This window comes from Pseudomonas avellanae BPIC 631 (genome assembly GCF_000444135.1).
Taxonomy (GTDB): Bacteria; Pseudomonadota; Gammaproteobacteria; order Pseudomonadales; family Pseudomonadaceae; genus Aquipseudomonas; species Aquipseudomonas avellanae.
In genome coordinates, this window is sequence record NZ_ATDK01000313.1 from 1 (window position 1) to 43,441 (window position 43,441).

Below are 43,441 nucleotides of genomic sequence, written 5' to 3' on the forward strand. Positions count from 1 at the left end.
CATCGGGCATCAGGTTGACGATGCCGTGAACCTGGGCGCGACGCTGGTGATTGGCGGGCAGTTGCAGGGCAGCATTCTGCAACCGACGTTGCTCGACGGCGTGACTGACCGGATGCGCCTGTACCGCGAAGAGTCGTTCGGCCCGGTGGCCGTGGTGATTCGCGGCGAAGGTGACGAAGCATTGCTGGCGCTGGCCAACGATTCGGAATTCGGCCTGTCGGCGGCGATTTTCAGCCGCGACACCGGCAGGGCTCTGGCATTGGCACAACGTGTCGAGTCCGGCATCTGCCACATCAACGGGCCAACTGTGCACGATGAGGCGCAAATGCCCTTCGGCGGGGTCAAGTCCAGTGGCTACGGCAGTTTCGGTGGCAAGGCGTCCATTGAACACTTCACCCAGTTGCGTTGGGTGACGTTGCAAAACGGGCCACGGCATTACCCGATCTGAATCCTCTCGTGCTGATGGCAACGGTTTGTTGCAAAAGACTGTGCCGTCAGTGAGTCAGGTATAACAATAACAAGGCTGCAGCCCGGTGCTGCTACGCAAGGCCAAACGGCTGCACGCCGTCTGGTGCGAGCGTCCCTTGATGGAGAGAACGCACGTGAGTTCCGATATCAGATCATCAACGCAGCAGAGTGAAGCCGGTTCGCCGCGCTACCGTCAGGTTTCCATCGGCCATCCGCCCATCGAGGTTCGCGAGGAGCACGGCATTTTGCACATGCGTGCCCTGGAACCGCTGGCGCCGTTGCCCGATCGGTTGCTCGACCGGCTGGTGCACTGGGCCAGCCTGCGTGCGCAACAAACCTTTATTGCCGCCCGTGACAGCCGTGGTGGCTGGCGCAAGGTCAGTTACGCCGACATGCTTACCGACGTTCGCGCCATTGCCCAGAGCCTGCTGGCGTACGGGCTTTCGGCAGAGCGGCCACTGGCGCTGCTGTCGGGTAACGACATCGAGCATTTGCAGATCGCTTTGGGCGCCATGTACGCCGGTATTCCTTATTGCCCGGTGTCACCGGCTTACTCGGTCATGTCACAGGACTTCGCCAAATTGAGGCATGTCTGTGAGGTATTGCGGCCAGGCCTGGTGTTTGTCAGCGATGCCGCGCCTTTTCAGCGCGCCATCGATGCAGTCATTGCGGCTGATACACCGGTCATCACGGTGCGCGGGCAACTCGATGGCAGGCGTCAACTGAGTTTTGCCAGCTTGCTTGAACAGCCGGGTGGCAGCGAAGCCGATGCCGCGTTCATGGCCAGCGGCCCGGACAGCATTGCCAAGTTTCTCTTCACCTCGGGCTCGACCAAACTGCCCAAGGCAGTGGTGACCACTCAGCGCATGCTGTGTGCCAATCAACAGATGCTGCTGCAAACCTTCCCGGTGTTCGGCGAAGAGCCGCCGGTGCTGGTGGACTGGCTGCCGTGGAATCACACCTTCGGCGGCAGTCATAACCTCGGTATCGTGCTCTACAACGGCGGCACGTTCTATCTCGACAACGGCAAACCGACCGTTCAGGGCTTTGCCGAAACCTTGCGCAACCTCAAGGAAATCTCGCCGACGGCGTACCTGACCGTGCCCAAAGGCTGGGAAGAGCTGGTCAACGCGCTGGAGCAGGACGCCGAGCTGCGCGAGCGATTCTTCTCGCGCATGAAACTGTTCTTCTTCGCCGCTGCCGGTTTGTCGCAAAGTATCTGGGACCGCCTCGACCGGGTGGCCGAGCAGCACTGTGGCGAGCGCATTCGCATGATGGCCGGGCTGGGCATGACCGAGGCCGCACCGTCCTGCACCTTTACCACCGGGCCGCTGTCGATGGCCGGTTACATCGGCCTGCCCGCACCGGGGTGCGAGGTGTGTCTGGTGCCGGTGGACGGCAAGCTGGAAGGGCGCTTTCGCGGCCCGCACATCATGCCTGGCTACTGGCGCTCGCCGCAGCAGACCGCCGAGGTGTTCGACGAGAACGGCTTTTACTGTTCCGGTGATGCGATCAAGCTGGCAGACCCTTCGTCACCGGAACTGGGCCTGATGTTCGACGGGCGTCTGGCCGAGGATTTCAAACTGTCGTCCGGTGTGTTCGTCAGCGTCGGGCCGATGCGCAATCGTGCGGTGCTGGAAGGCTCGCCGTATGTTCAGGATGTGGTCATCACCGCACCGGATCGCGAGTGCCTGGGGGCGCTGGTGTTTCCCCGTCTGCACGAGTGCCGACAACTGGCTGGGCTGGGTGCACAGGCGAGCGATGTCGAAGTATTGGCCAGCACGCCGGTACGCCAGTGGTTTGCCGACTGGCTGGCACGTTTGAATGAAGGGGCCGGTGGCAACGCCAGCCGCCTGGAGTGGATCGCGCTGCTGGATGAACCAGCCTCAATCGATCGCGGCGAAATCGCTGACAAGGGCTCGATCAACCAGCGTGCGGTGTTGCAGTGGCGCGCCACGAAAGTCGAAGCCCTGTATCGCGATCAGGACCCTTCAAGGCTCAGTGCCGGGTCGCCAGCGTGAGCGGGCAGTATTCGGCGTTCAGCGACGTGGCGATTGTCGAGGCGGTGCGTACGCCGTGGGTCGATCTGGGCGGCGCGCTGGCGCAGGTTTCGCCCATTGATCTGGGCATCAAGGTCGGTCGCGAGGTGGTGGCCCGTGCGGCGATTGACCCGCAGCAGATCGACAGCGTGCTGGCAGGTTCGATGGCGCAGGCCAGTTTCGACGCCTACTTGCTGCCCCGGCACATCGGTCTGTACAGCGGCGTGGCGCAAAGCGTGCCGGCGTTGGGTGTGCAGCGGATTTGCGCCACAGGTTTCGAACTGTTGCGTCAGGCCGCCCTGCAGGTGGGGGATGGCGGGCAGATGGCGCTGTGTGTCGCGGCGGAGTCCATGTCCCGCAACCCGATTGCCGCCTACACTCATCGCGACGGCTTTCCGCTGGGCGGCACCGTGCAGTTCAAGGACTTTCTCTGGGAGGCCCTTTATGACCCGGCACCCGCTGTGGACATGATCGCCACGGCGGACAACCTGGCGAGACGTTACGGGTTGAGCCGCGAAGCCGTGGATGGCTATGCGTTGCTCAGCCATCAGCGCGCGCTGGAGTCCCAAGCCTTTGGCAGGTGGTCTGCAGAAATCGTTGCGGTCACCAACGAGCACTTCGAGCTGGCGGGCTATCAGCCGCGTGGCATCGAGCTGCCGCGACGGGTCGAGGCGGTCACACAGGACAGCCACCCACGCACGACCACTATGGCTGCGTTGTCGCGGCTGCGCGCCATCCATGCCGATGGCGTGCAGACGGCAGGCAATAGTTGTGCAGTGGTTGACGGTGCCGCGGCGGCACTGGTGGGGCGTGCTTCACAGTCAAATACACCAGTATTGGCGCACCTGCTGGCCAGTGCAGTGATCGGCGTCGCTCCGGAGTTCATGGGCATTGGCCCGACGCCCGCCATCCAGTTGTTATTGCAGCGCAGCGGGCTGGCGCAGAGTGACATTGGCCGGCTGGAAATCAACGAAGCGCAGGCCGCGCAGGTGCTCGCCGTGGCGCAGACACTGGAACTGGACTGCGACCGACTCAACTGCCAGGGCGGCTCGCTGGGCATCGGTCACCCGCTGGCCGCCACCGGGCTGCGTCTGGTCATGACCCTGGCCCGGCAACTGCGCGAAAAAAACCTGCGTTACGGCATTGCCGCCGCCTGCGTGGGCGGCGGGCAGGGCATGGCGCTGTTGATCGAGAATCCGGCTTTTATCGGCTTAAATGGATTGTTTAATCACTCTGCGATAAACAATCGGTAGCAGAATTTGTTATCCGCGAGCGATATTCACGCAATTTAAACGCTGCACATGACGTAGGTCATCCGTTAGCGCTTGACCGAACCGCGCCGAACAGTGAATCTCGCGTCTCTGAACACTATGGAACCCCGTCTATGCGTGCCCTCGCTGAGCTTTCTTTCGATTTCGTCTGGCATTTGATGTTCACGGATGACGATCAGCTCGACCAGGACCTGGCGGTGCGCTCGCTGGAGAATCTGTCCGAACACTTTTCGGCCATGACCGATGAAGAGAAGAGGGCGTTCATCGCGGTGGCGCATGAACGCAAGGCCCGCCTGTTTGCCGTGCCCGATACTGATGGTTACTCCCCGATTCGCCTGGTGACTGAAGACCAGGCGCAGTTTCTCGATCATGTCGTGTCCGGGCAGTTCTTCCAGCAATTCGAAGCGCCGCTGGCGTTCGACACAAACGACTGCGTCGTACCGATCCGCAGTCGCTGAATGCCTGGCGTCGGCGTAACTATTGCGCGGGCGTTTGCGGCAACCTGGCAATGACCTTGATCTCGAAATCGAAGCCGTAAAGCCAGGTAACGCCCACGCCGGTCAGGGTCGGGTGTGGCGCGCTGCCCCAGAATTCCGGAAACACACTCCATATCCGCTCGAACTTCGTTTCGGGATCGACAATGAACACCGTCACGTCGATCACATCGTCGAACGTGCAGCCTGCTGCGCGCAGAATCGCGTTCAGGTTGTTGAACGCGAGGCGCACCTGCTTTTCGAGGTCGGGTTCAGGCGAGCCATCTTCGCGACTGCCGACTTGTCCGGAAACAAATAAAAAGCCATCGGCACGAATCGCCGGCGAATAACGGTTGCGCTCATAAAGTGCCTGACGGCCTGCGGGAAATACGACGTCACGCTGTGTCATGGGGTGTCTCCATCAAGAGGTCTGATTGACCGTAAATAGGCGCTGGAGCCACTGTAGGGGCTTGCGTCAAGCCGATAAACGAGCAACCTTGATCAGCACTGTTTGGCAAAGCCAAACAATCCAATGAGCAATCGAGACTCGACAGGCAGGGCAGACATGGACCGATTTGACGCGATGCAGGCGTTTGCCCGAGTGGTGGAAACCGGCAGTCGGCGCGGTTTACTACGAACGGGTAGTGCGGCTGTTGGCGGACATGGACGACGCCGAGACCAGCCTGTCGAGCGCCGCATCCCTGCCCAGAGGCCGATTGCGCGTGGACGTGCCCAGCCCGCTGGCCAGCATGCTGCTGGTGCCCGCCATGCCCGCCTTTCATGCTCGCTACCCGGACATCCAGATTGACATGGGTGTCAGTGACCGTATCGTCGACCTGATCGGCGAAAACGTGGACTGCGTCGTGCGCGGGGGCGAGATCACCGATCAGTCACTGATGGCGCGGCATGTGGGCGATCTGCAACTGGGCGTTTACGTCGCGCCCGGTTATCTGCAGGGGATGGGCACGCCTGCCCATCCCCTCGATCTGGAAAACTCGTCGCACCGCATCGTCGGCTATTTATGGGCGCGAACCGGCAAGGCGCTGCCCTATGCGATGCACCGAGATGGTGAACAGGTTCGCGTTCAGGGCCGCTACACGCTGACGGTCGATGATGGCAATGCCTACATCGCCGCAGGCCTCGCTGGAATGGGCATTCTCTGGCTGCCCGATTACATGGCCCGGCCTTATCTGGCGCGGGGTGACCTGGTCCCGCTGTTCCAGGACTGGCAACTCGACAGCATGCCGATGTACGTAGCCTTCCCGCCGAACCGGCATGTCAGCATCAAGGTGCGCGTGTTTATCGACTGGGTGATTGAACTGATGGCCGAGCATGCGCCGGTCGGCGAGCGTGGCAGGCTTGACTTCAAGCGGTGACCCTTATTCAGCCGCTTTGGCGACTTGCTGCGTCAGGAAAAGTGTTAAATTCCGGATCAGAGTATGAAAGCTCAAGGCACTGCAAATTCTGCGCACTTGGGTAACATCCATGGCATGGAGAATGAATTAATGACGCTTATGCGAGCTTCAGAAACATGTTGATTTCGATTGAGCTTAAAAACTTCAAAAGTTACGAAAGTGCAAGCCTTCCGCTGGCGGCCATGACCTTTTTGATCGGTGCCAACGCCTCGGGCAAAAGTAATGTGCTTGAGGCTATCCGCTTGCTCAACTGGCTGGCAAAAGGCAGCCGTCTTGAAGACATCACGCGATCAATTCAGAGTGGCGATGCGGTTGTCCGTGGGCAGGCAAATGATTTGCTGCGCGATCCTCTGACGAGTTTCAGTCTTGGAGGCCGGTTTGAGGGCATGCCGCAGGGGTGGGGCCATTTTGAAATCTCGATTGGCCTGGTAGCCGACCAGTTGGTTGTCACAGCGGAGAGCGTCGTGAAACCGGGCGAAGCGGTCCCTTTGTATCAGGTCGACGGTCTCGCCAATGCTCATACCGACGAGATCAGGGTGGCCTACAACAACTTCAAACGGGGGAAAAACAAGCCTCATATTCCTTGTTCGAACCGGCAGGCCATTTTCTATCAGCTCGAAACGCCAGGTCGATTCGAGTCGGGCCATAATGATTCACAGCGCGTTATTCCTGCGGTGACGAAGGCTATACGCGAAACCTTGCGCAATGTGGTGTTTCTTGATCCGCGTCCAGCAATGATGCGTGACTATGCCTATGTGAAGGACGACCTCATCAAAGAGGACGGCAGTAACCTGTCTGCTGTGCTCTATCGGATCTCCCAGGTACCGGAGCAGAAAGCCAGGCTGCTCGCGTTTATAAAGTCATTGCCCGAGCAAGACATCACCGACATCGAGTTTATCAAGACTGACCGCAACGATGTCATGGTGAGGTTGGTGGAGTCCTTTGGACATAAAAGCAGAACCGTGGACGCACCGCTGCTTTCTGATGGGACCCTTCGCGTTCTAGCCGTCGGCGCAACGCTTCTGACTGCTCCCGAGGGAGCGCTGGTGGTCATCGAAGAGATCGACAATGGCGTCCATCCCAGTCGGGCGGAAACTCTTGTAAGGCAACTCCGGGCTACTGCTGCCGAGAGAAAGCTGCGAGTCCTGCTGACATCACACAACCCGGCTTTGATGGATGTATTGCCTGATAGTGCGCTGGCTGATGTGGTTGCCTGCTATCGCGATCCTGAACACGGCGATAGCCGTCTGGTGCGTTTGGGAGACCTGGATCGCTACCCGGAGCTGGTCGCTCAGGGCCCGCTGGGGCAACTCATGACACGGCGGGTCCTGGATCGTTTCTTAAAGGACGATACTACTGAGGACGAGCGCAAGGCACACGCACTGGACTGGTTGGCTGAACTGCGCCAAAGCACAGATGGAGGAGCAGAATGACAGCCGTCTGCTTGATTGATACTTCTATCTTCGTCGAGATTCTCAATGTGCCCGTGAAGGCTCAGCAGCACATTGAAACCCTTCATCAGTTAGAACAACGGATACTCGCCGGAGAGTCGCTGTTTTTGCCGATGGCTACAATACTCGAAACCGGCAATCATATTGGACAGAATGGAGATGGACGCGCTCGACGCAAGTGTGCACAGCATTTTGTCGGGCAAGTACAGGCTGCATTGAAAGGGCGTTCCCCGTTCAAAGCCATCAGCTTCCTGCAGGAAGATGAAATGAGTGCCTGGCTGCTCGAATTTCCAGAGCATGCAATGCGCGGCAGTGGGCTTGGCGATCTTTCCATCATTCATGACTGGCGACGACTCTGTTCTCTGAACCCATCGAGACGGGTTTATATCTGGTCTGAAGATGTCCATCTCAGCGCATTCGACCAGCCGCCTCGGTTGTAATGCCCTCAACGCCGCGCCGACAGCTGCTGCGGCGCCAGAAACGCATCGTGAAAGTAGTTACGAAACGCCTGCATCGCCGGGGTTGGCTCGCGCTCGCGGTGCCAGGCCAGGCCGACGCTCATTGGCGTGACCTTGTCGGTGACGGTGAGGGTTTCTATGCGCTTGCCTTCCAGCGACCACGGTCGGTGCACCAGGTCCGAGAGGATCGCCACGCCGCTGCCGTTGGCAACCATGCTGCGCACCGCCTCCACCGAGCTGGTGCGCACGCGAACGTTGGGGTGTTGTCCGGCCAGTTCCCAGTAGCGCATCGCACTTTGCTCGGCTTCATCGACGGTCAGCAGAATGTAGGGCTCCCGTGCCACGTCGGCGAGGCTGACAGAAGCGCGCTGGCAGAGCGGATGGTGGCTGGACAGCCATAAACGGCGCTCTGAATTGAACAGTGTTTCCGAGACGATATCCGGGTGCGTGATGTTGGCGGTCAGCACCACCGCCATGTCGAAGCGACCCTCCAGCAGGCCCTGCTCGATGGATTGCCGTTCCTGCTCGTGAACCTCGATGGCCACGTCCGGGTGCCAGTGCTCAAGCCTTTGCAGATGATGCGGCAGAAAGTAACCGATGACGGTATAGCTGGCAGCCAGGCGCAAGACGCCGCTGGCACGAATGTCCGGCAGCGGGCTGTTCATTGCATCATCGACACTGCGCAGGATTACGTAGGCACGATTGAGAAAGTGCCTGCCGGCCTCGGTCAGATTCATGCCCTGCGCCGAGCGCTGAAACAACAGCGTGCCGAGCATGCTCTCCAGTTCCTTGATCGCCGTGGTGATTGCCGATTGGGAAATATTGAGGTGGATCGCGGCCTGCGAGATCTGCCTGATCTCGGCGGTTGCAACGAAATAGCGGACCTGGCGCAAGGTCAGGGACATAGGCACTCCAATCGGTGAGGTATCTGTTTTTCAGAAGACAGCGTATCTGTTAATAGATCTACCCAAGGGGTCAAAGGGAATCTACCGTGGTTGCATCCACTCAGATAGCCCCGGAGCAAAAACCATGCAGATAGATTTCAACTCGGACATGGGTGAAAGCTTCGGCGCATGGACCATCGGCGACGGCGTTGATACCGAGCTGATGGCTTTCATCAGTTCTGCCAATATCGCCACCGGCTTTCACGCAGGCGACCCAGGCACCATGCGTCGCACCATTGAACAGGCCAAACGTCTGGGCGTCGCTATTGGCGCGCATCCGGGGTTCCGTGATCTGGTGGGCTTTGGTCGCCGGCATATCAACGCGCCCGCTCAGGAACTGGTCGACGACATGCTTTACCAGTTGGGTGCACTGCGCGAGCTAGCCCGTGTTCAGGGCGTGGCCTTGCAGCACTTCAAACCCCACGGAGCCTTGTATATGCACCTGGCCCGTGACGAAGAGGCTGCCCGGTTGTTGGTGGAAAACCTTCAGCGTCTGGAGCCTGATTTGCTGCTTTACTGCATGCCTGGCTCGGTGATCTGCAACGTGGCTCAGGAACTGGGTCAGCCTGTGGTGCGCGAGTTTTACGCCGATCGCGCTTACGACCTCAGCGGTTCTATCGTCTTTACCCGCAACGTACGCGCCCACGACCCGGCTGAAGTGGCCGCGCGCGTGGTACGCGCCTGCCAGCAGGGGCTGGTGCGTACGGTCGAAGGTGACGATCTGGCCATCGAGTTCGATTCCATCTGCCTGCACAGCGACACACCGGGCGCGCTGGCCCTTGCGCAGGCGACCCGCCAAGCGCTGGATGATGCGGGAATAGAAGTGCGCACGCCACGTTAGCCAGCACGCGGCATCGGGGGCTAAGACACCCTGAGCCGCCGTAACGATCTTTGCCTGCCTTTCTACAACGATTTCAAAAGGAACAGACATGGCCGATTCGATTCGCTACAGCTTTGGCGCTGATGAGCACCTGTTTGCCGAGGTCAGTGACAGCATGTCGCTGGAAGCCTTTTTCAAGGGGCTGGCGGTGACCCGTGCAGTCGAGCGCCTGGCGCTGGACGGTGTGCTCGACGTGTGCCTGGCCAACGCCTCGTTCCAGATTCGTTTTGACCCGGACCGTATCGCGCCTCATGCGCTGCTCGACGCCGTTCGCGAGGCCGAGGCCGGTGCGGTCGCCGAGCGTACGTTGCAGACCCGCATCATCGAGATCCCGGTGCTCTACAACGACCCCTGGACCCATGAAACCCTGATGCGCTTTCGCGACCGGCACCAGGACCCGGGCTCGACGGATCTGGAATACGCTGCGCGTATCAACAATCTGGCCGATGTCGATGCGTTCATCGCTGCGCACAGTGGTGCGCCGTGGTTTGTGTCAATGGTCGGCTTCGTTGCCGGGCTGCCGTTCATGTTCCAGATGGTCGAGCGCGAGCGGCAGTTGCAAGTGCCCAAATACCTGCGCCCGCGCACCGATACGCCAAAGCTCACGCTGGGTCATGGCGGGTGCTTTGGTTGCATCTACTCGGTGCGCGGGGCGGGTGGTTACCAGATGTTCGGGGTCACCCCGGCCCCGATCTACGACCCGCAGCAGGGGTTGGCGTACCTGAAAGAGCACATGGTTTTTTTCAGGCCGGGCGACATTGTGCAGTTCAAACCGGTGGATCGTGAAACCTACGATCTGGCCGTGATCGAGGTAGAAGCGGGACGCTTTGATCTGCTGATTCGACCGGTCGAGTTTTCCCTCGACGCCTTTCTGGCCGATCCTGTCGGCTATCCCAAGTCGCTGCAGGAGGCGCTGGCATGATCAAGGTACTCAAACCCGGTCTGGCCACCTCGGTACAGGACCTCGGCCGTGAAGGCTATTACCACCTGGGCATCCCGCCTTCGGGTGCGCTGGACCAGTACGCACTCAGCGCCGCCAATCAACTGGTCGGCAATCCGCCCGGCGCTGCCGGCCTGGAATGCACGTTGCTGGGGCCTGAGCTGGAATTTCAATCCGACACCTTGGTGGCCGTCTGCGGCGCGCACATGACGGCGTGGACATGCACCATGACACCGCGTTTGCGGTAAAAGCCGGGCAGGTGTTGCGCTTTGATTTTCCCAAGGATGGCGCACGCACTTACCTGGCCGTCGCGGGCGGCATTGATGTGCCGCTGGTGCTGGGCAGCCGTTCGACCTACACGCTGGGCGCACTCGGCGGTTTTCAGGGGCGCAGGCTGGCGGTTGATGACCTGTTGCCGATAGGCGTACCCAGCGGCAAGGGGCGTGCCGGGGCCAGCCTGCCAATGGCATTGCGCCAGTCGCTGGGCGGCGAAGTCTACCTGCGCGTCGTTCCCGGCCTTTATTACGAGCGCCTGACCGAGTTTGCGGCCACCAGCTTCTTTTCCGAGTCGTGGACGGTAGGCTCGGAAGCCGACCGCATCGGTTATCGCTTCAAGGGCGGCAGGGCGCTGACTTTTCAGCCACGGGAACAACCATTCGGGGCAGGTTCCGATCCATCGAATATCGTCGACAGCTGCTACCCGATCGGTTCGATTCAGGTTCCGGCGGGACTTGAACCCATCGTGTTGCACCGCGACGCGGTGTCTGGTGGAGGCTACGCCATGATCGGCACCGTGATCAGCGCCGACCTTGATCTGATCGGCCAGATGCAGCCCAACCAGAAAGCCCGGTTTGTGGCGGTCACGCTGGAAGATGCGCTGGCAGCGCGCAAGTCGTACAAGAAGAAACTGGCGTGTTTGAGCAAGTTGTTTCCTTCCTGAGGCAGTCAGGCAGTCTGCGCGGGCTTGAGTTGTGCCTGCATTTTCGCCCAGCACACCTCGAGTATTTCATCTGCCAATGGTGAGTCGTCCGGGCAACTGCGCGACAGCAACACCGCACCTAAGGCATGGGCAAACATGTCGATGGTATTTGCCCGTGCCTGTTGCTGCTTTTGATCATCAGTGTGTGCTCCTGCGGCCACGGAAGCGGCCAGCAGGCTTTCGATGCCGTTGGCAAATGTCGCTTTGACAGAGTCTGACTGACGGGCCGCATCGGCGCTGAGTGCGGCCATCGTGCAGCCGGTGCCGGGATTGTCGCGGTGCTCTCGGGACAAGTAGTACTCGATGAACTGCGCAGGATCAATGTCCTTCGATTGCTCCACCGTCTTCGAGATAGAGCAGGCCGCCGACTCGGCCATAAGGTCAGACTTTGACCCGAAGTGCTTGTAGAACCCGCCGTGGGTAAAGCCTGCAGCCGCCATCAAGTCTGCCACTCCGACACCGTCGTAGCCGTGTTCACGAAACTGGATGGATGCCGTCTCGACGATGTGTGCCCGGTTCGCCTGCGCCTGCGCCTTGGTGACTCTCATGTGAATTGCCTCTTTTGTCTGCTCCATTCGACAGAGCGCAAATATACCATTGATGTTGACCATCATTAAAGGAGTTGACAGTTAAGATGCTGGTCATAATCATATGGCTGCGTTCAACGCGTATGCCGAAGCGGGGGGCAATTTCATCGATACAGCGGACATCTATCAGTTCGGTCAGTCCGAAGAGCTGCTCGGCGCCTTGCTGCAAGGCCGGCGCGACGATTTTGTGCTCGCGACCAAGTTCACCAACGGTGCCTCGGCCAACCCTGGCCGATTAACCACCGGCAACAGCCGCAAAGCCATGGTGAGTTCGGTGGAGGCAAGCCTCAAGCGTTTGAAGACGGACCGTATCGACCTCTACTGGGCGCATCATCCTGATGCTGTCACGCCCATTGAAGAAATTCTCAGAGGTCTGGAAGACCTGGCGCGGGCCGGGAAAATGCTTTACGCGGGCCTGTCCAATTTCCCGGCCTGGCGGCTCGCTCGCGCAGTGACACTGGCCGAGATCAGCCGCACCTTACCGATTGCAGCCGCGCAGTTCGAGCACAGCCTGGTGCACCGTGAGCCCGAGGCTGATCTTTTTCAAGCCTCTTACGCGCTTGGCCTCGGCATCGTTACCTGGTCGCCTCTGGGCGGCGGCATGCTGACCGGCAAGTACCGACAGGGCGAGAAAGGCCGTGCCGAAGGGTTTGGCGGCAAGGTTTTCCAGCCGGAAAACTCCGCGCAACGCACATTGATCCTCGATACCGTGCTTGAGATCGCTGCCGAGCGTGGGGTCAGTGCAAGTCAGGTGGCGATTGCCTGGGCCGGTACACATGGGGCCATCCCGATTATCGGGCCTCGCTCGCAGGAGCAGATTGCCGACAACCTCCGGGCCTTGGCACTGACGCTGACCGACGAGCAGATCCAACGGCTCGACGCCGTCAGTAGTCTGGATTCGACTGCTGCGTCCAGGTCGGCCGCTGATTGGCTGGACGGGGCTCGCGCAAGGGCGTTTGCCTGAGTTGCCGTTCCGGGGGCGAGATGCATGTCCGGACACCGTTCGGATCTTCGCCCCTGCGTTGAAAGTGTTAGCGTATTCCCCGCGTTTTTCTTTGTCATGAGAAAGACCAAAATGCTCGCAGTCTTGTCTATCCATCGTCCTTGAGCCTCGCAGGGTGATGAACATCATCACCTGCCGTGCACACAGCCCGTACTACTGAATACCGATGGGCAGCCCCGGCCGACTCATCAGGAGAGCACCATGCATCGAAAATCAATTTGCACAGCACTTGCCATCATGTCCGCCGCTACTCTTACAACCTCCCTGGCGTATGGCATGACCGCCGTCGAGTTGCCAGCAGGCGCCCCAGCCGACAAACCCGTCGGCAAGCTTGAACAGGTTCATGCTTTTTATGACGCAATGCCTACCGGCGTGACAGTGACTGAAACCGGGCGAATCTTCGTCAATTTCCCTCGCTGGGGTGACAAGGTGCCGTTTACGGTGGGCGAGGTTCGCGATGGCAAGGTGGTTGCCTACCCGGATCTGGCGGTCAATCATGAAAACCCGAAAGACCCCGGCGATGGCCTGATCAGCGTGCAGAGTGTGGTTGCCGACGGCAAAGGGCGCGTCTGGCTTCTGGACACTGCGGCACCGGAGTTTGCGGCACCTCGTCCTCAAGGTGCCAAGCTGGTGGCGGTAGACCTGGCCACCAATAAAATCGTCAAGCGGCTGGTATTTCCGGACAACGTCATCTTGCCGAGCACTTACGTCAACGACATGCGCTTCGACTTTCGCAAAGGGTCGCAGGGGACTGTCTACGTTACTGACTCATCGGTGAGCGGGCCGGGTGCAATTATTGTCATGGACATTGCCAGCGGCCACGCCGTGCGGCGCTTGAGCGGGGCTAGGGCAACCTCTGCTGATCCCGCTTTCGTGCCTGTTGTCGAAGGCGTGCCCGTGTTGGGTGATGGCCCGGACGGAACGCGCAAACCGGTCCACGTGGCCGCAGATGGCATTGCGCTGTCGGCAGATGGCAAAACGCTGTATTTCTCGCCACTGTCCAGCCGCCACCTGTATTCCGTCGCCACCGAGCTGTTGAACGACAGCGCAGTGAATGAGCAGCAACTGGCAGCCGCTGTTCAGGACCTGGGTGAAAAGGGTGCTTCCGATGGTCTTGAGGCTGATGCAGACGGTGCTGTGTATGCAGGTGATTACGAGCACAATGCGATTCGCAAACGCTTGCCGAACGGGGTCTGGCAGACAGTCGCTCACGACCCGCGCATGTTGTGGCCTGATACCTTGTCGATCGGTCCGGACGGCTACCTGTATTTCATCGTCAACCAGTTACACCGTCAGGCCGGTTTCAATTCGGGCCATGACCAACGTAAAAAACCGTACAGCTTGTTGCGCGTGAAAGTCGCAACGGCGCCAGCCCCCACTCATTGATCGAACTTGATACCGGAGCATTGATAATGAATACACCTGCAAAGCCATTGGCGTTGATCGCAGTGCTGAAAGCCAGCCCAGGCAACGAGTCGGCATTGAAAGAAGCATTGTTGGCACTGGTGGAACCCACCCGTTCGGAGCCGGGCAATATCGAATACACGCTGTTCGAGGTGCGCGATGAGCACGGTACGTTCTACATGCGTGAATGCTTCAAGGATCAGGCAGCACTGGACGCGCACGTTGCCACGCCACACTACCAGCGGTTTGCAGCTGCAAGTGGCGAGTGGTTTGCAGAAGCACCAAGGCTGATATTTCTGGATCAGGTGTCTGGCTGATCTGGATAAAGGGCTCGACACGTTCGAGCCCTTATCCGCATACCCCAAACACGCTCGAGCTCATGATGGGCACCCTCTCTGACTGGACAGGTATCGTTATCAGTCACTGAGCAAGGCGGGCGCTGCCCCGGCCACCACCATTATCAGCTGAACGCCGAGCAGTACTGCCAGCCACTTCGGGCCTCTGCGTATAAACCAGTAGACCGCATTGAGCACTGTCGAGATCAGGTTGGCGAACCACAGCGCGAAGAGCGCCAGCGCTTTTTGCACCTGAAACCAGTCACTCTTCAGGCTCAGAAAATAAATTGCGACACCGATGCCGATAACCACAACGGCGATGGACGCAAAGCCGATGTACCTGCTTCGGTAGAACGAGCTGAAAGGCATGCCCGTCTGGGTTTCCATTACCGGGTAAAGGTCTGCCGGAGTGTCATTGAATTGCGGATGAGTTGCTTTTAATGGCGTAGCAGGGCCACCGGTGAATTCAGACTCGCCAGGATCGGTTTCAACGACCAGTAAGCCATAGGGGCGGTTAGGGTCAGGGGGGTCTTCCAGGATTGTTTTATCCATCGTTTTTTGCTTCCTCTGCAGGGTGCAGAGGTTATAACGAAAGTGTGACCAGCACGAGCGCTTGTGCACGCCGTCAACCAACCCTCAGGCAGCAGATACACCCTGTATCTGCCACCCACCCGGGTTCTAAAAAATATTGATCGGATAGCTGACAATGATCCGGTGCTCATCGGCATCACGCTGGCTGGCGAACTCGGTGCGAAGTTGTGCGTGACGCAGTGCGATGCTGAGGTTTTTCGCCGGGCCCGATTGCAAGACGTAGCTCAGGGTCACGTTGCGTTCCCATTCCTTCTTGTCGCCGTCGGAGGTCTGGATGTTCGAGCCGCTTTCGTACATGGCCAGGAAGTTCAGGCCGGGTACGCCGAGTCTGGCGAAGTCATAGCCATAACGGACTTGCCAGGTGCGTTCCCCGGCGCGCTGGAATTTGCCGATCATCGATTCGGTCATGAAGTAAGCGGTTGATCCATCGCCCTGATTCAGCCAGACCGCGTCGCTGTCGCCGGTGACTGCCTGATAACCCGCAGCAAAGGTATGGCCGTCGATGAGGTAAGTGAACTGAGCGCTGGACAGACGGCTGTCGACTTCACCCTTGGTCACGCCGTTGCCGTAATAACCCACCGTGTAGAACGCTGGATCGTGGCCATTCGCGCCGTCCGAGCGGTTGTCGAAGTGGCGCAGGTCGGTGCGCAAAGTACCGGGGCCAAGTTGCATGTCGTATTTCAGGCCGAGAAAGTTCTGTTTGTAGAAGTTTTCCAGGTTGCCGTAGTAATACTGCAAGGTCAGGTCTTTGACCGGTTTGTAATCGACGCCTGCGTAGTAAAACTTGTTGACGAACTCGCCGGTCAGCGGGTTGTTGGCGCCGGGGATCGACATGCCCATCTGGTTGGTCGAACCCCGACCCATGACGTGTTCCAACTGGCCTGCGGTGAAGATAAAGTCTTTCAAGTCTTTCGACTGAACCTGGCCGCCGCGAAAGGTCTGTTGCAGCATGCGGTCGGTGGACATTACCACCGGCAGCATCGGCACCAGCGTGCCGTACTTCAACTCGGTCTGCGAGACGCGCGCCTTGAGCGTCGCGCCCATGCTGCTGAACTCATCGACCGCGCGGCCGTCGCTGTCCGTCGGGAAGATGTTGCCATTGAACGCGGTACTTTGCGGGTTGTAGTGGCGTCCTTTGCCCGAGTCCAGACGGATGCCCAACTGGCCCAGCGCATCAATGCCCAAACCTACCGTGCCGGGCGTGTAGCCGGACTGGTAATTGAGCATGAAGCCTTGGCCCCACTCCTGCGTGTAGTTAGGGGCAGCAGCACCGCTGCGATTGTCTGCGTTGCTGAAGAAATTGCGCGCCAGAATGCTGGCCTTGCTGTCTTCCAGAAAACCTTCGCCGTAGCTCTGCTGCGCGATCAGCAGGCCACAAAAGCCCGCAACGAAAGGGGTGGCGCGATTGAAACGCTCCATCGGGTTCATCCTCATGCTGTCATTAAGTGTTGTGAGAGGCAGGGTCGGGCGGCAGTCAGGTTTCTTGTTGTTTTAAGAAGCGTGTTTTTTGGCTGATTCCGTTGCAGGTATCGCAGTGCGAGGCGCTTGGTACAGCGTGACGCGAGGTAAACGGTAAAGAACCACCAGTGCGAGTACGCCCAGGGCTGCGCAGATCATCAGCCCGGTGCCGACTGCCTGGGCGAGGGCGGTGCGAGCCAGCAGCAACGTGGCGTCGACATCCGCAGGCGAGTGCTGCAGCAGGGTCTGTGGATCCGCCAGGCGCTGCATTGCCTGCATCTGGCCAGCCGCGGTGAGTGCACGTTGCAGGTTGGCGATGTACAGCAACTTGACCAGCACGCCCATTGCCGCGGTGCCCAGCAAGCCGCCCACCAGCCGCAACGATTGGGTGAGCGCTGTGGCGATACCGAGAAACTGCCGCTCGGCGAGCGTCTGGGTGAACACCGTGAGGTTGAGCAAAATGAACCCAAGGCCCAGACCCGCCAGCAGAATCAGCCCCAGCAAGGTCGCGAAGCCAGCCAGCAGCCCGACCAGCGCCAAGGCAATGCAGGCGACCGACAAGGCGATGAACCCGCCAATCGGCAGCCAATTGGGGTTTGCCAGACGTGTGACGATGCGGCTGTTGACGATGGCGCCCAGGGTGATACTCAGGGCCAGCGGCGTGAGCAACAGACCTGCGTCCTGCGGCGAGTAGCCATAACTGCCCTGCAACAGCAGCGGCAGGTAGAACAGCAGCGTGAACATGATTGCGCCTGCCAGCAGCGACATGATGAACAGCAGGCGGATACTGCGATTGGCAAACAGCCCGGCGGGCAGCAAGGCAAATGTGCAGCGGCGCTCCCTGAACCATAGGCCGGTCATGGCGATAACGCTGATCGCGCCGCACAGCAGGCTGATCGCCAGAGCGCGCTGGCCGAGCCATTCAACGAACAATTGCAGGCTGCCCAGGCTCAGGACGATCAACACCGCGCCGATCCAGTCGAGCCTGATCGCACCGGCTGTTTGCGGGCGATACCAGGGCAGAAAGCGCCAGGCGAAAAACAGCGCGATCACGCCCAGCGGCAGGTTCAGCCAGAACACCGAGCGCCAGCCGAACTCACCGGCCAGATAACCGCCCAGGCCCGGGCCGATGGCATTGACCACGCTGAACATGGCACTCAGCAACACCTGCCAGCGCAGCCGCTGGCGAGTGTCGGGGAATAATTCCGGCACACAGGCAAACGCCGTTCCGATCAGCATCCCGCCGCCGACCCCCTGCAACGCCCGGCCTATGACCAGCGCCAACATGCTGTCGGCCAGCGCGCAGAGCAGCGAGGCCAGCATGAAAATCACGGTGGCGGCCAGCACGAACGGTTTTCGCCCGTAAAAATCGCCCAGCCGACCAAAGATCGGAATGGTCACGATGGAGGCCAGCAGGTAGCCGGTGGCGACCCAGGCATACAACTCAAAGCCGTCGAACTCCGAGACAATGCTGGGCAGGGCGTTACCGATCACCGTCTGGTCGAGCGCCGAAAGCATCAACACCAGCGAAATGCCGAGCATGGCCAACAAGGCTTGTCTGAAGGTCAGTGCGGGGGGGCTCGGCGTTGTCATGTCGAGATGCTCAGCGCAACGCAGCGGCAGCAGTCGCAATGCGCGCGCAGCCGCTTTCCAGGGTTTCGATGGCGGTTGCCGTGGACATCCGGAAAAACGGTGCCAGCCCATACGCAGTGCCCGCCACGACGGCCACGCCCTGACTCTCCAGCAGGTACAGAACCACGTCGGTATCGGCGTGCAGCGCCGCCCCTGACGGGGTGGTTTTGCCGATCAGAGCGGCGCAATTGACGTACAGGTAAAACGCACCTTCTGGCTTTATGCAGCTCAGGCCGTCAATGGCGTTGATCAGCTCCAGACAGCGGTCGCGACGCTGCTTGTAGACCTTGACGCTCTCGCCGACAAACGACTGGTCGCCATTGAGCGCAGCCACGGCTGCGGCCTGACTGACCGAGCAGGCGTTGCTGGTGGATTGCGATTGCAGGGTGGCCATCGCACTGATGATGTCGCTGGGGCCTGCGGCGTAGCCGATGCGCCAGCCGGTCATGGCGTAGGTTTTCGACACACCATTGATGATCAGCACGCGCTCGCGCAGCGCTGGCTCTATCGTCAGCAGGTGGCTGAGCGGGGTATCGTCATAGCGAATGTGCTCGTAGATGTCATCGGTCATGACCAGCACGTCCGGGTAGTCGAGCAGCACGTCCGCCAACGCCCGCCACTCGGCGGCGCTGTAGGTTGCGCCGGTCGGGTTGCTCGGCGAGTTGAGCAGCAGCCAGCGGGTGCGCGGAGTGATCGCTTCACGCAGTTGTTCGGCGGTGAGCTTGAACTGGTTTTCTTCAGGGCACGCCAGAGTTACCGGGCGACCGTCGCAGGCCAGCACCATGTCCGGGTACGACACCCAGTACGGCGCGGGAATCAGCACTTCGTCGTCAACGCCCAGGGTTGCGGCGAAGGCGTTGAAGATCGCCGCCTTGGCACCGCTGGTGACCACGATTTGGCCCGGCGCATAGGTCAGGCCGTTTTCACGCTGAAGCTTGGCGGCAATCGCCTCGCGCAGCGTTGCAGTCCCGGCATTGAGCGTGTAGCGGGTTTCACCGTTTTCGATGGCCGCACAGGCTGCCTGGCGAATGTGTGCAGGGGTGTCGAAGTCGGGCTCGCCGACCACCAGGTTGATGATCGACTTGCCGGCGCGCCGCAGTTCATTGGCCCGATCGGCAGCAGCGCTGCTTGGCGATGGTTTGATGCGGAGCACGCGGGCAGCGATGCGAGATGCGGTCACGTTGGCATTCCTCGTTGATGGCGTTGACGAGGACTACGTTACGAGCCTGCGTGGGGCAGGCCATAAGACGAGTTTGTTCTGGGTTGATAGGCAGCGCTTATGACCGCAGATGAACCGCGCCTGCACCAAAACGAGGCTATCAATGCCTGCGGGGGCATTCGGGTAAAGCGCAGGCAGGGAGGCTGAACTGACATAGGCAATGCTTATGACGAGGCTGGCAGTACTTTTTTAGCGAGCTGGCCTGCGTCTTGCTCTGGCATCGCAGTCTTGACCCGGGAGTGCAGCACTTGAATCTTCGCCGCTTGAAGTACTTTTTGAAAATAGTCGATATCGGCAGCCTGACTCAGGCCGCCGATGTGCTGCACATCGCGCAGCCTGCGTTGAGCCAGCAATTGGTGACGCTGGAGGCCGAGTTGCAACAACAGTTATTGATCCGCACCAAGCGCGGCGTTACCCCGACCGAAGCGGGCAAAGTGCTGTATGGGCATGCTCAGGTCATCCTGCGTCAATGCGAGCAGGCGCAGAGCGACGTCAACGCCAGTGGCCTCGCACTGTCGGGGCCGGTGTCGGTGGGGCTGGCGCCTGGCACGGCTGCTTCGACGCTGTCGTTGCCATTGCTCAAACGGGTGCGCGAGCGTCATCCGGGCATTCTGCTGTACCTCAATGAAAACTTCGGCACTACCCTCAGCGAACTGATCATGAACGGGCGCATGGACATGGCAGTGCTTTATGGCGGGCGCGAGGTACATGGCCTGAGTTTTGTGCCCCTGATGCGCGAACAGTTGTACCTGGTCAGCGCTGACCAGGCCCGCCAGGGTTGCGAGGAAATACCGCTGGCCGAGCTTGCCGACATCGATTTGCTGTTGCCGCGCACCTACAACACCATCCGCCGCCTGGTCGACGAGGCGTTCTTGCGCATCGAACGCAGCGCCCGGGTGGTGGCAGAAATCGAGTCATCGACAACCCTTGCCGCCGCTGTGGCCGATCGTTTCGGCTCGACGATCCTCCCCGAATCCGCTGCGCGGGTGCTGGCCGACACGCATGCGGTCAACCTCAGCCGAATCGTCGAACCCGAGATCGAAGCGCCTCTGGCCCTATGCCTGTCAGGCCACTTGCCGTTGTCGGTCCCGGCACAGGCGGTCAAAGCGATCCTGCTGGAGCTGGTCGCAGAAATGCGCGGCAATCGCCGTACGTAATGACTTGAAACGTCATAAGGGCCGCTTATCACCCCACAGTCAAACCGTCTTGGCGGTCAAAAAGCGAGCTCGTTACATTGCCCTCAGCCACACTTCTTTTGTCAGGCAAGGGCCGTTGCATGAAGCCAGAACGTATCAAAGCACTTATCGACCTGATGGCTGAATCGGACCTGAGCGAACTCAGCCTGTGTGAAGGGGATGCGCAGTTGCGTTTGCTGCGTGAGCACGTTCAGGTCTCAAGCCCCGTCACCCCCTTCACTTCGACGCCGGCAAAACGCGCGGCAACGGACGCTACACCCGCCCCACAGACCGGCGCCGCGCCGCAAACCGGGCAAGCCTGCGCGTCGCTTTACGGGGTCTTGCACCTGACCCCGGCACCGGACCAGCCACCGTTCGTTGAAGTCGGCACCCGTGTCGAACCCGGCCAGACCCTGGCGGTGGTCGAGGCGATGAAGATGTTTCACCCGGTCAAGGCTGAAGTCGCGGGTGTCGTGACAGACATTCTGGTTGCCAACGGCGAAGAAGTTCAGGCCGGTCAGGCGCTGTTCACCCTGGGCTGAAAGGCGTGTGTTGTCATCCGGGGTTCTAGAGGGTTTTTTGATGCTCGATAAAGTATTGATCGCCAATCGCGGTGAAATCGCCCTGCGCATACTGCGCGCCTGCAAAGGGCTGGGCCTGCAGACCGTGGCGGTCTATTCCGAGGCCGATCGGGACGCCAGTTATGTGCAACAGGCCGACGAAGCGCTGTGCATCGGGCCTGCTGCGCCGGGGCAGAGTTACCTGAATCAGGCCGCTGTGCTTTACGCGGCCGAATTGACCGGCGCTCAGGCGATCCATCCCGGTTACGGGTTTCTGTCTGAAAACGCCGCGTTCGCCGAGCGTATCGAGCAGGCTGGCCTGACCTTCATCGGCCCCAGCGCCGCCTGTATTCGCGTGATGGGCGACAAGGTTGCGGCCAAGCGCGCCATGCGTGAAGCAGGTGTGCCTTGCGTGCCCGGCCCGGACACCAGCATGCCTGCCGATCCGCAAGGTATTCTGGCGATTGCCCGCGACATCGGCTATCCGGTCATCGTCAAGGCCGCTGGCGGCGGCGGTGGACGGGGTATGCGCGTGGTTCACGAAGAACAGCAGTTGCTCGATGCCATCGCGCTAACCGGTGAAGAAGCGCGCCGGGCATTCGGTAATCCCGAGCTGTATATCGAGAAGTTTCTTGGCCAGCCGCGGCACGTCGAAATTCAGGTGCTGTGTGACGCCTATGGCAATGCTGTCTGGCTCGGTTCGCGGGATTGCTCGATGCAGCGCCGCCACCAGAAGGTGCTTGAAGAGGCCCCGGCACCGGGGATTGATGCGGCGCTGATGAACCGGGTTGGCGAGCGCTGCGCACAAGCCTGTCGCCAGATCGGCTATCAGGGCGTGGGTACGTTTGAATTCCTGTTTGAAAACGATGAGTTCTATTTCATCGAGATGAACACCCGCCTGCAGGTCGAGCATCCGGTCACGGAAATGACCTCCGGCATCGACATCGTCCAGCAGCAGATTCGCATGGCGATGGGCGAGCGCCTGAGTTTCAGCCAGGCCGACATCAGCGTATCGGGCCATTCGCTGGAATGCCGGATCAACGCCGAAGACCCGCGCAGCTTCATGCCGACGCCGGGGCAGATCACTCGCTGGCAGGTCCCCGGTGGCTTTGGCGTACGTGTCGATTCGCATGTCAGCCACGGTTACCGGGTCCCACCTTATTACGACTCGATGGTGGCCAAAGTCATCACCCACGGTGCCAGTCGCGACGAGGCACTGGCGCGCATGCGTCTGGCGCTGAGCGAAATGCACGTCGAAGGGATCTCCACCAACATCGCGCTGCACCGCGAGATTCTGCAGGACCCGGTGTTCTGCAAGGGCGGTATGGACATTCACCATCTGGAGCGTTGGTTGCAGACAAGGAGCGAGCCATGACCGTCTTGCCGTTGCCGAACACCCCGCGGATTACCCTGCTGGGGACCACTGCCTTACTGTTTGAAGCCCCCGGCGAACTGGATCTGGCCCCGCAGCAACGCATCTGGGCCTTGGCGGACCTGAGCAAGAACTGGCCCCAGGTGCGCGAAGCGGTGCCGGGCATGAACAACCTGATGCTGACCTTCGATACGCCGCCACGGGACTTGAGTGGCCTGAAAACCCTCCTGATGGAAGCCTGGGAGCACTGCCAGCCGTTACCGTTGCAGGGCCGGATCATCGAATTGCCGGTGGTGTACGGCGGCGACGGCGGCCCGCACATGGCCGATGTCATCGCGCACACCGGGCTGGACATCGAAACCATTGCCAACCTGCACTGCGAGCCACTTTACCCGGTGTACGCCTTGGGCAGCCACCCCGGTTATTGCTACCTGGGCGGCATGGACCTGCGTCTGGCGACGCCGAGGCGCAAGGTGCCGGTGCTCGACATCGGTGCCGGATCGGTGTCCATCGGCGGCGTGCAGACCGGTATTTCTGCCTCGGCAGGCCCCAGTGGCTGGAACACGATAGGGCACACGGAAATGGTGTTTTTTGATGCTGATCAGCATCCCCCGGCGCTGTTGCAACCCGGCGATCAACTGCGCTTGCGCATCGAGAGGATCATTCGATGATCGAAGTCATCAGCGCCACCGCGCTGGCCACCGTTCAGGATCTGGGCCGCCACGGCAGCCTGGGCTACGGCGTCGGCACCTCGGGGGCGATGGACACGCTGTCGCTGCGTCTGGGCAACCTGTTACTGGGTAATGCCGAAGACGCGGCAGGCATTGAAATACCGCTGTTCCCGTTTGAAGTGCGCTTTGTCGAAGACTGCACCTTTGCAATCACCGGCGCTGCCTGTGCTGCAAAGCTGGATGGCGAGCGGCTGCCGGGCAACTGGGTTGCCCAGGCCCGTAAAGGACAAGTGCTGAAGCTCAGTTACCCGACCACAGGCAGTCGCGCCTACCTGTGCCTGGCCGGTGGTGTGGATGTACCGCAGGTGCTGGGTTCGCGCAGCACGCAATTGCGCGGCGCATTTGGCGGCTGGCAGGGCCGTGCCTTGCAGCAGGGTGACGTGATCCCTGCAGGCGCCGCGAATCAACAGCGCGCCGGTGATTTTGGCCTGGAGTCAGCCGTAGCGGCATTGCCGTTGATGCTGGATGGGCTGCCCGCCGTACGGGTACTGCCCGCTGCCGAATTCGACTGTTTCAGTGTCGAGGCTCATGACACATTTTTTGCCGGCGAATGGAAAATCACCACGCAGAGCAATCGATACGGTTACCGCATGGAAGGCACGCCGCTGCTGGCGCGCGAAGCGCTGGAAATCCGCTCTCACGGCATCGTGCCCGGCGTGATTCAGGTGCCGCACGGCGGCCAGCCGATTGTGCAAATGCGTGATGCGCAGCCCAGCGGTGGCTACCCCAAGTTTGCCACGGTCATCGAAGCCGACCTGTGGCGTCTCGGTCAGGCTCCCATCGGCAGTAAGGTGCGTTTCGTGCAATGCAGCTACGAGGAGGCCGTCGAGGCGCTGGACACCAATCATGCCTTCATCGAAGACGCCCGGCGCTTGCTTGCGCTGCGCGGCCTGCAAGGACACCGCTGATGAACATCAATGAAATTCGCCAGCTGGCAGGCTGGATTCGTGACGCAGGGCTCACGGTTCTTGAACTGAAACGGCCAGGGTTCGAGTTGTTGATCCGGCGCGGCGCACCTGCTTATCCCCATGCTTCGCCACCTGACGTGCAGACCGCAGCCGAACAGCCGCAAGCCGCTGCCTGTGTGATAGCGGCCGACAACCCCGGCATATTCGTATCGAGCCACCCTGATGAAAAAAACAGTTACGTGAAGCCCGGCGATAGCGTTGCAGCCGGGCAATTGCTGGGCCTGTTGCGCATTGGTCGGCTTTATCTGCCGGTGCGCAGCAGCCAGGCGGGACGCGTAGTGCGTTTTCTGGCTGCCGAGCACGAACGGGTCGGTTATGGCCAGCCGCTGATTGAACTGGAGGAATGACCGTATGCGTATCGATCTGAATGCCGATCTGGGCGAGGGCTTCGGCGCATGGACCATGGGCGAGGACGAAGCACTGATGCAGTTGATCTCCTCGGCCAATGTGGCCTGTGGCTTTCATGCCGGTGATCCGTTGATCATGGACAGCACCGTACGCCGCGCCAAAGCGCTGGGCATCGATCTCGGTGCACATGTCGGCTTCCCTGATCTGCAGGGTTTCGGGCGGCGCAGAATGAACATCGAACTCAAGGAGTTGTGCGCCATTGTGGTGTATCAACTGGGCGCGCTGGCGGGCATTGCGACCGCTGCCGGTTATCGCGTGACACACATGAGCTTTCACGGTGCGCTGGGCAATATGGCCGCAGCCGATGCTGAACTCGCGGGGCCGCTGGTAAAGGCGGTCGCCCGTTTTGACCCGCGGATGATCATCAGTTCTTCCAGCAGCGTGGCCATCGAGCAGGCGGCGCAAGCGTGCAACCTGCGAGTGGCGACGACTTTTCTGGCCGACCGCGCCTATGACGAAAACTGCCTGCTGGTGCCGCGTGGCATTGCCGGTGCGGTGGTCAAGGACCCGGAACAGGTCCGCGCCAGGGTCGCGCAACTGCTACAGGATGGCACCGTCACGACGCTGAGCGGCAAGTGCGTCGCGGTCAACGCCCAGTCGATTCTGTTACATGGCGACACGCCGGGCGCAGTAGAACTTGCGCGCAGCATCCGGCACAGCATCGAAGGGCAGGGGGGCGTCATCACCCCTGTTTCGCAGTTGCTTGGGTCATAAGCGCACCTTATCGCCACACAACCATTGCGTCTTGGTCGCTGCCCGTGACGCTCGTTAAAGTCCAGTACAAGGCGATCCGCATCCGCTGATAGCGACGCGACTGATCGAAGATTCTAAAGGAAACCCCGACATGCCTTTTTCCGATTACAAAACCGCGCTGGTCACCGGCGCTTCCTCCGGCATTGGCGAAGCTGTGGTCGAACGGCTGTGTGCCGAAGGCCTGCAGGTTCATGCGCTGGCACGCAGTGCCGACAAGCTGGCGGCGCTGGCGCAGCGCACCGGCTGCATCGCGCACGCCATCGATGTGACTGATCTGGCTGGTCTGACGGCCCTGTTCGAGGCTCAGCGGTTTGATGTGGTGGTCAATAATGCCGGGGTTGACCGGCCCGGCTCGCTGCTCAAGGCGGATGCCGAGGGTATTGATCTGTTGATCGATGTGAACCTGCGTGCTGTGTTGCAGATTGCCCGGTTGTCGCTGCCCGGCATGGTCGAGCGTGACTGTGGGCACATCATCAACATCAGCTCGATTGCCGCCGCCTACAACTTCGGCGGCAACTCGACCTACCACGCCACCAAGGCGGCCGTGAGCATGCTCTCTCGCCAGTTGCGTATCGATGCCTTCGGCAAGCGGGTGCGGGTGACGGAAATCTGCCCGGGCCGTGTTGCGACAGACATTTTCGCCCATGTGCATGGCGACTCTGAAGAGGTGCGCAAGCGTTTCATCGAGGGTTATGAGCTGCCTGTGGCCAAGGACATTGCCGACGCCATCGCCTACGTGATTGCCGCGCCCATCGCGGTGAATATCGGGCACATGGAAATCACCCCGACCTTGCAGGTGCCCGGTGGGCTGTCCACTGCACGCCCGCAGGACTATGAAGGCTGAAACAGCGGCCAACCGCAAGCGCAGCACTTATCACGAGAGCGGCACCAGCCGCCAGGCAACACCTGCGCCGGCGCAACCGGCGCCTTGCTTCTGCCCTGACTGAATGTCGATGGGAACAACCATGACGAATGACTTCGATCTTTCGGCGATCCTGCAGGGCGAGTACGCCGAGCTGATCGTCAAGGGCATAGAAACCACCGTGCAACTGGCCTTTGTCGCCTGGTGCATGGCCATGGCGGTGGCCCTGTTGCTGGTGTCGATTTGCCTGACCGGCAACAAGTATGCCGAGCGCCTGGTCGCGGGTTATGTGTCCTACCACCGCAACGTACCGACGCTGGTGCAACTGATGCTCTGGTATTTCGGTATCCCGACATTGCTGTCCGAGAGCACCCAGGTCTGGCTGTCCGGTTACAGCACCGAATACCTGTTTTCGGTGATTGCGCTGGGGCTGTGTCAGGCCGCCTATTTCAGTGAAGACATCCGCAGCGGGCTGCGCGCCATTCCGGCCGGGCAGGTCGAAGCATCACGCGCACTGGGCCTGGGCTATGTGCGTTCGATGCGCTACGTGATCCTGCCGCAGGGCGTTCGCAACTGCCTGCCGTCTTTGATCAACCACACCGTGCTGCTGTTCAAGAACACCAGCCTGGTCATGGCCATCGGCGTGGTCGAGCTGACCTATGCCACCCGTGAGGTCGAGAACTACACCTTCCGCACCTTCGAGGCGTATCTGGTCGCAACCATGGTCTATCTGGCCATTTCTCTGATGTTGATGGGCTTGGGTGCGTTGCTGGCCCGGCACTTCAGCAAAGCCATGGCGAGGTAGGCGGCGATGTTCGATGTGTTCACGATTGTCCGCGATAACTGGACCCTGCTACTGGTCGGTCAATACCCTCATGGGCCGATGGGCGGGCTGGTTTCAACGCTGATTCTGGCTGCACTGGCGCTGCTGCTGGCGTTCCCTCTGGGCCTGCTGCTGTCCTTGGCGCGGGTTTCGCCGTGGCGCTGGCTGCGTTACCCGGCGACGGTCTGGGTTTACGTGATGCGCGGCATTCCGTTGTTGATGGTGATTTTCTGGACCTACTTTCTGGTCCCGTTGCTGATCGGGCATAACATCACCGGCTTTACCACCATGCTCTGCACGCTGGTGGTTTATCAGAGCGCGTACCTGTGCGAAATCATTCGCGGGGCCATTCAGGCGCTGCCGACCGGTCAATACGAAGCATCCCGCGCGCTGGGCATGGGCTATGTGCGCACCACGGTCTGGGTGATTTTGCCGCAGGCGCTTTATAACGCATTGCCCAGCCTGATCAGCCAGTTCATTTCGATCATCAAGGAAACCTCGCTGGGTTACGTGATCAACTTCCAGGAAGTGACCTTCGCCGCCAATCAGATTAACAACCAACTGCTGACCAAGCCGTTTCAGGTGTTCTTCATTCTGGCGATCACCTATTACGTGCTGTGCTACGGCCTGACCCGGCTCGCCGCCGTCGTGGAACAGCGAATTGCCCGCAAGCGCGAGGGCACTGTGTCGCCTGTAGCCGTTACGCGGCCTTTGACTACCGATAAGTGAGGGTTGCCCCATGCATCCAATGATCATGTTTTCCAGGATCAACAAATGGTATGGCGAATACCAGGCCCTGACCGACATCACCGCCGAGGTGCAGCGCGGCGAAGTGGTGGTGCTGTGCGGGCCATCCGGCTCGGGTAAATCGACACTGATCCGCACCGTCAACCGTCTTGAATACGTGCAACAGGGCCAGATTCTGTTCGACGGCCATGACGTGAATGGCACCGACGCCAACGTCAATCGTTTGCGCAGTCGCGTCGGTTTTGTGTTCCAGAGCTTCAATCTGTTTCCGCATCTGTCGGTGCTCGACAACATCATCCTGACCCCGACCAAGGTGCGCGGCCTCAAAAGCAGCGAGGCACGCGCCAGGGCCATGGAATTGCTCGACCGGGTCGGGCTGGCCCACAAGGCTGGTGCCTATCCGGCGCAGTTGTCCGGTGGCCAGCAGCAGCGCGTGGCGATTGCCCGCGCGCTGGCGATGGAGCCGCCGGTGATGCTGTTCGACGAACCCACCAGCGCCCTTGACCCGGAAATGGTCGGCGAAGTGCTCAGCGTCATGAAAGGCCTGGCCAAGGAGGGCATGACCATGATGTGCGTTACCCACGAGATGAATTTTGCCCGTGAAGTGGCCGACACCATCTGGTTCATGGACGCGGGGCAGATTCTCGAAAAATCCAGCCCGGAGGCTTTCTTTCAGCAGCCTGAACACCCGCGTGCACAACGCTTCATTTCCGACCTGCGCAGCCATTGAGCGCAGGCCGTTTTTTTCAACGAATGTTTCAGTGAATCCCTCAATTCATTTTCAGGAGTCTCACCATGCGTATGAAGTCTTTGCTGGCTGCACTGGCGTTGTCGCCACTGGCTGTTGCGGTTGCCCATGCGGACCAGCTCAGCGATGTGATGAGCAAGAAAAGCCTGAGCTGCGGCGTTTATGCCGATGTGCCGCCGTTCTCGGCGCCGGACCCGAAAACCCGTGAACTGGTGGGCATGGATGTGGACCTGTGCAAGGCGCTGGCCAAGCACATGGGCGTCGAGCTGGAGCTCAAGCCGCTGTCGGTCGAAGCGCGGATTCCGGAAGTCAAAATGGGTCGGGTGGACGTAATCTTCGCCAACCTGGCCTACACCAAAAGCCGCGCCGATCAGATCCAGTTCAGCGACCCGTACTACATCGCCAAGGAAACACTGGTGGTGCGCGCCGCGAACGCCGATCAGCCCAAATCGTTTTTCAAGGACAAGCGCATCAGTTCGACCAAGGGCTCCACCTCCGAGCAGTCGATTCGCCTGGCTGACGCAACCCCGGTGACCTTCCAGGACACCGGCTCTGCGTACATGGCGCTGCAACAGAACAAGGTCGTGGGCCTGGTGACTAACACCATGACCGCCATCAAGCTGGTAGGGCAGGCCAAGGCAAGCGGCGTGGAATTGTCAATTGCCAAGGATCCAATGGCGCTGGAGCCTATCGGCGCTGGCATGCGTCAGGGTGAACCGGCATTTCTGGCGAAGGTCAACGAGTCGCTTTACGCAATGGAAGCCGCAGGCGAAATCGACGCGATCTGGGCGCACTGGATCGGCCCGAATACCGAATACAAAATGACCCGTGAAGACAAGGTGCAAAGCCTGAGCGCGTTGAAGTTCGATCCACTGCCTTGATCACAGGGTGGGTTCCCCGATGCTGGACAGGCTCTGCGCCTGTCCGGCCCCTCGCTTGCTGGCAGACGCTCAATACCTCGGTTTGACGGCCTTCCAGTCCGGTGTGTATTTCTGCATCTGTTTCACATCGTCGCGCTGACGAATGCCGCAGCTGTGGTACTGGTCGTTGAGCTTGCCGAGCTGGTCGTAATCCAGTTCAAGGCCCAGACCGGGAGCGCGGGTGATGCTGACGCAGCCGTCGACAATTGGCAGTTTGCCGCCTTTGATGACCTCTTCGTCCGCTTCCTGCCACGGGTAATGTGTATCGCAGGCGTAATCCAGATTGGGCACCGAGGCGGCCACATGCGCCATGGCCATGAGGCTGATGCCCAGGTGGGAATTGGAATGCATCGACACGCCAAGGCCAAAGGTGTCGCACATCTTCGCCAGCGCCTGGGTGTCGCGCAGGCCGCCCCAGTAATGGTGGTCGGCGAGCACGATCTGCACGCTGTTCAGGGCCACGCTGCGGCGAAATTCGTCGAAGTCGGTGACCACCATGTTGGTTGCCAGCGGCAGCCCGGTGCGTTTGTGCAGTTCGGACATGCCGTCCAGGCCCGGCGTCGGGTCTTCGTAGTACTGCAAGTCATCGCCGAGCAGCTCCGCCATGCGAATAGAGGTTTCCAGCGACCAGTTGCCGTTGGGGTCGATGCGCAGCGGGTAGCCGGGGAAGGCCTTCTTCAACGCCTTGATGCACGACACCTCGTGTTCCGGGTCCAGTGCACCGGCCTTGAGCTTGATACTCTTGAAACCGTAGGCCTCGATCATGCGTCGGGCCTGGGCGACGATCTGTTCTTCGTTCAGCGCCTCGCCCCAGCTGTCTGGCGGGTAGGGCGTGTCGATGTGCTGCGCGTACTTGAAGAACAGGTAGGCGCTGAACGGAATGCGCTCGCGAATCGCGCCACCGAGCAGGTCCACCAGTGGCAGGTTCATGGAGCGTGCCTGCAGGTCCAGAAACGCCACCTCGAATGCCGAATAGGCATTGCTCACCGCCTTGCTGGCATGCGACCCCGGCGCGAGTTCGGCGCCGGCCAGGCTGGCGGGTTTGTGTGCCGCAACGGTGGCCTGAACGATGCTGCGCAATTGATTGAGGTTGAACGGGTCGATGCCGATCAACTGGTTCTGTACCTGCTGCTGAATCGCCAGTGCCGGGGCATCGCCGTAGCTTTCACCGAGGCCGATATAACCGTTGTCGCTCTCTATCTCGATGATCGAGCGCAAGGCAAAGGGTTCATGGATGCCGCTGGCGTTGAGCAGCGGCGGGTCGCGAAAGGCGATAGGGGTCACGGTCACACGGATAATTTTCAAAAGACGGTCTCCCAAGGGGTCAGGGTTTGAGGCTGGAAGGGCTGCCGAGCGGGGCGGCGGTGTGCCGTGCATCCGGCTCAGCCTTGGACGGGCGGCGCGGGTCACCGCGCGGCGTGGTACGGGCGAAGAAAATCACGATGGCCGCCAGCAGCGAGGTTGCGGCGAGCCCGTAAAGGCCGCCTTGAATCGAGCCGGTGGTCTGTTCCAGAAAACCGAAGGTGGTGGGCGCAACAAAGCCGCCGAGGTTGCCGATGGAGTTGATCAGCGCAAGGACCGCTGCGGCGATGCGTGCATCCAGATAGCCCTGCGGGATTGGCCAGAACAGCGCCGAAGCGGCCTTGAAGCCAATCGCGGCGAAACAGATCGCTACAAAAGCGAAGACCGGCCCGCCGATGGTTGACATGAACATGCCGACCGAGGCGATCACCAGCGTGACGGCAACCCAGGCTTGCTGGTGCTTGAAGCGCGCCGCGAGGGCAGCAAAACCGTACATGGCGACAATGGAGATGATCCACGGCACGGAGTTGAACAGCCCGACCTCGAAGTCGCTGAAGCTGCCCATTTTGCGGATCATGCTCGGTAGCCAGAAGGTTGCGCCGTAAATGGTCAGCGCTATCGAAAAATAGATGAAGCAGAACAGCATGATTTGCCGGTCCGCCAGCAACCTGAGCAGCGTAGGCCGGACGGTCTGCGTGGCTTCGCGCTGGCGTTGCTCCTCGGCAATGGCGGTGGTCAGCGCGGTTTTTTCTTCATCGCTGAGCCAGGTCGCTTCGTACGGGTGTGACTGCAACCAGAACCAGACAAAACAGCACAGCACGATCGACGCGAAGCCCTCGATCAGGAACATCCACTGCCAGCCGTGCAGGTTCAGCCCTTCGACACCCAGCAGTGCGCCCGACACCGGGCCGGAGATCACCGACGCAATTGCCGAACCGCTGAGAAACAGCGCCATGGCCTTGCCGCGATCACTCGACGGCAGCCACTGGGTAAAGTAATAAATAATCCCTGGAAAAAAGCCGGCCTCCGCTGCGCCGAGGACAAAACGCAGCACGTAGAAACTGGTTTCACCCTGCACGAACGCCATGGCCATCGCCGCTGCGCCCCAGGTAAACATGATGCGCGTCAGCCAGGCACGGGCGCCGTAGCGTTGCAGCAGCATGTTGGAAGGCACTTCAAACAGTGCGTAGCCGACGAAAAACAGACCCGCGCCCAGCCCGTAGGCCGCCGCGCCAATGCCCAGATCGGTTTCCAGATGGCTGCGCACAAAGCCGATATTGACCCGGTCGATGTAGTTGACGATGAACATCACCACGAACAGCGGCAGCACGTGGCGTTTCACCTTGGAGGCCGCACGGGCAAGCACCGTGGGGTCCGAAGCACTAAGGACGGTATTCAAGAGGTGACTCCCATTCATTTCATTGTTTTTTTGGGGATGAGTCGATCATGAGTGGGTGTATTATTCCCGTCCAATCCAGTTATTGACTTGATTGATACCGGGAGTGGATCAATGTTCGAGCTTTCTCAATTGCGCTGCTTTACCACGGTGGCCACCGAGCTGAATTTTCGTCGCGCTGCCGAACGGCTCAACATGACTCAGCCACCGCTGAGCCGGCAGATTCAGTTGCTGGAGCACAACCTCGGCGTCGCGCTGTTCACGCGCAGTACGCGCAGCGTGGCGTTGACCGCCGCTGGGCGAGCTTTTTTCATCGAGGCGCAGACGTTGCTGGAGCGCGCGCAGCAGGCGGCACTTTCCGCCCGGCGCTTTGCGGAGGGTGATATTGGCTCGGTGACTATCAGTTTTGTCGGCAGCGCGGTGTACGAGTTTCTGCCCAAGGTGATCGCCGAGGCGCGGCTCAAGCAGCCGCAGGTGAAGATCTCCCTGACTGAAATGAACACTTACCAACAGCATGAGGCGCTCAGGGCGCGGCGTATCGACTTGGGCATCGCACGAGCGCCGCTGTTTCAGCCCGGTTACGAGAGTGAATGTCTGGTGCGCGAGCCCTTTGTGCTGGCGGTGCCAGGCAATCATCCTCTGGCAATTGCTGATACGGTCGGCGTGGCAGACCTGGATGGCGTGCCGTTTCTGATGTATTCGCATTCGGCCTATCCGCCGTTCAACGAACTGCTGACCGGCATGTTTCGTTCGGCACGCGTTGCGCCGGAGTATGTCCAATGGCTTGGGTCATCGCTGACCATCCTGGCCCTGGTCAATGCAGGCATGGGGCTGGCGCTGGTGCCGCGTTGCGCGACCAATGTGGTGTTCAGGGACGTCGTGTTTCGTGACATTGATCTGGGTGAGGGCGTGCAGAGCGAACTGCATCTGGTCTGGCGCGCAGACAACGACAACCCGGCCTGCAGGATGCTGCTTGAAGCGATCCGCGCCGCCGTCAGGTCTGATGAAAAATAAGTCTGAAACACCTTGCAGGTGGCTGGCATCAACTATCATCTGTTCAGTCGATAGTCATCATCAAGCAAGGCAAGTTCTGTTTTTCCGGCAAAGGAGGAGGATGGCGTCATAGCCACTTGCTCCAAAGGGAGACGACGCGATGAGAATGTTCAATCTGTTGACGCTTGCTGCCGTATTAAGCACCAGCATGGTCTTCATCACGCCAGCCAGCGCTGCCGTCTCGTCTGTCTCTGCGGCCTCTGAACAGGTCTGCCATTTCGCACCCGTCGCCGATAGCGCAGCCAGTCTTCAGCACACTCAGTCAGTGGGTGTGATGTACAGCGAAAACACCGTCAGTAACCTCCAGTACCTGAACAACTACCACTCGGTAGCGCTCAGCAGCGGGCAGAACGGCGCGCTGGATTCGCGGATTCGCAATGCATTCATCAGCAGTTCAGACCCGAAACTGGCGACTGACTGGCTGGTCGGCTCATTGAAGAAAGAGTTCGCCTCGGTAACGGTTTACGACAGCCTTGATGCGTTGGTGCAGGCGCGCCCTGACGTGGTTGTGATGCTCGACACCTACAACCGTCTGGTGAGCAAACGTAACAGTCAGGTCGAAGCGCGTTTCATGGCGCGATTCTATGACACTCACCTGCAATACATCGGCAAGGCCGAGGGCGAAGTGGTCAGGGAAATGACCTCGGTCTGGGTGCAGGGCAAAGCCGCCCCGGAGATCGCCGCGCAGATCGATCAGCAACGTGACCTGCAAGTGAACGCCTTGAAACAGTTCGATGCGTCGCTTAAGGCGCTGGTGATGCAGGCTGATCGGGCCCAGGTGGCGGCGAACTGAGCGGGTCTGCGAGCGTGCTGCAGGACGCCTATCGTTATGCACAAATCCTGAAATGCCCGTAGATTGGGCCTCTGCCCGGAGGGCGAGCGCTTGTGTGGGAGCGGACAAGCGAAGCGTTGATTTGGTCAGCCCATACCGGCTTTAGCTATTGATGACCTGCGCGAAGTTCTGGCTGAACGCGAACTGCGAGACGCCCAGTACGGAGGTGATGGTTCGCGAACCGTTGGTTTGCAGCTGAATCTGTCCGCAGTGGTTGTCTTGTGGCGTGATCTGCGTGTTGACCGACAGGTACTGTTCATCAACTTTCGTCGCTTCGATGCCCCCAGCCATCAGCATGGTCGCCAAGGGATCGAAGATCGGCACGGGATAACCTTCTGCGTGCGTACCCGATTTGGTTTCAAGCACTTGCCTGACCAGCGTGGCGACAGGGTCGGTTGCCGTAATCTGTTTTGAGTAAGTGGCGTCAAGAATGACCTGATTACAGACGTCCAGCGGCACCAGGGTCAAGGGCAGGCTCGACCCGAAGACGATATTGGCCGCGACAGGGTCCACGAACACGTTCCATTCTGCATAGTGGTTACTGCGGTAAGACTCGCCCTGATCCCACGCAGGCTGCACGTCATTCAATGCCGCGACGTTGCCGTCAACATAGACAGCACCCGCCATGGCCACAATCTGGTCGATCATCTGCAAGTCTGTGGGCTGGCTGCTCAATGAAAGCATGTTGGCGATATTGGTAAAGCCGCCCAGAGAAAGAACAGTGATTTTATCCTGGCTGTTCTTCACGGTCTGATACATGAACTCCCACGCTGGAAGAGTCGATACTTGCGGTAACGCTGCAGGATTGAGGGTGCCAAGAAGCCCCATGACGTCATTCATGTCATTTTTGAATGGCTGCGGAAAAACGGTTGTCGTATTCAAGTGGCTGATCAGTGCCGCGTGCGACAACGGTATCGAGCTGATTGCCAATGCCCAGCAAATGCTGGGCGATGATGACGCCCCAGCCGAGGTCTGTTTCGCCACATCCAGTGACGGTAATACCGATGATGTCGATATCCGGTCTTTTCATCAGGTAGGCGATCGACAGTACGTCGTCCCAACCCATGTCCGTATCAATAATGACTTTCCTGTTCATGACAGTGCTTCCTGGCTATAGGTTGAGGGCAGGTCGAGCGTGCGCTCGAACAGGTTACCGCCGATTTATTTCAGTTAAACCGATGCACGGCTCGGTTTTACCGTAAAGAATTAATTACATCCGCCGAGAGCCTGACAAGCGAGCTGATCAATATCGGGCTTGCAGGATGAGCAGTAAGCCACGTGTGCTTTGACTGTGGTAACAGAGAAGCCTTGCGATGCTGAAAAAACTAGCGGGTGCCTTGCGCACCCTGATGTCTGTGCCTGCCGATAACCCCAGGCTGCTTGAGGCCCAATACGTCGCGTTGTCCCGACAACTGCCGTTGATGTACTTTGTGTTGCTGGTCAACACCTGGGCGCTGGCCTTCACTCACCGGGAAACCGCGCCTGTGTGGCTGACGCTGCTGGTGCCGTTGTTGCTCACGGTCATTTGCGGCATTCGTGCCCGCAAATGGCTGCTCACGGTTAACCGTCCGCCGCCAGCCGCGGCAACCATTCTCGCGACCTTGCGCGGCACCAACAGCCTGGCCGGCGTCATAGCCGCCGGTTTTGCTGCATGGTCGCTGTCGCTTTACCCCTATGGCGGCCCCTATGCCCAGGCGCATGTGGCGTTTTTCATGGGTATTACGGTGATCGTCTGCATCTTCTGCATGATGCACCTGCGGCCCGCAGCGTTGACCACGGCGGTGGTGGTCAACACGGCGTTCGTTATTTTCTTCGCCTCGACGCACAACCTCATCTTTATCGCCACGGCGGTGAACATCGTTTTGGTGTCGATCGGCATGCTGATCATTCTCCATCACCAGTACCGCGACTTCACAAGCCTGGTAGACGTTCAAGTGCGCACCGAGCAACTGAGCAACGAAAATCTGTTGCTGGCCAATCAGGACAGCCTGACCGGCCTGCCGAACCGTCGGCAGTTCTTTCAGACCCTGGACGCCGCCATGAGCGAGGCGCTTGCGCTGCGCAGCAAGCTGGCAGTGGGGGTGCTGGATCTGGACGGGTTCAAACCGGTCAATGACCTTTATGGCCACCGTACCGGCGACCGTCTGCTGATGCTGGTCGCCGAACGGCTGAACAGTGTGGCGAGCGACACGGTGCAGGTGTCCCGACTGGGCGGCGACGAGTTTGCGCTGGTCATCAAGGGTGACATCAGCAACGAGGCGTTGCTTGCACTGGGCAAACACCTGTGCGACCTGATGCACGAAAGTTTCGAGCTGTCCGACATGCCGATCCAGATCGGCGCTACGCTGGGCATGGCAACGTTTCCGGCCACCGCCGATAACGCGACTCAGCTGTTTGAATTCGCCGATTACGCGCTTTATCAAGGCAAGAACCATAACCCGGGAACCACCTGTCTGTTCTCTGCCAGCCACCGTGAGCAATTGCACACCGATGGCGTGACCGAGCAGGCATTGCGCCGAGCGAATCTTGAGACCGAGTTTCATGTGATGTTTCAGCCGATCATTGAAAGCTGTACATGCGAAACGGTGGCTTTCGAGGCGCTGGCGCGTTGGAACAGCCCGGAACTGGGGGCGGTGTCTCCGGCGCATTTCATTCCGATTGCCGAGCGAATCGGCATGATCAACAAACTGACGGCGCCCTTGCTGACTCACGCGCTGGAAAAGGCCTTATCGTGGCCGGCGCCCATCAGGTTGTCGTTCAACCTGTCGGCCCACGACTGCGCGACGTGGGAGAGCGTCAGCACGATTGTCGAAATCATTGAAAACAGCGGGTTCGATGCCTCGCGGCTTGATCTGGAAATCACAGAAACGGCCGTGATGCAGGATATCGCCCAGGTACAGCAGGCCATTGCGCAGTTCCGGCAACTGGGCTGTGGCATCTCGCTGGACGACTTTGGCACCGGTTTTTCAAGCCTGAGCCAGTTGCATGCGCTGGCGCTGACCAAGCTCAAGATTGACCGCAGCTTTGTCACCGGCGTGCATGACAACCCGGCGAGTTACAAGATCGTCAAATCGCTGGTTGCCTTGAGCCTGGACATGTCACTTGGCTGTGTGATCGAAGGCGTCGAGACGCAGGATGAACTCAACGCACTGACCAGCCTCGGTTGCACGATGGTGCAAGGCTACTTCTACAGCCCGCCGATCAGTTTTGCCGAGACACTGGCCTGGCTTGAAACGCCGGATGACGAGCGTGCGTTCGGTTACACAGCCTCGTGCCGTATCTGACGGGGCGCGCACAGGCCATGCACCAGCGTGTACGTGGGGTAAGATGCATCATCTGACCCCCACGGAATCCTGTTCATGAGCAAACCCGGTCAAACCATTCTCGTTGCGCTGCGCAAGATGATCGCATCAGGCGAGCTGGCGGCTGGCGAGCGCTTGATGGAAGTGCCGACTGCCGAGTTGTTCGGTGTGTCACGCATGCCGGTGCGCATGGCGTTTCGCACGCTGGAACAGGAAGGCCTGCTGGTGCCGTTCGGCGGGCGCGGTTTTCAGGTGCGCTCGATCAGCCCGCAGGAGATCGCCGGGGCGGTTGACGTGCGAGGTGTTCTGGAAGGGCTTGCGGCGCGGCAGATGGCCGAGCGCGGGTTGACGCAGGACGCGCGCGACGCGCTTGAGGCTTGCCTGGTGCAGGGCGATGCCTTGTTCGACAAGGGCTATGTCACCGAAGATGACCTTGAGGTCTATCACGACATGAACATGCGTCTGCATCAGGTGATCGTGGCGGGCAGCGGTAATCGGGCGATTGCCGATGCACTGGCGCGCAACGACCACCTGCCGTTTGCGTCAGTCACGGCGCTGGCGGTGGATCGCCACAATCTGATTCGGGAATATCGGCGCTTCAACTTCGCGCACATGCAGCACCATGCGGTGGTGGATGCGTTGATCAACGGGCAGGGTGCCCGCGCTGAGGCATTGATGCGCGAGCACGCCAATGCGACCCTGCGTTACGCTGACATTTTCGGCGCTGGCGTGCATGAGCGCATGAAAGTCATTCAGCGCCCGGACTGATCAGAGATCGAGCACCAGCAAAGGGGTTTTAGAGCGCGAGCAGCAAGGTGTGAACTGATCGTTCAGCGCTTGCTCGTCTTCGGTCAGAAACAGGTCCCGATGGTCAGGCACGCCCTTCAAGACGCGGGTCAGGCACGTGCCGCATACCCCTTGCTCGCACGACAGGGGTATATCTATGCCGTGGCTTTCCAGCACCTGAGCGACAGTCTTGTTGGCCGCAACGGCTATGACCTGGCCGGTGCTGGCGATTTCTATCGAAAAGCTGCCGTCGTTGCTGGTGTCCACCGGCTCGGCGGAAAAATACTCACGATGCAGATTGTCCTCGGTCCAGCCGGCAGCCCTCGCGCTGTCGAGGATGTGTTGCATGAAACCACCCGGGCCGCACACGTACAGGTGCGTCTCGGCGTCTGGATTGGCGAGCACTCTGGAGGCGTCCAGCGCGGTATCAGGCTGCTCATCCAGGTGCGCTCTGCAAAAGGTGATTGTCTGAGACGCTTGATAAAGGCGCCGCGCTCTGCAGAACGAATGCAGTAATGCAGCTCGAAATCCGCACCGTCCAGCGTGAGCTGCTCGGCCATGCACAGGATCGGCGTAATGCCGATGCCGCCGCCAAACAACAGTGTGCGACGGCTGTTTTCCGCCAGTGGAAACAGATTGCGCGGTTCACTGATGCGTAATTGCGCGCCGGGCTTTATCTGCTCATGCAAGGCGCGTGACCCGCCACGTGATGCGGGGTCATTGAGCACGCCGATCAGGTAGCGATGGTGCTCGTTCGGTGCGTTACACAGCGAGTATTGCCGAATCAGCCCGTCAGGCAGGTGCACGTCAATGTGTGCGCCGGCGGTGAAGGGCGGCAGTGGCTGCCCGTCGGGGCGCGCCAGTTCAAAGCTGCAGATACCCAGTGCTTCGTCGTTACGCGATAACACGGTCACGTCGATCATGATGTTTCCTCGGGCGACCTCGACAAGGGCCACTTCTGATTGTTTTCAAACGTTTCAGCGGGGCGAGGTTTATTTAACCGCCGCCACAGGGATCTGGTTGGCAGTGTCAGCCTGTTCAGCGGCGATCAGGCGCTCCAGAATCTTGCGGGACTGCACGCCGCCTGCGTCGATATTGAGTTTGAGCAGGTTGCGATGCGGGTGCTGAAGCAGGTTCAGCTGTTGGCGCTGGAGCATTTCCAGGTCTTCGCTGAAGATCTTGTGCTGGCCTTCGCGAATGGTGGCTGTCAGCTGTTCGTCAGCCGGTTTGAAATTGCGCGCCATGCCCCAGAAGTACCAGATGGAGGTGTCGGTTTCAGGGGTGATGAAGTCGACCACAATGCTTGATGCCTTGAATTCATGAGGGGCGTGATAGCCGCCTTTGCCGGCGTGGGCCACGCCCACTTCGATCAACACATGGCTGGGCGGCGTGAAGCGGCAGATCTGCCAGCGATCCACCGGCACGTCGTCGGCCAGGTTGTTGCCGCGCAGGGCCATCTTCCAGAACGGCGGCGGCATGATGTTTTCCATGTGGCGCGCGGTAATGACTTCCTCGCCTTCGACGGTGGTAACTGGCGGCGCTTCGTCGATTTCCTTCTGGCCGATGCTCGACGCGTGCACGTAGGTTTCGTGGGTGAGGTCCATCAGGTTGTCGATCATCAGGCGATAGTCGCACTGGATGTGAAACAGGCCGCCGCCATAGGCCCACTCGTCGCTGACCGCCCACTCCAGGTGATGGATCAGCGCCGGGTCTGCTTTTTCCCGGTCGCCCGGCCAGACCCAGATAAAACCGTAACGCTCGACCGCTGCGAAGGTCTTGTTGCAGGGGAAGCCGCGAACCCGCTGGCCCGGCATGGAGGCTGTCTTGCCATCGCCCCCCATTACCAGCCCGTGGTAGCCGCACACCAACTGGCCGTTTTCCACGTAACCCAGCGATAGCGGGGCACCACGGTGCGGGCAGAAGTCCTCTACGGCGACAATCTGTTGGTTCTGGTCGCGATAGAACACCATCTTCTCGTTACAGATCTGCCGCCCCAGCGGCTTGTCGGCGACTTCATCCGCTGTACAAGCGACGTACCATGCGTTTTTCGGGTGCATGAGGGTTCTCCACGGTTCGGTTATTGGTCTTATGGATCCACAGGCTTATGCATGTTGCTGTCCTCGTGATTATTAATGCCACAGGAGCGCGATTTAGCCAATGATTAATTTCATTAACTAATATTTAGTGGATCCATAGCGAATTATTCAGCGGGCTTGTTCTGCTGCCAGCGCTGCCCGTAACAGGGGCGCCAGCGCCTCGATCAGGGTCTGAACGGAACGCAGTGCGCGACAGTCAGGGCGGGTCAGCAGCCACAGGTCGGTGCTGCAGCCCTGCAACGGCTCGCTCAGATGCTCCGCGCCGACCAGACCTCTGGCGGTGAAGTCGGTCAGCGCTGCCACGCCCAGTCCGGCCGAGACCAGTTGCGACACCGCCGACATGTTGCTGCAGCGGTAGCGCGGAATCACGGCGGGAAAAGCCTGCTTGCGCCAGATCACCGAGGGGTGATCCGGCATCGAGTCGTCCGGGCTGATCCAGGGAACCGAAGCCGGGTTATGCTCCAGCGTTTCGCGGAACTCGGGGCGACCGCAGATAACGTATTCAGCACGCCCCAGGCACCGCCCGATCAGGTGCTCGGGCGGCGTATTGGTGAGGCGCAGCGCAATGTCGGCATCCCGACGGCTGAGGTTGGCGAAGGCGTCGGAGGTGGCCAGCTCCAGGGTAAGGGCAGGGTACTGCGGCATGAATCCGGCGAGTGCCGGCAACAGCAGGCTGTGCAGCACGGCATCGGTACACGTCAGGCGAACCGTGCCGCTGATCACATGCTCACCTTGCTGCAGGGCAACCCGTGCTGCTGCGAGGGCCAGTTCGGCGTGTTCTGCCTGCTCGGCTATTGCCTGAGCCGTGTCGGTAGGGATGTAGCCACGCCGGTTCTTTTCGAACAGTGCTGCGCCAAGTGAAGCTTCAAGGCGGCGGATGGAGCGAAATACGGTGGAAATATCGACCTGCAGCAGTTCGGCAGCACGCGCCAGGGTCCGGCCGCGAACCAGTGCCAGCACCAGCGCAAGGTCGGCGTGGTTGATCTCGTATTGCGTGGCTGTATATTGCATCGCTGCACAGTTCCTTTGCTGAAATGCCCATGTCTGTTGCGTTAATGACTATCCTAAACTGGATTTATCTTTGCCGGATAGGCAGATCTGCGCTGCCCGGTTGTTTGATTTCACACAGGATTTCTCTATGTCGCGCCTCCCTTTGATCGGTGTCACCGCATGCCGCCAACAACTGGGCAAGTACTCGTCCCACACGGCGGGCGATAAATACGTCGAAGCCGCCGGGTTTGCCGGCATTCCGGTGATCCTGCCAGCACTCGAAGTGCCCACAGAGCCTGCGCAACTGCTGGCTTCGCTCGACGGCTTGTTGTTCACAGGGTCGCCATCCAATGTTGAGCCACACCATTATCAAGGCGCTCCAAGCCTGGAAGGCACCGCTCATGATGTGTTTCGCGATCGAATGACGCTGCCGCTGCTCAGGGCTGCGATTGCTCAAGGCGTGCCGGTGTTGTGCATCTGCCGTGGTTTTCAGGAGTTGAATGTGGCATTGGGCGGCAGCCTGCATCAGCGGGTGCAGGATCTGCCGGGCTATCTGGATCACCGCGAGCCGCAAAGCGAGGTCTTGTCGGTGCAGTACGCGCCGCAGCATGCGGTAAGGGTGCAGGCTGGCGGGTTACTGGATTCGCTCGGCCTGGCATCGGGGTTCGAGGTCAACAGCCTGCACAGCCAGGGTATCGACCGGCTGGCAGCGGATCTGCGCGCCGAAGCACTGGCGCCTGATGGCCTGGTCGAGGCGGTTTCGCTGCCCGGTGCACCAGGGTTTGTGCTGGGTGTGCAGTGGCATCCGGAATGGGCGTTCAGGGACAATCCCGTGTCATTGAGCCTGTTCAGCGCGTTTCGCCAGGCCTGCCAGACCTATGCGCGCAGGCGCGGTGATGCGATCAGCGGCTGAGTGTTGCCGGCAAACGTGATTTAATATCCGGCTTTGCGGCCTTGGGTAATGGACGATCCATTGCGCCGGGGCGCTGCCTCATTCACCGGATATTTTTTTCGCATAAGGCCACTATGGATACGGGAGCACGACTCAAGCTGGTGCGTGAAAGCTACAAGCTGTCGCAACGCGAACTCGCCAGACGCAGTGGTGTGACCAATGCCACGATTTCCCTGATTGAACAGAACCGTGTCAGCCCCTCGATCAGCTCGCTCAAGAAGCTGCTGGAAGGCATCCCCATGACGCTTGCAGATTTCTTCACCTTCGATCAACCGCCCGGGCAGGATCAATACGTGTTCCGAGCCGGTGACCAGCCTGATCTAGGGCGCAACGGAGTGCGACTGCTGCTGGTCGGTGCAACCCTGCCGAGCCGGCAGATGCGTTTTCTGCGCGAGCAATACGCACCGGGTGCGGACTCCGGCGAAGAGCCTATCGTCCACAACGAAGGCGAGGAGTGCGGGCTGGTGACACGCGGCACGGTCGAGCTGACCATCAATGGCCAGGTCAATATTCTTGGCCCCGGTGACGGCTACTACTTCCCGACCACCTTGCCGCACCGGTTTCGTAACATCGGGCAGGATGAAGCCGAGATTATCAGTTCCAATACGCCAGCGAACTTCTGACTGACACACCTGAACGCCACTCAACTGACCAGCGCTGCCGGCGCATAGCCCTGCGGGTTCACACTGCCGCTCACGTTGCTGTCGAAATAGCGCAGCGGCTCGCGGACACTTTCGCCCACATGTGCCGAGGTCAGCAAGGCAGTCGCTGCGGGCGTACCCGTGCAAGGCATCTGCTGGTACCCCATCCGTGATTATCCCGGCTGGGATGACGCCCGTTATTGCCCGGCGGGCTTGCTGGGTTACGCGAATGGCCAGGGCCAGCGCGCTGCGTATCACCCTTTGCAAAAGGCACTGTGTGACCGCGCGAGTGAATTTGATACCCTCATTCGACAGAAAGGCGGAAATTTTCCCATCTGAATGATGGATTCCGGGATGCGTGAACTTTCAAATGAGGCGGTTTCAGAGGCTGAGTGCAACACCCGGCTATTGAGTTAGGGATGGACTCTCATGATGCTTGGACATCATTTCCGTCATCATTTCGATAGGGCATCTGTA

The 43,441-nt window shown here is 60.0% G+C and carries 40 protein-coding genes and 6 pseudogenes; 32 read left to right on the plus strand and 14 right to left on the minus strand.

Annotated elements, in window-relative coordinates:
* The 4 genes from DW49_RS0118940 to DW49_RS0118955 form a co-directional block, all read left to right on the plus strand.
* On the plus strand, positions 1 to 448 hold a 448-nt coding region (locus DW49_RS0118940; protein WP_024421361.1), incomplete at its 5' end, for an aldehyde dehydrogenase family protein.
* A gap of 154 nt (positions 449 to 602) precedes the next feature.
* Positions 603 to 2,489 (plus strand): feruloyl-CoA synthase, encoded by a 1,887-nt coding sequence (locus tag DW49_RS0118945; RefSeq protein WP_005618239.1) that lies wholly within the window; start codon positions 603 to 605, stop codon positions 2,487 to 2,489.
* Positions 2,486 to 3,760, plus strand: coding sequence for a thiolase family protein (locus tag DW49_RS0118950; protein ID WP_024420778.1), 1,275 nt, complete (start codon positions 2,486 to 2,488; stop codon positions 3,758 to 3,760). Before DW49_RS0118945 ends, DW49_RS0118950 begins: the two co-directional genes overlap by 4 nt.
* Before the next feature lie 131 nt (positions 3,761 to 3,891).
* The gene (locus DW49_RS0118955; RefSeq protein WP_005618237.1) at positions 3,892 to 4,236 is read left to right on the plus strand and encodes a hypothetical protein; all 345 of its coding nucleotides are present in this window, start codon (positions 3,892 to 3,894) and stop codon (positions 4,234 to 4,236) included.
* A gap of 19 nt (positions 4,237 to 4,255) precedes the next feature.
* Here the strand turns inward: DW49_RS0118955 and DW49_RS0118960 are convergent, their stop codons facing one another.
* The gene (locus DW49_RS0118960; RefSeq protein ID WP_005618235.1) at positions 4,256 to 4,660 is read right to left on the minus strand and encodes a RidA family protein; all 405 of its coding nucleotides are present in this window, start codon (positions 4,658 to 4,660) and stop codon (positions 4,256 to 4,258) included.
* Between the two features lie 156 nt (positions 4,661 to 4,816).
* Here DW49_RS0118960 and DW49_RS01000000128585 point away from each other — a divergent pair.
* From DW49_RS01000000128585 to DW49_RS0118975, 3 genes and pseudogenes are all read left to right on the plus strand, one after another.
* Positions 4,817 to 5,627: pseudogene (locus DW49_RS01000000128585) on the plus strand (LysR substrate-binding domain-containing protein).
* Positions 5,628 to 5,782: 155 nt separating this feature from the next.
* Positions 5,783 to 7,099 carry an AAA family ATPase gene (locus DW49_RS0118970; RefSeq protein ID WP_005618229.1) on the plus strand — a complete coding sequence of 439 codons (1,317 nt, stop codon included), beginning with the start codon at positions 5,783 to 5,785 and terminating at the stop codon, positions 7,097 to 7,099.
* Positions 7,096 to 7,557 carry a hypothetical protein gene (locus DW49_RS0118975; RefSeq protein WP_003379602.1) on the plus strand — a complete coding sequence of 154 codons (462 nt, stop codon included), beginning with the start codon at positions 7,096 to 7,098 and terminating at the stop codon, positions 7,555 to 7,557. The genes DW49_RS0118970 and DW49_RS0118975 overlap by 4 nt, the downstream gene beginning before the upstream one ends.
* Positions 7,558 to 7,562: 5 nt before the next feature.
* Here DW49_RS0118975 and DW49_RS0118980 read toward each other — a convergent pair whose 3' ends face one another.
* Entirely contained in the window at positions 7,563 to 8,480 is a 918-nt protein-coding gene (locus DW49_RS0118980; RefSeq protein ID WP_005618224.1) for a LysR family transcriptional regulator, read from the minus strand.
* Positions 8,481 to 8,604: 124 nt separating this feature from the next.
* Between DW49_RS0118980 and DW49_RS0118985 the strand changes: the two genes are divergently transcribed.
* From DW49_RS0118985 to DW49_RS01000000128590, 3 genes and pseudogenes are all read left to right on the plus strand, one after another.
* The gene (locus DW49_RS0118985) at positions 8,605 to 9,360 is read left to right on the plus strand and encodes a 5-oxoprolinase subunit PxpA (RefSeq protein WP_005618223.1); all 756 of its coding nucleotides are present in this window, start codon (positions 8,605 to 8,607) and stop codon (positions 9,358 to 9,360) included.
* Positions 9,361 to 9,448: 88 nt separating this feature from the next.
* Positions 9,449 to 10,321, plus strand: coding sequence for a 5-oxoprolinase subunit B family protein (locus DW49_RS0118990; protein WP_005618220.1), 873 nt, complete (start codon positions 9,449 to 9,451; stop codon positions 10,319 to 10,321).
* Positions 10,318 to 11,279: pseudogene (locus tag DW49_RS01000000128590) on the plus strand (5-oxoprolinase subunit C family protein). Before DW49_RS0118990 ends, DW49_RS01000000128590 begins: the two are co-directional and overlap by 4 nt.
* Positions 11,280 to 11,284: 5 nt before the next feature.
* Here the strand turns inward: DW49_RS01000000128590 and DW49_RS0119000 are convergent.
* Positions 11,285 to 11,866, minus strand: coding sequence for a TetR/AcrR family transcriptional regulator (locus tag DW49_RS0119000; protein WP_005618218.1), 582 nt, complete (start codon positions 11,864 to 11,866; stop codon positions 11,285 to 11,287).
* 106 nt (positions 11,867 to 11,972) lie between these two features.
* On the opposite strand from DW49_RS0119000, the pseudogene DW49_RS0119005 reads away from it, so the two are divergent.
* The 3 genes and pseudogenes from DW49_RS0119005 to DW49_RS0119015 form a co-directional block, all read left to right on the plus strand.
* Positions 11,973 to 12,869: pseudogene (locus tag DW49_RS0119005) on the plus strand (aldo/keto reductase); the annotation flags it as partial.
* A 240-nt stretch (positions 12,870 to 13,109) separates the two neighbouring features.
* Positions 13,110 to 14,294, plus strand: a complete 1,185-nt coding sequence (locus tag DW49_RS0119010; RefSeq protein ID WP_024420776.1) for an L-dopachrome tautomerase-related protein — start codon at positions 13,110 to 13,112, stop codon at positions 14,292 to 14,294.
* A gap of 26 nt (positions 14,295 to 14,320) precedes the next feature.
* Positions 14,321 to 14,629 (plus strand): putative quinol monooxygenase, encoded by a 309-nt coding sequence (locus tag DW49_RS0119015; protein WP_005618209.1) that lies wholly within the window; start codon positions 14,321 to 14,323, stop codon positions 14,627 to 14,629.
* A 99-nt stretch (positions 14,630 to 14,728) separates the two neighbouring features.
* Here DW49_RS0119015 and DW49_RS0119020 read toward each other — a convergent pair whose 3' ends face one another.
* The 4 genes from DW49_RS0119020 to DW49_RS0119035 all read right to left on the minus strand — a co-directional run bounded on the left by DW49_RS0119020 (position 14,729) and on the right by DW49_RS0119035 (position 19,508).
* Positions 14,729 to 15,199, minus strand: a complete 471-nt coding sequence (locus DW49_RS0119020; protein WP_005618206.1) for a hypothetical protein — start codon at positions 15,197 to 15,199, stop codon at positions 14,729 to 14,731.
* Between the two features lie 126 nt (positions 15,200 to 15,325).
* A complete protein-coding gene (locus DW49_RS0119025; protein ID WP_005618202.1) occupies positions 15,326 to 16,657 on the minus strand; it encodes an OprD family porin in 1,332 nt (443 codons plus the stop codon).
* Between the two features lie 72 nt (positions 16,658 to 16,729).
* Entirely contained in the window at positions 16,730 to 18,328 is a 1,599-nt protein-coding gene (locus tag DW49_RS0119030) for an MFS transporter (RefSeq protein ID WP_024421362.1), read from the minus strand.
* Complete coding sequence (locus DW49_RS0119035; protein ID WP_024420774.1) at positions 18,300 to 19,508, minus strand: aspartate transaminase; 1,209 nt, start codon at positions 19,506 to 19,508, stop codon at positions 18,300 to 18,302. The genes DW49_RS0119030 and DW49_RS0119035 overlap by 29 nt, the downstream gene beginning before the upstream one ends.
* A gap of 287 nt (positions 19,509 to 19,795) precedes the next feature.
* On the opposite strand from DW49_RS0119035, the gene nac reads away from it, so the two are divergent.
* From nac to DW49_RS0119100, 12 genes are all read left to right on the plus strand, one after another.
* Positions 19,796 to 20,704 carry a nitrogen assimilation transcriptional regulator NAC gene (gene nac / locus DW49_RS0119040; RefSeq protein ID WP_005618196.1) on the plus strand — a complete coding sequence of 303 codons (909 nt, stop codon included), beginning with the start codon at positions 19,796 to 19,798 and terminating at the stop codon, positions 20,702 to 20,704.
* Positions 20,705 to 20,823: 119 nt separating this feature from the next.
* A complete protein-coding gene (locus DW49_RS0119045) occupies positions 20,824 to 21,264 on the plus strand; it encodes an acetyl-CoA carboxylase biotin carboxyl carrier protein (RefSeq protein WP_005618193.1) in 441 nt (146 codons plus the stop codon).
* Between the two features lie 40 nt (positions 21,265 to 21,304).
* Positions 21,305 to 22,657, plus strand: a complete 1,353-nt coding sequence (gene accC / locus DW49_RS0119050) for an acetyl-CoA carboxylase biotin carboxylase subunit (RefSeq protein ID WP_005618192.1) — start codon at positions 21,305 to 21,307, stop codon at positions 22,655 to 22,657.
* Entirely contained in the window at positions 22,654 to 23,325 is a 672-nt protein-coding gene (pxpB, locus tag DW49_RS0119055) for a 5-oxoprolinase subunit PxpB (protein ID WP_005618191.1), read from the plus strand. Before accC ends, pxpB begins: the two co-directional genes overlap by 4 nt.
* The gene (locus tag DW49_RS0119060; protein WP_024420750.1) at positions 23,322 to 24,293 is read left to right on the plus strand and encodes a 5-oxoprolinase subunit C family protein; all 972 of its coding nucleotides are present in this window, start codon (positions 23,322 to 23,324) and stop codon (positions 24,291 to 24,293) included. The genes pxpB and DW49_RS0119060 overlap by 4 nt, the downstream gene beginning before the upstream one ends.
* A complete protein-coding gene (locus DW49_RS0119065) occupies positions 24,293 to 24,700 on the plus strand; it encodes an acetyl-CoA carboxylase biotin carboxyl carrier protein (RefSeq protein WP_005618187.1) in 408 nt (135 codons plus the stop codon). The genes DW49_RS0119060 and DW49_RS0119065 overlap by 1 nt, the downstream gene beginning before the upstream one ends.
* 4 nt (positions 24,701 to 24,704) lie before the next feature.
* On the plus strand, positions 24,705 to 25,475 hold the full coding sequence (locus DW49_RS0119070; RefSeq protein ID WP_024420751.1) for a LamB/YcsF family protein: 771 nt from the start codon (positions 24,705 to 24,707) through the stop codon (positions 25,473 to 25,475).
* 130 nt (positions 25,476 to 25,605) lie between these two features.
* Entirely contained in the window at positions 25,606 to 26,358 is a 753-nt protein-coding gene (locus DW49_RS0119075; RefSeq protein ID WP_005618184.1) for an SDR family oxidoreductase, read from the plus strand.
* A gap of 121 nt (positions 26,359 to 26,479) precedes the next feature.
* Positions 26,480 to 27,181 (plus strand): amino acid ABC transporter permease, encoded by a 702-nt coding sequence (locus DW49_RS0119085; protein ID WP_005618182.1) that lies wholly within the window; start codon positions 26,480 to 26,482, stop codon positions 27,179 to 27,181.
* Between the two features lie 6 nt (positions 27,182 to 27,187).
* Positions 27,188 to 27,928, plus strand: coding sequence for an amino acid ABC transporter permease (locus DW49_RS0119090; protein WP_005618180.1), 741 nt, complete (start codon positions 27,188 to 27,190; stop codon positions 27,926 to 27,928).
* Between the two features lie 19 nt (positions 27,929 to 27,947).
* A complete protein-coding gene (locus DW49_RS0119095; RefSeq protein ID WP_024420754.1) occupies positions 27,948 to 28,676 on the plus strand; it encodes an amino acid ABC transporter ATP-binding protein in 729 nt (242 codons plus the stop codon).
* A gap of 65 nt (positions 28,677 to 28,741) precedes the next feature.
* Entirely contained in the window at positions 28,742 to 29,575 is an 834-nt protein-coding gene (locus DW49_RS0119100) for an ABC transporter substrate-binding protein (RefSeq protein WP_005618178.1), read from the plus strand.
* 69 nt (positions 29,576 to 29,644) lie between these two features.
* On the opposite strand, the gene DW49_RS0119105 is transcribed toward DW49_RS0119100, so the two are convergent.
* Together DW49_RS0119105 and DW49_RS0119110 are read right to left on the minus strand one after the other, a co-directional pair.
* Positions 29,645 to 30,919: a glucarate dehydratase family protein gene (locus DW49_RS0119105; protein WP_005618177.1), complete on the minus strand. Its 1,275-nt coding sequence runs from the start codon at positions 30,917 to 30,919 to the stop codon at positions 29,645 to 29,647.
* Positions 30,920 to 30,938: 19 nt separating this feature from the next.
* Complete coding sequence (locus DW49_RS0119110) at positions 30,939 to 32,282, minus strand: MFS transporter (protein WP_024420755.1); 1,344 nt, start codon at positions 32,280 to 32,282, stop codon at positions 30,939 to 30,941.
* A gap of 144 nt (positions 32,283 to 32,426) precedes the next feature.
* On the opposite strand from DW49_RS0119110, the gene DW49_RS0119115 reads away from it, so the two are divergent.
* Positions 32,427 to 33,326 carry a LysR family transcriptional regulator gene (locus DW49_RS0119115; protein ID WP_005618175.1) on the plus strand — a complete coding sequence of 300 codons (900 nt, stop codon included), beginning with the start codon at positions 32,427 to 32,429 and terminating at the stop codon, positions 33,324 to 33,326.
* Between the two features lie 139 nt (positions 33,327 to 33,465).
* Positions 33,466 to 34,158 carry a hypothetical protein gene (locus tag DW49_RS0119120; protein ID WP_005618173.1) on the plus strand — a complete coding sequence of 231 codons (693 nt, stop codon included), beginning with the start codon at positions 33,466 to 33,468 and terminating at the stop codon, positions 34,156 to 34,158.
* A 141-nt stretch (positions 34,159 to 34,299) separates the two neighbouring features.
* Here the strand turns inward: DW49_RS0119120 and DW49_RS01000000128595 are convergent.
* Positions 34,300 to 35,293, minus strand: a pseudogene (locus DW49_RS01000000128595) (nucleoside hydrolase).
* A 217-nt stretch (positions 35,294 to 35,510) separates the two neighbouring features.
* On the opposite strand from DW49_RS01000000128595, the gene DW49_RS0119130 reads away from it, so the two are divergent.
* Together DW49_RS0119130 and DW49_RS0119135 are read left to right on the plus strand one after the other, a co-directional pair.
* The gene (locus DW49_RS0119130; protein WP_024420756.1) at positions 35,511 to 37,481 is read left to right on the plus strand and encodes a putative bifunctional diguanylate cyclase/phosphodiesterase; all 1,971 of its coding nucleotides are present in this window, start codon (positions 35,511 to 35,513) and stop codon (positions 37,479 to 37,481) included.
* Positions 37,482 to 37,556: 75 nt separating this feature from the next.
* Positions 37,557 to 38,267 carry a GntR family transcriptional regulator gene (locus DW49_RS0119135; protein WP_003379548.1) on the plus strand — a complete coding sequence of 237 codons (711 nt, stop codon included), beginning with the start codon at positions 37,557 to 37,559 and terminating at the stop codon, positions 38,265 to 38,267.
* Here the strand turns inward: DW49_RS0119135 and DW49_RS01000000128600 are convergent.
* From DW49_RS01000000128600 to DW49_RS0119150, 3 genes and pseudogenes are all read right to left on the minus strand, one after another.
* Positions 38,268 to 39,208: pseudogene (locus DW49_RS01000000128600) on the minus strand (PDR/VanB family oxidoreductase). It lies immediately after the preceding gene.
* A gap of 69 nt (positions 39,209 to 39,277) precedes the next feature.
* Positions 39,278 to 40,342 carry an aromatic ring-hydroxylating oxygenase subunit alpha gene (locus tag DW49_RS0119145; protein WP_005618168.1) on the minus strand — a complete coding sequence of 355 codons (1,065 nt, stop codon included), beginning with the start codon at positions 40,340 to 40,342 and terminating at the stop codon, positions 39,278 to 39,280.
* Positions 40,343 to 40,489: 147 nt separating this feature from the next.
* Positions 40,490 to 41,392, minus strand: coding sequence for a LysR family transcriptional regulator (locus tag DW49_RS0119150; RefSeq protein WP_005618167.1), 903 nt, complete (start codon positions 41,390 to 41,392; stop codon positions 40,490 to 40,492).
* 127 nt (positions 41,393 to 41,519) lie between these two features.
* Here DW49_RS0119150 and DW49_RS0119155 point away from each other — a divergent pair, with 127 nt between their 5' ends.
* Together DW49_RS0119155 and DW49_RS0119160 are read left to right on the plus strand one after the other, a co-directional pair.
* A complete protein-coding gene (locus tag DW49_RS0119155; RefSeq protein ID WP_005618165.1) occupies positions 41,520 to 42,284 on the plus strand; it encodes a gamma-glutamyl-gamma-aminobutyrate hydrolase family protein in 765 nt (254 codons plus the stop codon).
* Positions 42,285 to 42,397: 113 nt separating this feature from the next.
* On the plus strand, positions 42,398 to 42,946 hold the full coding sequence (locus DW49_RS0119160; RefSeq protein WP_003379541.1) for a cupin domain-containing protein: 549 nt from the start codon (positions 42,398 to 42,400) through the stop codon (positions 42,944 to 42,946).
* A 20-nt stretch (positions 42,947 to 42,966) separates the two neighbouring features.
* On the opposite strand, the gene DW49_RS1000000133160 is transcribed toward DW49_RS0119160, so the two are convergent.
* A complete protein-coding gene (locus DW49_RS1000000133160; RefSeq protein ID WP_169338187.1) occupies positions 42,967 to 43,131 on the minus strand; it encodes a hypothetical protein in 165 nt (54 codons plus the stop codon).
* Between DW49_RS1000000133160 and DW49_RS1000000134075 the strand changes: the two are divergent.
* Positions 43,067 to 43,303 (plus strand): annotated as a pseudogene (locus DW49_RS1000000134075) (beta-glucosidase); the annotation flags it as partial. The gene DW49_RS1000000133160 and the pseudogene DW49_RS1000000134075 overlap by 65 nt on opposite strands.
* Positions 43,304 to 43,441: the final 138 nt, after the last annotated feature.

Bases quoted from the DNA above. Each gene is read 5' to 3' on its own strand.
- DW49_RS0118955 (WP_005618237.1), top strand. From the start codon at position 3,892: ATGCGTGCCCTCGCTGAGCTTTCTTTCGATTTCGTCTGGCATTTGATG.
- DW49_RS0118960 (WP_005618235.1), bottom strand. From the start codon at position 4,660: ATGACACAGCGTGACGTCGTATTTCCCGCAGGCCGTCAGGCACTTTAT.
- DW49_RS0118970 (WP_005618229.1), top strand. From the start codon at position 5,783: ATGTTGATTTCGATTGAGCTTAAAAACTTCAAAAGTTACGAAAGTGCA.
- DW49_RS0118975 (WP_003379602.1), top strand. From the start codon at position 7,096: ATGACAGCCGTCTGCTTGATTGATACTTCTATCTTCGTCGAGATTCTC.
- DW49_RS0118980 (WP_005618224.1), bottom strand. From the start codon at position 8,480: ATGTCCCTGACCTTGCGCCAGGTCCGCTATTTCGTTGCAACCGCCGAG.
- DW49_RS0118985 (WP_005618223.1), top strand. From the start codon at position 8,605: ATGCAGATAGATTTCAACTCGGACATGGGTGAAAGCTTCGGCGCATGG.
- DW49_RS0118990 (WP_005618220.1), top strand. From the start codon at position 9,449: ATGGCCGATTCGATTCGCTACAGCTTTGGCGCTGATGAGCACCTGTTT.
- DW49_RS0119000 (WP_005618218.1), bottom strand. From the start codon at position 11,866: ATGAGAGTCACCAAGGCGCAGGCGCAGGCGAACCGGGCACACATCGTC.
- DW49_RS0119010 (WP_024420776.1), top strand. From the start codon at position 13,110: ATGCATCGAAAATCAATTTGCACAGCACTTGCCATCATGTCCGCCGCT.
- DW49_RS0119015 (WP_005618209.1), top strand. From the start codon at position 14,321: ATGAATACACCTGCAAAGCCATTGGCGTTGATCGCAGTGCTGAAAGCC.
- DW49_RS0119020 (WP_005618206.1), bottom strand. From the start codon at position 15,199: ATGGATAAAACAATCCTGGAAGACCCCCCTGACCCTAACCGCCCCTAT.
- DW49_RS0119025 (WP_005618202.1), bottom strand. From the start codon at position 16,657: ATGGAGCGTTTCAATCGCGCCACCCCTTTCGTTGCGGGCTTTTGTGGC.
- DW49_RS0119045 (WP_005618193.1), top strand. From the start codon at position 20,824: ATGAAGCCAGAACGTATCAAAGCACTTATCGACCTGATGGCTGAATCG.
- accC (WP_005618192.1), top strand. From the start codon at position 21,305: ATGCTCGATAAAGTATTGATCGCCAATCGCGGTGAAATCGCCCTGCGC.
- pxpB (WP_005618191.1), top strand. From the start codon at position 22,654: ATGACCGTCTTGCCGTTGCCGAACACCCCGCGGATTACCCTGCTGGGG.
- DW49_RS0119060 (WP_024420750.1), top strand. From the start codon at position 23,322: ATGATCGAAGTCATCAGCGCCACCGCGCTGGCCACCGTTCAGGATCTG.
- DW49_RS0119065 (WP_005618187.1), top strand. From the start codon at position 24,293: ATGAACATCAATGAAATTCGCCAGCTGGCAGGCTGGATTCGTGACGCA.
- DW49_RS0119070 (WP_024420751.1), top strand. From the start codon at position 24,705: ATGCGTATCGATCTGAATGCCGATCTGGGCGAGGGCTTCGGCGCATGG.
- DW49_RS0119075 (WP_005618184.1), top strand. From the start codon at position 25,606: ATGCCTTTTTCCGATTACAAAACCGCGCTGGTCACCGGCGCTTCCTCC.
- DW49_RS0119085 (WP_005618182.1), top strand. From the start codon at position 26,480: ATGACGAATGACTTCGATCTTTCGGCGATCCTGCAGGGCGAGTACGCC.
- DW49_RS0119090 (WP_005618180.1), top strand. From the start codon at position 27,188: ATGTTCGATGTGTTCACGATTGTCCGCGATAACTGGACCCTGCTACTG.
- DW49_RS0119095 (WP_024420754.1), top strand. From the start codon at position 27,948: ATGATCATGTTTTCCAGGATCAACAAATGGTATGGCGAATACCAGGCC.
- DW49_RS0119100 (WP_005618178.1), top strand. From the start codon at position 28,742: ATGCGTATGAAGTCTTTGCTGGCTGCACTGGCGTTGTCGCCACTGGCT.
- DW49_RS0119115 (WP_005618175.1), top strand. From the start codon at position 32,427: ATGTTCGAGCTTTCTCAATTGCGCTGCTTTACCACGGTGGCCACCGAG.
- DW49_RS0119120 (WP_005618173.1), top strand. From the start codon at position 33,466: ATGAGAATGTTCAATCTGTTGACGCTTGCTGCCGTATTAAGCACCAGC.
- DW49_RS0119130 (WP_024420756.1), top strand. From the start codon at position 35,511: ATGCTGAAAAAACTAGCGGGTGCCTTGCGCACCCTGATGTCTGTGCCT.
- DW49_RS0119135 (WP_003379548.1), top strand. From the start codon at position 37,557: ATGAGCAAACCCGGTCAAACCATTCTCGTTGCGCTGCGCAAGATGATC.
- DW49_RS0119145 (WP_005618168.1), bottom strand. From the start codon at position 40,342: ATGCACCCGAAAAACGCATGGTACGTCGCTTGTACAGCGGATGAAGTC.
- DW49_RS0119150 (WP_005618167.1), bottom strand. From the start codon at position 41,392: ATGCAATATACAGCCACGCAATACGAGATCAACCACGCCGACCTTGCG.
- DW49_RS0119155 (WP_005618165.1), top strand. From the start codon at position 41,520: ATGTCGCGCCTCCCTTTGATCGGTGTCACCGCATGCCGCCAACAACTG.
- DW49_RS0119160 (WP_003379541.1), top strand. From the start codon at position 42,398: ATGGATACGGGAGCACGACTCAAGCTGGTGCGTGAAAGCTACAAGCTG.
- DW49_RS1000000133160 (WP_169338187.1), bottom strand. From the start codon at position 43,131: ATGGGGTACCAGCAGATGCCTTGCACGGGTACGCCCGCAGCGACTGCC.